This window comes from Neisseria dentiae, assembly GCF_024580525.1.
Classification (GTDB): Bacteria; Pseudomonadota; Gammaproteobacteria; order Burkholderiales; family Neisseriaceae; genus Neisseria; species Neisseria dentiae_A.
This window is the reverse complement of record NZ_JANIKQ010000012.1, coordinates 1-57,671: the sequence shown is the minus strand read 5'-3', so window position 1 is coordinate 57,671 and position 57,671 is coordinate 1. Positions and strand designations below refer to the sequence as shown.

General features: G+C 50.3%; 58 protein-coding genes and 1 pseudogene. 15 read left to right on the top strand and 44 right to left on the bottom strand.

All coding sequences use genetic code 11. The features are described from left to right. Positions 1-155 precede the first annotated feature (155 nt). From NQ012_RS08395 to NQ012_RS13155, 5 genes are all read right to left on the bottom strand, one after another. On the bottom strand, positions 156-689 hold the full coding sequence (locus tag NQ012_RS08395; protein WP_257067155.1) for a TrbM/KikA/MpfK family conjugal transfer protein: 534 nt from the start codon (positions 687-689) through the stop codon (positions 156-158). A 140-nt stretch (positions 690-829) separates the two neighbouring features. Next, entirely contained in the window at positions 830-1,012 is a 183-nt protein-coding gene (locus NQ012_RS08390; protein ID WP_257067154.1) for a hypothetical protein, read from the bottom strand. Between the two features lie 655 nt (positions 1,013-1,667). After that, complete coding sequence (locus tag NQ012_RS08385) at positions 1,668-1,982, bottom strand: hypothetical protein (RefSeq protein ID WP_257067153.1); 315 nt, start codon at positions 1,980-1,982, stop codon at positions 1,668-1,670. 426 nt (positions 1,983-2,408) lie between these two features. Further along, a complete protein-coding gene (locus NQ012_RS08380) occupies positions 2,409-2,663 on the bottom strand; it encodes a hypothetical protein (protein ID WP_257067152.1) in 255 nt (84 codons plus the stop codon). Positions 2,664-3,647: 984 nt separating this feature from the next. Then, positions 3,648-4,286, bottom strand: coding sequence for a LexA family protein (locus NQ012_RS13155; RefSeq protein ID WP_257067151.1), 639 nt, complete (start codon positions 4,284-4,286; stop codon positions 3,648-3,650). Positions 4,287-4,395: 109 nt separating this feature from the next. Between NQ012_RS13155 and NQ012_RS08370 the strand changes: the two genes are divergently transcribed. The 4 genes from NQ012_RS08370 to NQ012_RS08355 all read left to right on the top strand — a co-directional run bounded on the left by NQ012_RS08370 (position 4,396) and on the right by NQ012_RS08355 (position 6,459). After that, on the top strand, positions 4,396-4,599 hold the full coding sequence (locus tag NQ012_RS08370; protein ID WP_257067150.1) for a Cro/CI family transcriptional regulator: 204 nt from the start codon (positions 4,396-4,398) through the stop codon (positions 4,597-4,599). Positions 4,600-4,610: 11 nt separating this feature from the next. Further along, positions 4,611-5,399 carry a hypothetical protein gene (locus NQ012_RS08365; RefSeq protein ID WP_257067149.1) on the top strand — a complete coding sequence of 263 codons (789 nt, stop codon included), beginning with the start codon at positions 4,611-4,613 and terminating at the stop codon, positions 5,397-5,399. Positions 5,400-5,899: 500 nt separating this feature from the next. Next, positions 5,900-6,187 (top strand): CopG family ribbon-helix-helix protein, encoded by a 288-nt coding sequence (locus NQ012_RS08360; protein WP_257067148.1) that lies wholly within the window; start codon positions 5,900-5,902, stop codon positions 6,185-6,187. After that, positions 6,175-6,459: a type II toxin-antitoxin system RelE/ParE family toxin gene (locus NQ012_RS08355; protein WP_257067147.1), complete on the top strand. Its 285-nt coding sequence runs from the start codon at positions 6,175-6,177 to the stop codon at positions 6,457-6,459. The genes NQ012_RS08360 and NQ012_RS08355 overlap by 13 nt, the downstream gene beginning before the upstream one ends. A 43-nt stretch (positions 6,460-6,502) precedes the next feature. Here the strand turns inward: NQ012_RS08355 and NQ012_RS08350 are convergent, their stop codons facing one another. Further along, positions 6,503-6,889 (bottom strand): hypothetical protein, encoded by a 387-nt coding sequence (locus NQ012_RS08350; RefSeq protein ID WP_257067146.1) that lies wholly within the window; start codon positions 6,887-6,889, stop codon positions 6,503-6,505. A gap of 604 nt (positions 6,890-7,493) precedes the next feature. Between NQ012_RS08350 and NQ012_RS08345 the strand changes: the two genes are divergently transcribed. The 4 genes from NQ012_RS08345 to NQ012_RS08330 all read left to right on the top strand — a co-directional run bounded on the left by NQ012_RS08345 (position 7,494) and on the right by NQ012_RS08330 (position 9,786). After that, positions 7,494-7,892: a phosphoglycerate kinase gene (locus NQ012_RS08345; RefSeq protein ID WP_257067144.1), complete on the top strand. Its 399-nt coding sequence runs from the start codon at positions 7,494-7,496 to the stop codon at positions 7,890-7,892. A gap of 66 nt (positions 7,893-7,958) precedes the next feature. Further along, positions 7,959-8,735 (top strand): SAM-dependent methyltransferase, encoded by a 777-nt coding sequence (locus NQ012_RS08340; protein WP_257067143.1) that lies wholly within the window; start codon positions 7,959-7,961, stop codon positions 8,733-8,735. A 50-nt stretch (positions 8,736-8,785) separates the two neighbouring features. Continuing rightward, positions 8,786-9,244 (top strand): hypothetical protein, encoded by a 459-nt coding sequence (locus tag NQ012_RS08335; RefSeq protein WP_257067142.1) that lies wholly within the window; start codon positions 8,786-8,788, stop codon positions 9,242-9,244. A 2-nt stretch (positions 9,245-9,246) separates the two neighbouring features. Continuing rightward, positions 9,247-9,786 (top strand): hypothetical protein, encoded by a 540-nt coding sequence (locus NQ012_RS08330; protein WP_257067141.1) that lies wholly within the window; start codon positions 9,247-9,249, stop codon positions 9,784-9,786. Positions 9,787-10,076: 290 nt separating this feature from the next. On the opposite strand, the gene NQ012_RS08325 is transcribed toward NQ012_RS08330, so the two are convergent. The 29 genes from NQ012_RS08325 to ssb form a co-directional block, all read right to left on the bottom strand. Further along, positions 10,077-10,967: a zeta toxin family protein gene (locus tag NQ012_RS08325; RefSeq protein ID WP_257067140.1), complete on the bottom strand. Its 891-nt coding sequence runs from the start codon at positions 10,965-10,967 to the stop codon at positions 10,077-10,079. A gap of 3 nt (positions 10,968-10,970) precedes the next feature. After that, the gene (locus NQ012_RS08320) at positions 10,971-11,210 is read right to left on the bottom strand and encodes a hypothetical protein (protein WP_257067139.1); all 240 of its coding nucleotides are present in this window, start codon (positions 11,208-11,210) and stop codon (positions 10,971-10,973) included. Positions 11,211-11,364: 154 nt separating this feature from the next. Continuing rightward, the gene (locus tag NQ012_RS08315) at positions 11,365-11,715 is read right to left on the bottom strand and encodes a hypothetical protein (RefSeq protein WP_257067138.1); all 351 of its coding nucleotides are present in this window, start codon (positions 11,713-11,715) and stop codon (positions 11,365-11,367) included. Positions 11,716-11,747: 32 nt separating this feature from the next. Then, entirely contained in the window at positions 11,748-13,445 is a 1,698-nt protein-coding gene (locus NQ012_RS08310; RefSeq protein ID WP_257067137.1) for a DNA cytosine methyltransferase, read from the bottom strand. Further along, the gene (locus NQ012_RS08305; protein ID WP_257067135.1) at positions 13,442-14,191 is read right to left on the bottom strand and encodes a phage Gp37/Gp68 family protein; all 750 of its coding nucleotides are present in this window, start codon (positions 14,189-14,191) and stop codon (positions 13,442-13,444) included. The genes NQ012_RS08310 and NQ012_RS08305 overlap by 4 nt, the downstream gene beginning before the upstream one ends. A 16-nt stretch (positions 14,192-14,207) precedes the next feature. Continuing rightward, complete coding sequence (locus NQ012_RS08300) at positions 14,208-15,191, bottom strand: DNA-methyltransferase (protein ID WP_257067134.1); 984 nt, start codon at positions 15,189-15,191, stop codon at positions 14,208-14,210. Between the two features lie 64 nt (positions 15,192-15,255). Further along, positions 15,256-15,552 (bottom strand): DUF6968 family protein, encoded by a 297-nt coding sequence (locus NQ012_RS08295; protein ID WP_257067133.1) that lies wholly within the window; start codon positions 15,550-15,552, stop codon positions 15,256-15,258. An 11-nt stretch (positions 15,553-15,563) separates the two neighbouring features. Continuing rightward, complete coding sequence (locus NQ012_RS08290) at positions 15,564-15,806, bottom strand: hypothetical protein (protein WP_257067132.1); 243 nt, start codon at positions 15,804-15,806, stop codon at positions 15,564-15,566. A gap of 66 nt (positions 15,807-15,872) precedes the next feature. Next, on the bottom strand, positions 15,873-16,940 hold the full coding sequence (locus NQ012_RS08285) for a relaxase/mobilization nuclease domain-containing protein (protein ID WP_257067131.1): 1,068 nt from the start codon (positions 16,938-16,940) through the stop codon (positions 15,873-15,875). 15 nt (positions 16,941-16,955) lie between these two features. Continuing rightward, the gene (locus NQ012_RS08280) at positions 16,956-17,498 is read right to left on the bottom strand and encodes a hypothetical protein (protein ID WP_257067130.1); all 543 of its coding nucleotides are present in this window, start codon (positions 17,496-17,498) and stop codon (positions 16,956-16,958) included. A 56-nt stretch (positions 17,499-17,554) separates the two neighbouring features. Next, positions 17,555-18,742 (bottom strand): hypothetical protein, encoded by a 1,188-nt coding sequence (locus NQ012_RS08275; protein WP_257067129.1) that lies wholly within the window; start codon positions 18,740-18,742, stop codon positions 17,555-17,557. Between the two features lie 59 nt (positions 18,743-18,801). After that, positions 18,802-20,040, bottom strand: a complete 1,239-nt coding sequence (locus NQ012_RS08270) for a hypothetical protein (protein WP_257067128.1) — start codon at positions 20,038-20,040, stop codon at positions 18,802-18,804. 57 nt (positions 20,041-20,097) lie between these two features. Then, a complete protein-coding gene (locus NQ012_RS08265; RefSeq protein WP_257067127.1) occupies positions 20,098-22,899 on the bottom strand; it encodes an LPD7 domain-containing protein in 2,802 nt (933 codons plus the stop codon). Between the two features lie 52 nt (positions 22,900-22,951). Beyond that, positions 22,952-23,143 (bottom strand): hypothetical protein, encoded by a 192-nt coding sequence (locus tag NQ012_RS08260; protein ID WP_257067125.1) that lies wholly within the window; start codon positions 23,141-23,143, stop codon positions 22,952-22,954. Positions 23,144-23,229: 86 nt separating this feature from the next. After that, positions 23,230-25,287, bottom strand: coding sequence for a type IV secretory system conjugative DNA transfer family protein (locus tag NQ012_RS08255; protein WP_373566646.1), 2,058 nt, complete (start codon positions 25,285-25,287; stop codon positions 23,230-23,232). A gap of 75 nt (positions 25,288-25,362) precedes the next feature. Beyond that, positions 25,363-25,758, bottom strand: coding sequence for a single-stranded DNA-binding protein (locus NQ012_RS08250; protein ID WP_257067124.1), 396 nt, complete (start codon positions 25,756-25,758; stop codon positions 25,363-25,365). Positions 25,759-25,796: 38 nt separating this feature from the next. Continuing rightward, complete coding sequence (locus NQ012_RS08245) at positions 25,797-26,894, bottom strand: ATPase, T2SS/T4P/T4SS family (RefSeq protein ID WP_257067123.1); 1,098 nt, start codon at positions 26,892-26,894, stop codon at positions 25,797-25,799. Positions 26,895-26,942: 48 nt separating this feature from the next. Next, on the bottom strand, positions 26,943-28,232 hold the full coding sequence (gene virB10, locus NQ012_RS08240) for a type IV secretion system protein VirB10 (protein ID WP_257067122.1): 1,290 nt from the start codon (positions 28,230-28,232) through the stop codon (positions 26,943-26,945). Next, positions 28,233-29,054 carry a TrbG/VirB9 family P-type conjugative transfer protein gene (locus NQ012_RS08235; protein WP_257067121.1) on the bottom strand — a complete coding sequence of 274 codons (822 nt, stop codon included), beginning with the start codon at positions 29,052-29,054 and terminating at the stop codon, positions 28,233-28,235. Continuing rightward, entirely contained in the window at positions 29,051-29,740 is a 690-nt protein-coding gene (locus tag NQ012_RS08230) for a virB8 family protein (protein ID WP_257067120.1), read from the bottom strand. Before NQ012_RS08230 ends, NQ012_RS08235 begins: the two co-directional genes overlap by 4 nt. 240 nt (positions 29,741-29,980) lie before the next feature. Continuing rightward, a complete protein-coding gene (locus NQ012_RS08225; RefSeq protein WP_257067119.1) occupies positions 29,981-30,445 on the bottom strand; it encodes a hypothetical protein in 465 nt (154 codons plus the stop codon). A 16-nt stretch (positions 30,446-30,461) separates the two neighbouring features. Further along, positions 30,462-30,896: a hypothetical protein gene (locus tag NQ012_RS08220; protein WP_257067118.1), complete on the bottom strand. Its 435-nt coding sequence runs from the start codon at positions 30,894-30,896 to the stop codon at positions 30,462-30,464. Between the two features lie 18 nt (positions 30,897-30,914). Next, complete coding sequence (locus NQ012_RS08215) at positions 30,915-31,886, bottom strand: type IV secretion system protein (protein WP_257067117.1); 972 nt, start codon at positions 31,884-31,886, stop codon at positions 30,915-30,917. Positions 31,887-31,951: 65 nt separating this feature from the next. Continuing rightward, entirely contained in the window at positions 31,952-32,719 is a 768-nt protein-coding gene (locus tag NQ012_RS08210; RefSeq protein WP_257067116.1) for a type IV secretion system protein, read from the bottom strand. Continuing rightward, positions 32,716-35,139 (bottom strand): VirB4 family type IV secretion/conjugal transfer ATPase, encoded by a 2,424-nt coding sequence (locus NQ012_RS08205; RefSeq protein ID WP_257067115.1) that lies wholly within the window; start codon positions 35,137-35,139, stop codon positions 32,716-32,718. The genes NQ012_RS08210 and NQ012_RS08205 overlap by 4 nt, the downstream gene beginning before the upstream one ends. After that, on the bottom strand, positions 35,078-35,476 hold the full coding sequence (locus tag NQ012_RS08200) for a VirB3 family type IV secretion system protein (RefSeq protein ID WP_257067113.1): 399 nt from the start codon (positions 35,474-35,476) through the stop codon (positions 35,078-35,080). The genes NQ012_RS08205 and NQ012_RS08200 overlap by 62 nt, the downstream gene beginning before the upstream one ends. Before the next feature lie 13 nt (positions 35,477-35,489). Beyond that, entirely contained in the window at positions 35,490-35,831 is a 342-nt protein-coding gene (locus NQ012_RS08195; protein ID WP_257067112.1) for a TrbC/VirB2 family protein, read from the bottom strand. 85 nt (positions 35,832-35,916) lie between these two features. Continuing rightward, a complete protein-coding gene (locus tag NQ012_RS08190) occupies positions 35,917-36,534 on the bottom strand; it encodes a lytic transglycosylase domain-containing protein (protein WP_257067111.1) in 618 nt (205 codons plus the stop codon). Between the two features lie 76 nt (positions 36,535-36,610). Continuing rightward, complete coding sequence (ssb, locus tag NQ012_RS08185; protein WP_257067110.1) at positions 36,611-37,117, bottom strand: single-stranded DNA-binding protein; 507 nt, start codon at positions 37,115-37,117, stop codon at positions 36,611-36,613. Positions 37,118-37,624: 507 nt separating this feature from the next. Between ssb and ilvE the strand changes: the two genes are divergently transcribed. From ilvE to yfaE, 6 genes are all read left to right on the top strand, one after another. Then, positions 37,625-38,623 carry a branched-chain-amino-acid transaminase gene (gene ilvE, locus NQ012_RS08180; protein WP_257067109.1) on the top strand — a complete coding sequence of 333 codons (999 nt, stop codon included), beginning with the start codon at positions 37,625-37,627 and terminating at the stop codon, positions 38,621-38,623. A 116-nt stretch (positions 38,624-38,739) separates the two neighbouring features. Beyond that, positions 38,740-40,230: a cardiolipin synthase gene (cls, locus tag NQ012_RS08175; RefSeq protein ID WP_257067108.1), complete on the top strand. Its 1,491-nt coding sequence runs from the start codon at positions 38,740-38,742 to the stop codon at positions 40,228-40,230. Positions 40,231-40,744: 514 nt separating this feature from the next. Then, on the top strand, positions 40,745-43,024 hold the full coding sequence (gene nrdA, locus NQ012_RS08170) for a class 1a ribonucleoside-diphosphate reductase subunit alpha (RefSeq protein WP_257067107.1): 2,280 nt from the start codon (positions 40,745-40,747) through the stop codon (positions 43,022-43,024). A 166-nt stretch (positions 43,025-43,190) separates the two neighbouring features. Further along, the gene (locus NQ012_RS08165; protein WP_257067106.1) at positions 43,191-44,105 is read left to right on the top strand and encodes a hypothetical protein; all 915 of its coding nucleotides are present in this window, start codon (positions 43,191-43,193) and stop codon (positions 44,103-44,105) included. A gap of 200 nt (positions 44,106-44,305) precedes the next feature. Next, positions 44,306-45,439, top strand: coding sequence for a class Ia ribonucleoside-diphosphate reductase subunit beta (gene nrdB, locus NQ012_RS08160; RefSeq protein ID WP_257067192.1), 1,134 nt, complete (start codon positions 44,306-44,308; stop codon positions 45,437-45,439). A 144-nt stretch (positions 45,440-45,583) separates the two neighbouring features. Continuing rightward, the gene (gene yfaE, locus NQ012_RS08155; RefSeq protein ID WP_257067105.1) at positions 45,584-45,880 is read left to right on the top strand and encodes a class I ribonucleotide reductase maintenance protein YfaE; all 297 of its coding nucleotides are present in this window, start codon (positions 45,584-45,586) and stop codon (positions 45,878-45,880) included. 160 nt (positions 45,881-46,040) lie between these two features. Here the strand turns inward: yfaE and NQ012_RS08150 are convergent, their stop codons facing one another. Continuing rightward, positions 46,041-46,487, bottom strand: a complete 447-nt coding sequence (locus NQ012_RS08150) for a lipoic acid synthetase (RefSeq protein WP_257067104.1) — start codon at positions 46,485-46,487, stop codon at positions 46,041-46,043. Positions 46,488-46,556: 69 nt separating this feature from the next. Next, a complete protein-coding gene (locus NQ012_RS08145; RefSeq protein ID WP_257067103.1) occupies positions 46,557-46,766 on the bottom strand; it encodes a DUF515 domain-containing protein in 210 nt (69 codons plus the stop codon). 78 nt (positions 46,767-46,844) lie between these two features. Between NQ012_RS08145 and pepD the strand changes: the two genes are divergently transcribed. Beyond that, complete coding sequence (gene pepD / locus NQ012_RS08140) at positions 46,845-48,290, top strand: beta-Ala-His dipeptidase (protein WP_257067102.1); 1,446 nt, start codon at positions 46,845-46,847, stop codon at positions 48,288-48,290. 107 nt (positions 48,291-48,397) lie between these two features. Here the strand turns inward: pepD and NQ012_RS08135 are convergent, their stop codons facing one another. From NQ012_RS08135 to NQ012_RS08105, 7 genes and pseudogenes are all read right to left on the bottom strand, one after another. Beyond that, a complete protein-coding gene (locus NQ012_RS08135) occupies positions 48,398-49,834 on the bottom strand; it encodes an acyl-CoA dehydrogenase family protein (RefSeq protein WP_257067101.1) in 1,437 nt (478 codons plus the stop codon). 135 nt (positions 49,835-49,969) lie between these two features. After that, entirely contained in the window at positions 49,970-50,968 is a 999-nt protein-coding gene (gene dusA, locus NQ012_RS08130; RefSeq protein ID WP_257067191.1) for a tRNA dihydrouridine(20/20a) synthase DusA, read from the bottom strand. A gap of 95 nt (positions 50,969-51,063) precedes the next feature. After that, positions 51,064-52,062, bottom strand: coding sequence for a virulence RhuM family protein (locus NQ012_RS08125; RefSeq protein ID WP_257067100.1), 999 nt, complete (start codon positions 52,060-52,062; stop codon positions 51,064-51,066). A gap of 41 nt (positions 52,063-52,103) precedes the next feature. Further along, positions 52,104-52,577, bottom strand: a pseudogene (locus NQ012_RS08120) (restriction endonuclease subunit S); the annotation flags it as partial. Positions 52,578-52,615: 38 nt separating this feature from the next. After that, a complete protein-coding gene (locus tag NQ012_RS08115; protein WP_257067099.1) occupies positions 52,616-53,188 on the bottom strand; it encodes a restriction endonuclease subunit S in 573 nt (190 codons plus the stop codon). After that, positions 53,181-55,094 (bottom strand): HsdM family class I SAM-dependent methyltransferase, encoded by a 1,914-nt coding sequence (locus tag NQ012_RS08110; protein WP_257067098.1) that lies wholly within the window; start codon positions 55,092-55,094, stop codon positions 53,181-53,183. Before NQ012_RS08110 ends, NQ012_RS08115 begins: the two co-directional genes overlap by 8 nt. A 57-nt stretch (positions 55,095-55,151) precedes the next feature. Continuing rightward, the gene (locus NQ012_RS08105; RefSeq protein ID WP_257067097.1) at positions 55,152-57,431 is read right to left on the bottom strand and encodes a Tex family protein; all 2,280 of its coding nucleotides are present in this window, start codon (positions 57,429-57,431) and stop codon (positions 55,152-55,154) included. Positions 57,432-57,671 lie beyond the last annotated feature (240 nt).

Genomic DNA, 57,671 nt, shown 5'->3' with positions numbered 1-57,671 from the left:
TTTCAAAAAAAACGGCCGTTGGCCATAAGCTCATCACACACCAAAATCCGCATTTTCAGACGGCCTTTGGTCTGTAAAAAGCGGCGGAGCAGATGCTCCGCCGTAAAACAGCTCCGGTTGGGAATGGTGGAGGAATGACCGGAGCAGGAGTGAAACTATTTCACATCAACCCAGCGGCCGCCTTCTTTCTCCACGCCGACAAACTGCACCTTATCGCCGGCAGTCGTCCATTCATGATCGAAATAGGCTTGGCAGTAGCCGGGTTTTGCATTGCGGACATAGCGCACCGGCACTTCGACGGTGTAGCTGCCGCCTGCTTTGTTCGAGCGGTGTTTACGGACTTTTTTGATATAGGTGCGGGTCATCACACGGTTCAATTCGGCCGCATCGCAGCGGCCGGCACCGTTAACCAGCGCATCCACCAGCTTCGGCATCCCTTCCTCTTTGCTCGACGGGCAGAGGTTCAGAAAATCTTTGCGTGCCTGCAAGGTTTTGTGCGGGCGTTTGTGCTTAATCGAAAAGTAACGCTTAATCGATTCATTACATTCAGACGGCCGGTCGCCGCTGCTGAGGCACAACGTCGCCTCGCAGGCCAGCTTGGCATCGCCGGTGAGTACATCATCAGCGTGAGCGGCGGCGGACATTAAAAAAGCCGCCGATACGGCGGAAACTGCTAAAAAACGCTTCATACTGTATTTCCTTATGCAAATACGCCCCGAAGGGCGCATGGTGGAAGATATTGCAATCATCGCGGGAAACGGGGATAATCTGCACACCTCTATGAGATTACCCGTCTCCCCCAAGGCCGCTTTCGCAAGGAAGCGGTTTTTTATTGCCATTTGACCGCCTGAACGGTAAAGCCTTTGCCGTTTTCAGACGGCACGATATTGGCACAGGCATCAGGGTCTTGTTTGAGCATAAACAGGTCAACCTGCCGTGATGCTGCTTCGAGCGAATCGTAGGTGCCGATAACAGATACCGGCACGGGTTTGCGGGCGTGGGTATTGAGCATGATGGCTCTCCTTTTAAAGTTGGTGGATAAAAAGGCCGTCTGAAAATCTTGTTTTTCAGACGGCCTTGGCGGATAGCGGAATTTAATTAAACAACAGATAGAAAAGAGAATCCACGAGCTTATCTATCACAGGTTTCATTTCGACGAACAGATAAACTGCACAAGCAATTCCTAGTACAACATATATGGATTTAAATACAAGCTCTATCAAGCCGATCCAAGTGAATTCTATTTTCTCTAGCCGAGACAATATTGCTTTTTTCATTTCAATTACCTCCTAGTTATTCCCATTTCCTTATATTTATATGAAGTTATGCAGGCATTCCACCCGCCCGAACCGTGTCGCAAGGTCTGTAAGCGTCTTCCTACCACCTTTTCGGCCGGAGCAGGTCGAATCCGAAATGGCCTGATTGAGTGCGTTAACGCCGTGCCAAGGCGAACTGCGGTGTGCTAAAAAACATAACGGCAGGCCACACCCGAGCCGCTTGCTGCATCATCCCTGCCGAACGGGAATCAGCCCCAGCCTGCCGTTAAGGTTCGTTCGCGATAGTTTTTGCTCTAAATCATAAGCATCTCCTGTATTAACGACCGGAAAACACGGCCCGGACTGCCGTTCGATAAAAAATGCCTGCATCAAGCAGGCTGAATGAAATTTTTAGACGGTATTCATATATTTTTTGCAGTCGGGCATGGTGGAGCTATGGGTTGTTGTGCCGACGGCTATTGTACTGTTCCGTTCTTGCAGCTTCTGATTTTTGTACAGCAGACAGTTTATCGTGGTTTGAAGTGCATTAACCTTGGCAACTCCAAGCGCAATGTCATTTTTCTTTACGTCTATTTTTGTTAGCATCTCTTGTCTTACTTCATATTTTTTCGAGGTTTGGTAGGTAGAAAACAATTGGACAGACAACGATAACAGTCCAACGAAAATACAAACAGCCAAAACCGAATTACCAATTTTACAATTCATTTTTTCCACTCCTTCACAACCAACAATTTTAAAACCTATTTGAAAATGCTGTCTCTTAACCTTTGGTTGTCTTCGTCAGATCGGCAGGTATACATGACATAATAGATATCATCAAGCGTTACTGAGTGTGCATATCCTTGATTTTCAACGCATCGTTTTATCGTTGCTTTTTGTCTGTCCGTGCCATATAAGCTTATATTTCGGGTGCCGGAATTCAAATAAGAAGAAAATAATAATGAAAGCAATACCAACCAAACGAAGGTATATGCAAATTTACGTCTCAACGAACTATATTCATAGTTATCAGACAGCATAAAAGTAATGCCGGCTATGAATAAAGCAATACAGCAAGAGACAAACACTATAATTCCAATTGTGGTATCAAGACCATAATCATCTTTGAAATACCGATAAACAAAACTCATATTATTCCCCTGACACAGTTTCTGAGTTTCTCAGACGGCCTTGTAATAAATAATATCTAACCATACGCCGTTTCGTTTCCGCAAACTCTTCCGTACCACGCTCTGCACTGATACTCTCGATGAAATCATCGAACGGCATCCCGTCCACTTCTACCAAAACGCCGTCTGAAATTTTCAATTCCGTGATGAAAAACAAAGATTCACGTCCGTTTGTTGAAAACGGGGCGCCACCGTATTTACGGCTTTCGTTTTTCACAAACGCCCAATTTTCCGCGATTTCCTCGTCCGTTCAACCCTGCTCCAGCAGGATGTAGCGTTCGGCCTCAACCATACTTTCGAACAATCCGCGCGGATTACCGTCGTGTCCAACAAAATATTTGGTTTCCATGTTTTACTCCTTAAAACACCTTGATTACCACACAAAGAATCCGATAAAGCATTCAAAAAGTAACTTTCGTTATTTATATCGCTGAATCGGTGTACAATGACGATACCCATACTGAAACCCGCTTTAAAAACGGGTTTGGGTCTGGGTACAGACCAAAGACGGTGTGCGAGACCGTCTTATTTAAAGTGTGCCATCACCGGCATACGAAAGGGCTTTGAAGCCCTGAATCTGCCCGCCAAGAGGCAGTCTCAAAAAGTCAGTATGTAGTTTGGAGCTTGTCCGTAGATTATCGCTCCTGCATCGGGGATACGCCCCGATTGTCAATACGTTCGACAGCCGCCTGTTACCGGACGCTTTTTGCGCTACCCGGATGCGCGGCTTTTCTTTTTGGGCGTGCCGAATGCCGCCCGCAACCGTTTGTGCGATTTACCCAAAGGCTCGAAACCTTTTCTACGCCTGTTGTTTCCAATCTGAGCGAAGCCTGCATTTTATGTCGAAAGAGCGGATACAACTCCGAAGGCCGGTTGCTACGGTTTCTGATTGTTAAAGAACTTTTCTGTATTTTCAGGGCAATTGAATCGCTAGCAAATCCCCCATGTCTTGAATTTTAAGATAACTTAAATACAAGCGCAAGTATTATTTTAAGTTTAATTAAAATTAAGACTTAACATTTTGATATTTAATGGTATAAATTATTTTTGTATTGGGGTAACCCCATAGAGAAGCCGTCCGTGTCCGACTGATGAAGTAGGTCAAAAATGCAGATTAATTGGTTCGCATTTTGGGTGTGAGACATCCTCGACAATAGTGCCCATAGAGTAAGGCCGTCTGAATTCAGACGGCCTTCATTTGTTAGCGCTTCCTTCGGTAAATTCTATGTTCAACTAACGTACCGATAATTTTGATTTTGGCTTCGCTTGAAGAAATCACTGGATAATCGGAATTAAGTGGTTGAAGGCTGAATTTATCAAGATTATCAATTCTGTACTTTCTAAACAGAATATCTTTATCAACTTGTGCCAGTACAAATTCTCCCGGCTCAGGTTTTTCCAAAGGATCGATAATAATCATATCCCCGTCTGAAAATGCAGGTTTCATTGAATCACCTTTCAGTTTCAGAGCAAAGGTGGAAGCTGAACTTTGAATATCAGTCATGATGTACTCTCCTGTTATTTGTATAAAAGGATGAGCTACATCAAATTCTCGTATATCTTCATAACGCAAGATAGGAATCTGTACAGCAGAAATATTTGGAATTAGCTTGGCATTCGTAGCCTCCCCATCTCCACCTTTTAACAACCACCCAAAATCACAACCAAACAAGGTTGACAGCTCATATAGATTCTCTGCATTTGGTTTTGTTGTATTTGACTCCCATTGGGAAATGGCAACATGTGATACATCTTTCAGCCTTCTTGCCAAATCTTGCTGAGTCAAATTCCTCTCTTTTCGCATTTTTCGGATTCTTTCTCCGATAGTCTTTGCTTCCACAATTCATTCCATCTTAAATTTCTCAGGTTTAAGTTATCTTAACCCATGTTGATTTAAGTGTTCTTTACACCTATAATTTAAGCGAACTTAAACAAAGAAATATCCATATATGCGAACAAAAGATGTTATTGCCTTTTACGGAACAAAAATAGCGGTAGCAAGGGCTTTAGGTATCAGCCCATCGGCTGTAACACAATGGCAGGAAGTAGTTCCAGAAAAGCAGGCTTACCGAATTCAAATACTTACTGGTGGAAAGTTGAAAATAAACCCACGCCTATATCAGATAGTACGGGTTCAAAAAGCAAAAGAGTAAAAGTAATAGAAATGCTCATCGCCGACCTGCGCGCCCACCTAACCAATAAATTCGTCCAAGTCTATGACGAATTTATGCCCCTGTGCGCGCACGATTTTCAGACGGCATCGTTTCTCTCCAATCTGTTTTGGTGGAGCGAGGTGATCGACAAAGAGCCGGAACGCTGCGGTTGGCTGTATAAAACCGCCGCTGATCTGAAGCAGGAACTCGGACTGTCCCGGCGCGGTTACGAAAAAGTGCGCCGGGCGCTGCTGCGCTTGGGGCTGGTGCAATACCGGCGCGGCGGCGTACACGGCAGGATGCACTGGCACCTTAACCGCGACGTGTTGCTGGAAAAAATTTACGAACTCAGGGGCATACCGCTGCCGTCTGCCCACAGCCGCTACCACCACGACCGCGATAATTTCCGCCTGCCGAAATTCATTCCGCTGGATTTGTGGCACGCTTATTTGGATATGCGCGCGGAGGCGGGCAAAAAAGCAGGCAACGGCGCGAAAAAAGCGGCCATAAAGCAACTGTCTGCACTCCACAACGACAAGCTCGACCTGCACCCGATTATGGAGATGACCATTCTCAAAGGCTGGTTGGGCTTTTTCCCGCCCGCCCAAAAACAAACCGGCAGGCCGTCTGAAAGCGACCGGAAAGCCCAAGAAGAACGCACCAAACGCGAGCTGGCAGCGGCGGCGGCGGAGCATAAAAAACAACCAAAGCCGCCGCCGGACAAGCCCGATAAGGGCGTTGCCATCGAAAAAATGCAGGAGGCAATGCAAAAATTAGGAATAAAAAAATCAGCGCAATAAGGTGTGATGCCTTGTTGCGCGTTATGGCTGCTCAAACGTCATAAAAAAACCGTCTTCACCCTGCTTTTGAGTGATTCAGAAGCATTTTTATACGGCTGATGCAGAGCATCGGCCGTTTTTTTATTCATATTGCCTGTTTGGAGGTGCAAAGGCCGTCGGAAAGCGGCAAAAGATACTTTCAGACGGCCTTGTTGTAATCTTTAAATTATCTTTATAAATCATGTCTTTGTACATATTGGGCAAAGAACAATGTACAAATCGGGCAAAGGTCTTTGTACGCACCGGACGCACTCTATACAGAGAACACATTCAGAGACCACCACAAACACTATAACGGCCATACGGCCTGATGATTTTTTGGGCAGTTTCTTTTTTTATGGGTAGATAGGCGTTTAGGGTTTTTGAGCAGGGAGATATGCACGTTTTTTGTGGATAAGTTGGTTTGGTGGCGGATATGGGTATATAATGGTATTACTTTTTATAACCTAGGGGCTTTGCTTATGAAAACCCAGTCTGTGCCGGTGGCAGTAAAACTGACCCCGGAAACAAAAGAACGGTTGAAGATCGTGGCTGAACAGCAGGACCGTTCGATTCATTGGTTGATGAAAGAGGCGGTTAATCAGTTTCTTGACCGTGAGGAAAGTAAAGCGGCATTGAGAGCGGCAGCTGATGAATCATGGCGGCATTATCAGGAAACAGGCCTGCATCTGACCCTTGGGCAGGTCAATGAGTGGATGGACGATATTATTGACGGTAAACAGGTGGAGCCGCTCAAATGCCACAAGTAGTGCTGACAGAAAAAGCCGTCGGTGATTTGAACAGGCTTTATGAATTTTTGGTTGATAAAAATCCTACGGCTGCGGTCAATGCCATCCGTGCAATAAAAGCCGCTTTAAATGACTTGGCTGTTTTCCCGGCGCAGGGAAGATATTTTGATGATGTGTACCGGGAGTGGCCCGTTCCGTTTGGAAGCCGGGGGTATTTGGTGCTTTACCGGATTGAACATGATACGGTAATTATTGTGTCTGTGAGGCATCAGTTGGAAGAGAGATACTCCTGATTTAGGTAACAAACAGGCCGTCTGAAAAGGTTTCAGACGGCTTTTACTTTTTCTGCTCGTCCGTTGAGGTGCCGACAAACTGGTCAATATTAAAGCTACCGGGGTTCCATTCAAAGGTCGGTATCCTTTCTCCATCTTGTTTCTGTTCTTTTGGGGCATTATCAGCCGCATCAACTACCCCTGAAGGGTGGGGTTTGGGATGTGTGAAAGCGGTGCTGGCCGGTATTTCATGCTGTTTTCTATTTCTGATAAATCTGTTTAGGGTCGGCTGGGTAACAGACACCCCTTTTTTTTCCGATAGAAACCGCAGAATATCTTTCTCTGAATAACCGAGTTTTTTTAGAGCAAAAATTTCCCGGGCAAATGCGTCCAGCTTGGATTTTTTGCCTGAAGGGGTATTGTTTTTCACAAAATCGTCTAAATCCGACATATACGCACCTAATACGCCAATATTCCTGAAAAAATCGCCAAATATGTTTAATTATACATCTGATTCTTAATTAATACAAAATAATTCAATAAATACATAAAATATTCAGAAAATATACGTTTATATACGCAATAATATCTAAAAAATACGCAAATATCTCAAAATCACGGCTATATCTCCATCCGCGCGTACCTCATCCCTGAAAAACAAACGAAAACATCCATACAAAACCCATTATCAAACTAAACGCAGGATAGGCAACAGGTGCCAAAAAACGCCCTAAAGGTGTTTTAAAAATTCCGCCCAACGGACGGAAACGCCGCGAAAGCGGCTGTCCCGTAAACAACCATCGGGGGCGGTAGCCGCCGCGTTGTCTCGTGATGTCTAAATTTCAAACCGCCCAAAGTCCAGACCAAGACGAGTGTCTTTGCACGTCTTCCACCTTTTCCACCACGCCGCAGAGGGCGCACCGGACAAAGATGAAAGCCGCACAAAGCCAGTCTGGACTTTGGGCGGTTTGAAATTTTTAACGACATCACAACGCGGCGGCTACCGCCCCCGATGGTTGTGTGTTGTTAATTATTTCACATGAAAGGAATGACAAATGGGACTGGATATGTACGGCTACACCATGAGCGCCGAATTTGCCGCAGGCAGACAAACCGACGTAATGCCGACCACCGAAGAAGAGCGCGAAAAAGCGCAGCTTACCGATATTGCCTACTGGCGGAAATTCAACCACCTGCACGGGTGGATGGAAAACCTCTATCGGGAAAAAGGCGGGGTTGAGGTGTTCAACTGCCGCACCGTCAGGCTGGAACTTGACGACTTGGAACGGCTTGAACAGGCATTGGAGAACAACGAACTGGAACATACGCCGGGCTTTTTCTTTGGCGGAGAGGAGATATATCCCGAGGATATAGAAGAAACCAAGAAATTCATTGCCGCCGCCCGCGAGGCTTTGGCGAACGGCTTGGCCGTCTTTTACGACAGTTGGTGGTAATTACTTCTAACCCCGATTCGGACGGCCTGAACAGGCCGCCCGAACAACGATAAAGGAAAAGACGAAATGGAAAATATCCATCATGAATTAGTCAAGGGTTTCCAATCTTTCGGGGCGGCTTTCCGTATAGCCGACGTATTCAGGGATTTTGTCGAGTTGGCGGCCCTCGTCTTAATCAACCAGTACGCATTTGATACAGAGTGGGAGCAACGGGAAAACCGTTACCACGAAATACGCCGAAAATACCCCGAAGCGGATTTTTGCCGCTTCCCCGAAATGCTGGGTGTATTGATGCTTGCCGTTAATAAGGCTCAAAAGCAGGGGGTATTTGATGATGTTTTAGGCCGTCTGTATATGGATTTGGGGTTGGGCAACGACAGCAGCGGGCAGTATTTCACGCCTTATTGCATAAGTAAGTTAATGGCCGCTTTGGGCGGTTTGGACGTAGCCGAGAAGCTGAAAACGGAAAAGTTTGTCAGCGTTTTAGAGCCGACCTGCGGCAGCGGCGCAAACCTGATTGCTTTTGCCGAGCATGTGCGGGAGGCGGGCTATACGCCGTCGCAGAGAATGGCAGCGGTAGGCGTGGACATTGATATTTTATGCGTGCAGATGTGTTTTATCCAATGCCAGCTTTACCGCATACCCGCCAAAATCGTACACGGCAACAGCCTAACCCGTGAGTTTTGGTCTGCTTGGTGTACTTCCGACTGGGTATATGGCGGTTTTGCACAAGCAATGGCGGATAAGGTCGGTAAAGAAAAGGCCGCCGATAACGGAGAGCCGTTTTCAACGCCTGTTCCCCCTGCATTACTGACACTAGAACAACAGCTTGTCTTGTTCTGATGCGTTCAGACGGCATTCAGGCCGTCTGAAACCAAAGAAAGGAAACCGAAATGAAATACCGATTTGAATATGATAAAGACGGCCGCCGCCTGATGGTAGCCGAAATGGACGACGAATTGTACAACATCAACTGTACCGATGAAGATTTGGACTGTTTAGTCGAATATTACCGCGATATGACCGTTATCTTTGATGTTGACCGCTATATCCGCCTGCATACGCTTTTGCGCGGATTAGCCACCGAAGACCGCCGCTCACTCAAGGTTTACATGGATGCCGTTATACGCAGTCAAAGCGGTTCGTTTGTTCATGCGCTGATGGGGTGCTGTTTGGAAATTTATTGGTACGGCTGTACGGATGTTGAGGCACATTGGTTTTGGAAGGATACAAATATTGATTTTAATGTGGCTTTGATATTTCCGCCTGAATTTTACGCCGACCCCGCCGCATGGTTTGAACGGGAAATAACGGCAAAGGGCATTAAAAATTATGAAGAAAGCGGGGTGTGATAATGAATGAAAAAAACAAGGTGGAATATATCGTATCCCTGATAGAAAAACTCGAGCCGAAAGAGATACGGGAAATTTTTATGACGTTATGGCGTAATGCAGACGGTTTAAGCGAGGGCTTGACGGCAGACGACTGTATCGAGATTTTTGCGAGTGCATTAAAGGGCAGTTCGGATTTTACCTATGATTTGTTGAAAGATACCTGCCACGATTACGGTGTCGGCACCATGACGGAAACATTCGCCTTGCTGCCGCGTGAAACGTATGACAAACTGTTTCCCGAGTGTCTGAAAGGCGAGATTCCGCCCGAAACGAGACTGGATACCGAAGCTCTGGTCAATCTGTTGCGGCTGCAAAATGTGGCAGAAGTAGAAACGGTTTTGCCCGATGTTGCGCAAAAGACACGGGTTTTGCTGTCCCTTCATGGTAAATATATCCATATTATTGAAAATCCATGCAAAGAAACCATGCCTTTTATCGATGATTTCAGCAAAAAATACGCCGCCGCCCATTGGCAAATCGGCACGGTTTTTAACCGCTGATGCGTTCATGCCGTCTGAACCGTGTTTCAGACGGCGTGAAAAAAACTTTTTGAAAGCATAAAACCACCCCGCAGCAGCCCCGTTTCCGTCTCTCAGGTTCGCCACAAACGGCCCCACGCCCCCAAGCCGGACTTGACCATGCCGTCGGCGGCTCCGATACCTGCGGCTATCTTCGCCACCGGCAAGCCCAAGCCCGACTTGCCCCCTACTGCGGGAGGATTGTTGTTATCACCATTACTTCTTTAAATATATGAAATGAAGAAAGCTGCCTGATGCGGTTCAGGCAGCTTTCAACGTTCGGATTCGGGCCCGTTCAATGACGGATGCCGCTCTTTAATTTGGGCCAGCAAACTCCCATACAGATTAATCCGCGCCTGCATCTGTTCGGCAGGAGAAAGCCCGTTGATTATGGCTTCCCCCGCCTGTATTACTTGCTTTTGGGAAGGGGATAACAGATGGGCGTTCTTTTCAAAATCCGCCCGAATATTTCCGAGTTCCCGTTCATTGTGGTGTAATTCGTAATCGATAGCAGCACCGGGCATCTGTCCGACGTGGATACGGTCGTCAAACACCAAACCGTCTCTGTTATATACCCTGAAATGATCGGCTTTGCCGGACACAAATACCGTATCGGCATTACTTGGCAGCAGTTGCACGACTAAATCATGGTGTGCTTTGTCCGTATAGCGGGGCATTTCACCCAAAGCCTCCATCTGTCTGTAACGTTCGATGGTGCTTTGCCAGCTCACTTCGGCAGGGGTGGTTTGGATATAGACGGCCGTTTCATATCCGTGGGTACGCATTTGGTCTAAGGTGCCCATCGGTACTTCAGCGGTGCGGAATGTGCCTTCGACGCTGATGTTGTAGCCTTCGGATAACGCTTTGGCTATCACTTTTTCCGTCATCGCGCCCGAAAATACGGCGGTATGCTTGGGAGCATCTTTGCCGTATTTTGCTTGGATTTCCTCGAAATCGGGGTGGTAGCGGCGGAATTCGTCGCCGTTTACCACTAACAGATTACCACCAAGCTCCGCATTGATTTTATGGACAAGGTTGGATTTTCCGGCGCCGGGCTGCCCGCCCAGCACGAATCCTTTAGGCAAAGAAGAGGGACGAACCTGGCTTTCGGAAATCAGGTCGTCCCAAATCATTTCAAATGCGGCTGCTTCCCGTGCGAACATTATTTATGCGGCCGCTTCCAATTTTGGCAACGCCGAATATTTTTGATGGAGAGCGTTACATTCATCTGCCACAGCCTCAAAGTCTATGCTTTCGGGGGCCGAAGCATAAAGGAAACGGCGCAACGAAACGATTCTGTCTTGGTCTGCGGAACGCTTTCCGGTGCGCGGGGTTTTGCGGGCAATCAAAGCCTGCACCGACGCCACACGTTCGATCAGTGCGTCTTTTTGCATCAAGGTGCACATCACCGGTTCTCCTGTTGCAAAGTTTTACTGGTGCTGATTATACCATATACGACTAATCTGTTGAAAACGATACGCTTTGCATCCGCCAAAAACAAAAAAAGCCCCGCCGCAGCACATGAATTTGCGCTGCGGCGGGGCGATAGATGATATTAACTTAGTTGGTGATTATCAAGCAGATATAGACAACAAAAAGCAGCGAACTGGCTGCCAAAGGCAATATGGTGGATAACTTCAGACGGCCGTACTGCCACCGCTCTGCTGCGGCATTCAGCAGCGCAACGGGAAACCCAAATACGACCAATGCAATCACTAAATTATCCAACAATCCGGATTGAAAGACGGGGGAATCAGCCGCCCTGACCGAAAGAATAACGGCGTAGAAGGTGTAGGCTGCAATTACCAGGAACAGCAGAACAAACAAAGCATTTAAGACGATGAGCAGCCACAGCGCAGAATCAGGCAGTATCCGCCTGTTTTCTGATTCGTTATCTGTTTTACCTATCATATTTTTCCTTTCCATATTTGTAGGTATCCGACCTAAGCGGCACAGGCCATTTCGGCCGGCTCGGGCCGCCAGTTGGCGCGTATCAGCGCGGCCATCGGCGGCGGTGATACGGAGTTGCCGCACATCCGCACCTGGGCGGTTTTGGTCAGCGGTTTGCCCGTATGGTCGCGGTCGAAGATGTAGTCGTCAGGAAAACCCTGAGCTTTGAATAACTCTTTCGGCAGCAACATCCGCAGCGTGATGTCCACGATGTAGTACGGTTGCCGGTTGATATATACGGTAACCAAAGCCAAACGGTCTTTGGTTGTCAGCGTGTCCATCGGCGCAGTCAGATCGCGGGCGTCGCCATTGCCGTAGTAGTTAATCAGGAACGCGGCCACCTTGAGTGCGCGCTCCTCCGCACTCCCCAGCTCACAGATGGCCAACGACGTTTTACCGCCGCCGCCGTCGGTCATCACCGTACCCATAGGCGCGGCGATGTCGCTGCCGGTGCTGGCACCGAATTGCCGTATCAGACAGGCGGATACCAATTGCTGCTGGCTGCCGCTGTTGGTAATGGTGGTCATCGGTTCGGCAGCGTCTTTGCCGTGAATGGCATTGTAGCCGCCGTTGGCCTGCATCAGATAGGCCCCAGCCACCGCGTGGCCGCCACAGCCGGAGGCGGTTACGGTGCCGAGGGCATCGGTAATATCCCGGCTGCCGATACCGCGCCGTTTGGTGCGGCCGCTGCCTTCGCCGTGGGCGGCGTTAACCAGTATGGGGGAAACTACGGAAAAACTGCCACCCTTGGGATATGCCGTAATGGTTCGTAGCGGTTCGGTGGCATCGTGCACCGGCTCGGAACCGTTGTAATGGGCAATCGGCACGATAAACGGATTCGGATTACCCAAAACAAACTTTTTGACACCCTTGGCAATCCGGCGCATGGTGGCTTCGGCCAGCGGTTTTTCACGCCCGAAGATGGACTTGCCGGGCACGGACCAATCAATACATTCGGCGGCGGCACGCCATTTTTTCTGCCCCTTTTTCGGGTTTTTATGGTGCGTCGGTTCTGGCCACACAATCGGCTGACCGTCGCAACGGGCAACCATAAACAACCGTTTGCGGGTAGTGGGTGCGCCATAGTCGGCAGCAACCAGCGTCCGCCACTCCACGGTGTAGCCGAGCTTTTCCAGCTCGCGCACAAACTTCCGCCACCGTTCCCCCGCGTGTTTGGGGTCGGGCACCAAATATTGTTGCTGCACCGGTACCCGTTCGCCGGGGGCGGCGACGGTTTTGTCCAGTTTGATTACACGGCCGGTGGCTTTATCGCGTTTGGCCACCAACCGGCCCCAACGGGTGATCTGCTCGACGTTCTCCAGCGTGATGATGTCCGGCCGCACCTGAGCCGCCCAGCGTTTGCCCACCCAACTCAAAGAACGGGTTGCGTTGTCGCGCGGCTGGCCGCCTGCGGCTTGGCTGTGGTGCGTGCAGTCGGGGCTGAGATGCAGCAGGCCGACGGGACGGCCGCGACAGGCCAAATACGGGTCAACCTCGTACACGTCGGTTTGGTAGTGTATGGTTTGCGGGTGGTTGGCCGTGTGCATGGAAATGGCCTGCTCATCGTGGTTAACTGCAAAATCCACATACATTCCGGTAGCCTGTTCGATAGCGCAGCTTGCTCCGCCGCCGCCGGCGAACAGGTCGCCGATTTGTTTGTATCTCAAGTCTAATGTGTATTGTTTGGTCATTTTGACTTCCTGCGTAAAGGCATGGGAAATTCCTGCCGGACACTTCCGTTGAGCAGGCAACCGTTGGCACGTTTGCTGCGTTTGATGCCGTCCGCTCCCCAACTACCCCATTGTTTGAAGAAGAATGCGGTTCCGGCGGCCTCGCATTGCCGCAGAATGTTTTCTACCCACACGGCCTGCATCTGTCTTGCTTTGGAGCCGGATTCCCCGCCTACGATGACCCAATCGATTCCCGTCAGATTGAGCTTGCCCAAATCTTCCAGCAGCGGTTCGGCGGAGATGAAACGGACGGTGGCGGGGATATGCCGCAGCACATCTATTCGCGGCAGCCCGTAGCGGCGGTCTTCCACCGATACACCGAGCCATACGTTTTCCGGTATGGAACGGGAGCGGAAGTATTCGGCCATCCGCTCCGCCCGTTTGGTCAGAATCTGATAGGTGTGCTGCGGTGTTTGCCGGATAGTTTCAAAAATGCGGTCGATGTAGGTAAACGGCACGTCTTCGTGAAACGTATCGGACATGGAGTTCACAAAATAAACCGCCGGCTTTTTTCTGTCGGCAGGTTCTTTCAGACGGCCTTCCATCAGGGTAAGGGCAAAACCGTTTTCATAACCGGCCGCTCCCATTGACTGAAGCCGTTTTGCCATTGTTTCGGCGTAGCAGTTTTTGCATCCGGGCGAAATTTTGATGCAGCCGGTTATGGGGTTCCATGCCTGTTCCGTCCATTCGATATTGCTGTTGGCCATAAAAAATTTTCCAATATTAAAAACCGATTGCCTGCTGTGCCGTCCGTTGTTCATGCAAGGCAGTAAAGGCGGGGTTTAACTCAATACCTACCCACCGCCGCCCCAAGCGGTTGGCCGTTTCCGCCACCGTGCCGCTCCCTGAAAACGGGTCGAGCACCAAATCATCCGCGCGTGAACCGGCCAAAATACAAGGCTCGATCAGTTTCGGCGGGAAAGCCGCCAAATGGTCGTGGCGGGCGGCAACGGTAGAAACCGGCCATACGCTGCGTTTGTTCCGCTGCGGACGCGCGGGGGTGTGCTCGCGGTTGCTGCGGTGCTGGGTCATGCTTTGGCCGGGATTGGGTTTTTGAGTGTATTTGCCGCTGGTGCGGCAGAAGTCGTGCTGCCTGCCGGCACCGGGGCGGTGGTAACTGTCCGACGGCTCCCTGATGGCTTCGTGATCGAAGTAGTAACGGCTGTTTTTGGATAACAAGAAGAGATATTCGTGTGAACGGACGCAGCGGTCGGTTACGGATTCGGGCATGGGGTTGGTTTTGTGCCAAATGATGTCTTGGCGCAGATACCAGCCGTCGGCCTGCAACGCCAAAGCCACCCGCCACGGGATACCGATCAAGTCTTTGGCTTTCAGGCCGTCTGAAAGCGGTGTGGTTTTCAGACGGCCTTTCAATTGAGTGGCGGTCTGAAACGAATTCTGATGCCCGGCAAACGGGCTGCCGTCGGCATTGCGGCCTTTGCCGCTACCCGCATAGCTGTCGCCGAGGTTGAGCCATAAGGTGCCGTCGTCTGCCAGCACGTCGCGCACCAGGCGGAATACTTGCACCAAGTTATCGACATATTCGGCTACGGTCGGCTCCAAGCCGATTTGCCCGGTGCAGCCGTAATCGCGCAGGCCGTAATACGGCGGCGAGGTAATGCAGGTTTGCACTTTCACCCCCTGTGAAGCCAGTTCGGGCAGAATCTGCCGGCAGTCGCCGGTAAACAAGGTATTCTTGATTTTCATTATTCCCACCAAAAAATAAAACCCCGTTCGTTCTCGAACGGGGTTTATTAATATTTATTTCCAACTACTTAGGAGTAAAACCTAAATATTCCTCACCATCCCAAAGCAGGGGTACATCGGTGCCGACAATGGCACTATCTATGATGGGGAAGACAAGCTGTAAAGCCTGAACACTATCCACACCGATAATCTGCAAATTTAAATCAATACCGCCACCTACTATTCTATACGGACACGCCCATTCATCCTTGCCCAACTGGAAAGGATTTCCTATAAACACATCCACTTTCTCCGAAGGATTTTCCTTCAACTCAAGCACCCTGTGGGCGATTGCCGTATCTTTAGTCAGCTTGTCAGACATCATATATTCCTTTATTTATTCAGTAACGCCGGAGTTCCCGTAGTACCTTTGGTTTTGTTGCAATAAGCCAATCTTTCAGATGCAGATGCCCAACAGCTTTCTTTCTTTGCTTTACTACCCTGCATTTTATTGCAGGCGGCACGGTCAGATTCATACTGTTTTGAACATGCGGGATATTGAGACCATTGTGCAAATGACAAGGAAGAAAACAGTATTGCAACAGCAGTAAATGCTGCTTTTACTTTAGAGTCCATATCATCTCCTTTTTTCAATTGGAAAGAATGAGACAGCATTGAAATAAGGAAGTTCGTCAGTAATATTTAACGGGGTATTTCTTTATCCTGCTTGTCTTTCTCCGCTGCCAGCTGCTGTTGCAGTTGCTCGATGGCAGGGCGGTGGTCGCGGATATTGTCGTATTGGCTCTGCGCTTTGGTCGTAAAATCCTGCCCGGCCACGTCTTTTGCCAGCTTGCTGATGATGCGGGCTTCGGTTTTATGCCCCATCTTGTACAGTTCTTTGGCTATCTGCCCGTATTGCTCGAGCACGATGCCGCGTGTACGCATGGTTTCTTTCAAAAACGGATGTTTGGGGCGGTCGCTGTTTTTTACCGCTTCAATCAGTTCCTCCGCCTGCCGGCGGGCGGCATTGCTGAGCACGCCGCGCTGGCGCATGGCACGGAGCAGGCTGTTTTCGGGCTTTTGTGTTTTGCCCCGGTGGATACGCTTGGTGGCCGCGCACAAAACCCCTTCTTCGCGCAGCTTTTCGGCAAAGCGGACGCGCCACTCGAACAGATCGGCTTTGCGCGGGTTGAGCCGTTGCCCGTACTCATCGCGCATCAGTACGCACAGGTGGACGTGGGGGTGTTTCGGCTCGTCGGGGCCGTGGCTGTCGTGGTGCAGGCCGAATGCATACTGGTGCCCGGCGAACTGCTCGGCCGCGAAGTTGCGGGCGGCGTTCAACACCGCATCCGGCGGTGTGCCTTCGGGCATGGACAGCACGATATTGAGTGCTTCCTTATGCTTGCTTTCCTCGGGAATACCCAGTTTCTGCCAGTCGTTGACAAACCCTTTTACCGCCCGTTTGCCGATCAGTTTTTCGCCGGACTGGTTTTCCAACGGCACTTCGCCGTTGCGCGACACATAGTCCAGATGGTTGCGGATGCCGCGCATTCCTTTTGAGTTACTGCTCAGCCGTTTGGGGATTTTTACCATCACTTCGGGATGTTTTAGGGCGGCGGCGCGCAGGTTGGCTAAACCGCTGCCGGCTTTCAGCGGCTTGGACGGCTTGCTGCGGCCGCCGCCGAAATACAGGCCGCCGTCTTGTTTGGCCTTCACAGAGCGGGTTTTATAGCCCAGAAACCAGTCGTCTATTTTTTTGTGTACGGTCATAATTCTGTTTTCACGTCAGCCGCGCATCCGGCGGCGGTTGGCTTGCAGCACATGGTTTACTTTGGCGATATGGGCATCAATAAATTTTTTCAGTTCGGTAATCTGCCGGCTGTTCAAAGATGCGTTTTCGCCCGCGTTCAGATGGCGGGCAATTTGGTTGATGTTGCGGCCGATCAGCAATAGCTGGTAATTGGACTGATACAGCGTATCGGCTTCATACGCGGACAGCATGGGATGCCGGTAGATGTGCGACTGGATAATGTCGCGTGCCACATCGTTAATGGTGCCGCGCCGCAGTTCCGCTGCCGCCTCAAGGTAGGCGCGGTCTTTATCGGGTAGGCGCACGGTAATACGGCGGCGGCACTTCGGCGGCGGCAGTTTGACCGCTTCGGGTTCCTCCGGCGTCTCCAGCTGCGCCTGTAACAGCTTTTTGGCCAACAGCGACACGCTGGGCTTGCCGTATCGTTTCAGCGCAAGTTCGCGCAGGGCTTCTAATTCCGTGATACTCAGCCCGAATACGCGGACGGGACGGCTTTTATTTTGACTGTCGTTATCCATCAGGTACTTCCAAAATAAGGCCCGGCAGCTTTTTAGCTGTCGGGCGGTAAGCAGAATCAGCGTTCCAATTCCGTTCCAGGTGGCGGCACGGTGTCCGCATACTGCCGTTCCACGGAATCCCGCACCATCGACTGGTAAAAATTGGTACGGGCCACCACCTGCATATCCGGCGGCAGTCCGGCAACGGTTTTTTCCATCGCGTGCTCCAGCAAAGAGCAGCGCAGCTTTTCCGCCGTATCAGCGGTGGCCATGTGCATTTGGTAGTGATGCTTGGCCGTTTTCAGGCCGCCGTGCGGAATATCCGCTTCGCGTGTCGGTTCTTTTTCCATAGTGTTTTCCACAAGAGAAAGGCCGTCTGAAATTTCAGACGGCCTGTACGGGGAATCGTCGGTATAGGGATTATCGGGACGGAACAGCCCGCTGTTGTCGGTGGCGGACTTGATTTGTCCGGCTCCGTTGACGAAATAGCCACCGAAACCGCCTTCGCGACGGCGTTTGTCCCAAAACCTTTTGGCCATGTCGGTTTGCGAACGGGCGGGATAGACGGGTTCGCCGGTTTGCCGTTCGGCAAAACGGTACAACGCCGCCGCAATGCCCAGCCCGCGGTATCCTTCCGCAAGTTCGGCCTTGTACGGCACAAGGTAGCTGCCGTCGGGTTTGGAAACGGGACGGTCGCCGAGAAACGGCGGCCCGTCCGCAAATTCCCGCCACAGCGACAGATAACCGACGGTTTGGTTGTCGGCGGTATGGACGGTAAATGTCCGCAGGCTTTCATGCGCGGCAAACCGGAGCGTTTCGATAACGGCTTCGATTTTTTCCACCGGCACGGAAACGGTACGGGTCCGTGTGTGGGTTTCGGCATCCAACCCGTCTTTCGGCACGGACGACACCGCCAGCACCCGCCCCTGCGTATCGTATTTCACATAGCGCGTCTGTTCTTTCCTGATGCGCCGTTGCTGCTGTTCCGTGCGGACAACCTGCCGGGTAACGGTAATGCGGTCGGGCGCGGGAGCGGGGTAAAACACCTTCGGTTCGCCGTTGCCGTCCAGCAGATTGCGGGAAACCGCCCCGGTTTGCCAATCGCCGAACCATGCCTTGAATTCGGGCGTGCGCACCTGCACCCATTGACGGTAATCCAGTTCGGTTTTGCCCGCAGCCTTGGCCGTCTCATAGGCTTCACGCCCGCCGATACGGCTCTCGGTTTCGTAATAGCCGGGAGATTCCCGCTGTTTTGTCATAGTCATGGCGCTCCGAAAAAGGAAGGCCGTCTGAAATTTCAGACGGCCCAACGGTGCAAGAAAAATCAGCGATCAAAAGAAATTTCGCTTTGTCCGGGCGGTTCGGGCTTCTGAACCTGCCGTAATCTTTCTTCAACCTGGCTGGTATAAAAATTGATACGCGCCTGCATCTGCGTCTGCTCGGGCAGCCCTTTAATCAGGGTTTCCATTTGTGATTCCAGCAGACGGCGGCGTTCCTGTTGCGGCGGCGGCAGGGTAAGGGTCTGCTCCGTATAACGCTCTTGTGCTAACTGCAAACGTTCTTGCAGGGATTGTTCGCAGGGCGGTTGCCCGGCTGGTGGTGTCGCTACTTCCGGTTGTGTTTGTCCGAAAGCGGTGAAGAAAGCCGGTTTGGAAATCAGTTCGTAACGGGATTCGTATCGGGACGCATTCTTTTCAAACAGCCGGTAGGCTTTGTCTGCATCGGCATTCTCATAAACAAGGCTTGTCTGAAAAGCACGGTGTCCGGCCGGTTCCAATTCTCCGGCGGTACTTTCCCTGAGTACGGGTGTACTGACGGGTTCGTCGCCCAGTAACAAATACCGGCCGCCATTTTTTTCCTTACCGACAACCAAATAAACATCACGGATATGCTGGTTTTGATGCCGGAGTACCGTACCGGGCGGAAAGTCGGAATTCTCGGCAGTTGGTGCAGGGGGATTCTCAGACGGTGCAGACGCTCCGGCGGAAATACCGGTGCCCGGTACCGTGTTTCTTTCTTCTGTTACGGCAACTGCGGGTTCGGGGGAACTCCCGCGTATCCGGCTGTGCATGGCACGGATTTTGTCGTAGGCCGCCTTGAACAAAGGCCGCTGCTCGGGCGGCATTCCCTGTATATGGCTGTAACCGAATTCCTGATTGTCTTCAAACCAGATGATGCGGGCTTTATCCACACCCTTCACAAAAAAACGGTTCGGGTATTTGCGCCATTGGCTGATTTCGCCCGATTCCAGCATGGGCTTCAGAAACTCGGGAATCGGGGTACGGGCGACACGGTCGATTTTATGCTGCTCGCGCTCAATGGCACGTTGCGTTTTCTGAATATCTTCCTGCCTGGTCCGCAGGCTGTCGTTCTGCTGCTCCCAGCGGTCGAGTGTCTGCCTGCCGGTGCGTTTGTCGTTAAGCGGCTGTCCGTTGGCCGAGCGTACATCGTCGATATGTGCTTGCAGGCTTTGGTCGAACGCAGCCTGCTTTTTGGCCAAAGACTGCTGCAAAACTTCCATCCGCCTGCTGCCGGGCCTGCCGGTGCTTTTGTCTTCTTCCATTCCTCACTCCCGAACGAAAACAGCCCGGAACATTCGGGTTCCGGGCTGTTTGGTTGGTTAACGGTCTATTTCCACTTCAGGCTGCCGTTGCCGCTCCTGCCGCTGTTGCCCATGCTGTAACTGTGGTGCCTGCGGCTGTTCGTGGGCCTGCGCCGGTATCTGAATCGGTTTGGGCAGATGCAGGTTGCGTCCCGACATCTGCTTGGCAGTATGTTCGTAGTAGTTGGTCAGGGCCAGCGTCCGGGCATCGCCTTTCAGATCGCGTATGGTGTCCAGCACGTTGCGCTCGTGAAAGGCCAAAAGCTGTTTGTTGGCCTTGGAGAGCTTGGCGGCTTTGTTCATATACGCGCCTTTTGCGGCAATAAAGCCGGTTTCCAGCGCCGCCGCCTTCATACGCCCGGCAGCCACCGCCACTTCCGAAGGAACTTCCCCTTGCCCGATACCCTGCAACGGTACGCCTTGTTGGGTATCGGCAACGTGGGAAGTGTTGATGGCTGCGTCCGACGGTGTGGAACTTTGTGCCATCAGCCTATCGGCTTTGGATAAGGCCACCGTATCGGGTTGGACGGCAACCGTTTCCTGCTCCTGCCGCTGCTCTTTTTGCCGGTCCGACACAATTTCCATCTTGAAGAGATTGCGGTGGACTTCTTTTTTCTCCATGCCGGTAAAGTTGCCCGCTTCGTCGCGCACAGGCACATCGATTTCCACCGGCTGTTTGCCCAGCGAATGCAGGTAGATACGGTCGCCGATTTCCGCGCCGCTGCGCTCCATCGCGTCGGGTAAGTCCACGCCCCAAACGGTGCGCTCCTTGCCGTCTTTTTCCAAAACGATGAACGGGCTGGGCTGGTTTTTGGGGTTGTGCTGATACGGGGCATTGCCCACGCTGACGATACGTTCCCCGGGTTCGGCAGCGGCGGCGGTTTGGGCGCGGGTTTCAGACGGCCTTTGCCGTTTGTCGCCAGGGTAGGGCGCGGGCGGTACTTTTTCGGCTTCGGGGGTAACGGCAGGGGCGCGCCCGGGTTGCGGCTCGATGCCGTTTAACGACCGCTCCTGCCGCAGCCGTTGCAGCAACGCCAAATCTTCCGGTGTCGGCCGGTAGCCGCTGGTGCGGATGCCCTGGCTTTCGGCGGCCACATACATCATGGCCTTGAATTCTTTGCTGCCGGAAAGTTTGATGCTGTCCCAGCCTTTTTCTTTGGCCACTTCCAGCATATCGTTGAGGGTCTGCGCGTCGGTTTTGGCGGTGCTGATTTTTTTGCCGCTGTCGGTAAACAGCACGGTAGTGTGGTTGGCGGCGGAAAGGTATTTGCCATCGGCCACAACGTAACGGCTCTTGATGCTGTCGGGCGGTATGCGGTAGTTCAGGTCGGTAACGGGCTTTTTGTGGCCGGCCGCCGCGGCCCAATCGGGCTGCCCGGTTTCCGGCGCGGCGGCGGGTTCGGGAATATTATCCGGCTGTGCTGCGGCCGCTTTGCCGTCATCGGCTGCGGGGCTGTCTCCGCCGCCGTGTTCCCGCCCGTGGCCGAAGACATGACCGGGGTCAACGCTCTGATACGGTTCGGGTTCCCGTGTGCGGCGCACGGCCGCGTATTCGATAGTGTTTGCCGGTTCGGCATCGGGTTGCACCTGAGCGGGGGCGGTATGGTTTTCGGTAAGCATTTCAGGCTCCTGTTCCTGTAAAGGGGCTGCTGGAATTTCGGCGGCTTGGGGCGGCGGCTCGGCTGCGGGCGGGGCGGTGTAACCCGACAGACGGGCTTCTTCGGCCGCCACCGCCGCCCAATCTGTTTCTTCGTGCGCGGGTTGCACCGGCGCGGGTTTGATTTCCGTTTCTGCTTCGGGAGCCGGCTGCGGCCGTCTGAATGCCGATTCGATGCGTTCGCGCACGGCATCGATGCCGGCCAGTTGATGCAGGTCGTTGAAGTCGCTGGGCAGGTTCAGGCCGTTGGTTTTCTGATAAGCCTGAATCTGCGTCATCGTGAATTCGGGCTGTACCGCCACGGCGCGGCCACCAAAAAATGCCGCCGCCTGCCGCGCCTTTTGAATGCCGGTTTGCGATGCGTCGTTATCCACCGCCAGCATTACCGGCACATCGGCGGGCAGGTTTTTGGCCAACCGCTCCGACACCGTAACCATATTGCCGGCGTTAAACGCCACAATCACGGGCTTGCCCGTCGCCTGATGGATACTCGCGGCGGTAGCGTAGCCCTCTGCAATCACCAGGCCGTCTGAAAGCTGCTCGGCGTTGCCTACCACGGCGTAACCGCCTTTAACCTGCCCGCCGGACAGGAAACGCTTATGCCCGTCCTGATTGATGGACTGCACATTGATGATTTCGCCGCCGTAATACAGCGGCACCACCAAATTGTCGTCGCCGCGATAACTGTTCTGCCGCAATCCGGCAACAGCCGCCGCCGAGGTGATGCCTTTGGCAGCCAGGTAGGGATGGTCTGTGCGGGCGGGGGCGGAGCGGTTCCAAATCCCCCGTGCCGTTTCTTTCGCTTTGGCCTGTGCTTCGGCTTGTGCCTGCTCTTCTTCCCGCCGCCGCGCATCCAGTTCGGCAGCCCGGGCCGCCCGCTGTTCGGGTGTCGGCGGTGTGTAGGGCTTGGCCGGCGTATAACCGTTTCGGCGCGCATGATAAAACAACGTGGAGATATGGACGCGGCCGGGCTTGAACGACTTCCACGCGGTTTTGGCATCGCGGGCATTGTAGTTGTCGGCACTTTGAGACCAGTTGTCCCAAAGGTTGAAACCTTCGTCGCCCATTTCGTCTTTCAGGGCGGTACCGACCTGTATCCATGTGTCGCGGTCATGGGAATCGATATAGCTTAAAGCGTTGCGGATTTCGTCGTAATCACTCATGGTTTACTCCAAAAGAAGAGGCCGTCTGAAAACATTTTCAGACGGCCTTAAATTAGGGATGAATATAGTCTTTTAATTTGTCCATTACCGAATCAAGAATGGCGATTGTTTGTGAATCTACTTGCCGAAGGCCGTAGTCGGATGCAAACAAAATTGCCGCCTGCTGTTCAGGAGTAAGCGTTACAACAACGGACATTGTGTCGGTAGCAATATGCCCGTATTTCTTCATCAGAACTGATTCCATATTGTTTATTCCTTTTAAATAAAAAGTTGATTTTAAGTATAAAAATAGCCTTTGCAGAGCAAAGGCCGTCTGAAATGCTTCCGCAGTTAAGCGGCTTTTTCCTCTTTATCATCCGCCTCAGCCTCCTCAGCCACATCGATATCGGAAGTTTCTTTCAATATCTTCGCGATAACCGGCAGACTGCCTTCCCCCCAGTTTTTCGCCACCACCGGCACCAGTTCGGCAACGAAGTCCGGCGAACTTCCCGGCGGCACCAGCGCACGCAGCAGCGCATGGGCGAGTTCGTCGGCGTTGGCGGCTTCCTGCCAGCGGAAAGAGGCCATGTCTTCGGGAGAAACGTAGGCTGCTTTGGGTTCGCTGCTTTCGGCACTTTTACGCGTGCGGACATCCAAGACCGGCACATACGGTAACGGCAGGTTCGCCCGTTCTTTAAAAGCAGGGTCCTGCCAGTAGATGATTTTCTGCGCGTAAATAGGGCGGCTGCTGGAGAGGCTGATAATGCAGTCTTCTTTCGGCATCATTTTCAACTCGTCAGGGTTCATGACGGCGCGTTTTTGGTCGCTGATGCTGTTGCTGCTGCTACTGCTTTTGCCGCGGGAGCGCGATGTGGATTTGGCCTTGAACGTTTCATAGCCTATCAGCTTGCTGTACTCTTCCGCATCGGCCTGTTCCCGTGGCGGAAAGACGATTTGGCAGCCGAAATTGGTAAAGAACGTCCGCATGCCGGTTTTCTGATACAGCTTTTCTACCTGCGACGGCGTTTGGAAGATAATCATCAACCTCATGTTGTAACCGGCCATATACGCCACACCGTGCTCGATGGCGGGCACCACGCCGAGGGCGGTAAATTCGTCCATCAGCATCAGGCATTGGTACTTCAGAATGCCGGGGTTGTGTTCAGGCAGCCCCTGATAGACGTTGACGTTGGCAAGCAGGCTGAAAAACAGATTGGTTAGGCGGGCAAACACGGTGGTTTCGGTAGGCAGCACCCCCACATATATAGTCATCGGTTTTTTGCGTACATCGTCCAAATAGAAATCGTCGCCGCTGGTGGCCGCTTCCACCACCGGGTCTAAGAAAATACTCAACGGCGCGGTCATGGTGGAAATAATATCCGCACCGGTCTTGGCATTTCCGTTGGCAAAGTCTGTCAGCAACGTAACGCAGTTATCACTCAGGCGCGTATGCTCTTGCTGTTTTCGCAATTCCACCTCTTCTTTAATCCATTCAGCCAATGTTTTGCCGTTCTTTGGGGTAGCCAGGCGGAACAGGTTGGACAGCGTGGTTTTGTTTTCCGGCAGGTTTAAATCGCGCTCGCCCTCGGTTTCGATCAGGTACATTAGCAGCCCTGAAAAAAGTTTGCGGGACGATTCGGTAAAAAACATTGTGCTGCCGTTTGGATTGGGCGGATCGGGATACAGAATCGCCGCCACGCCTTGCGCGTCTTTATAGGTGTAAACAGGGTTGCGGCGCACATAAGTCAGCGGGTTCCAACGGTGGCTGACCAAGGGGGCGTTGGGATTGCGTTCGTGTTCCGGCAGGCGGCCGCCGGGGTTAAACAGAAACACTTCCTGCCCGTGTTTGGCACGGAAACCGGCGGTAATCAGAAAGTTTTCCATCTTCGGGTCGTACACCACCATGCTGCCACGGTAATGCAGGCAGTTGGGAATCACAATGCCCACACCTTTGCCCGAACGGGTGGGCGCGGCAAGATAGACAAACTCTTTGCTGCTCCAACGCAGATAATCCGAGCCGTATTTGCCGATCAGCAGGTCGGGGGCTTCGTCAGGGCTGAATTTCTCTTCCAATATCCCGGTTTTTTCAATCTCACGGCGCGTCGCAAACCGTGCCGAACCGTGTAACTCGCGTTTGGGCTTGGCAAACACCGCCACCAGCACAATCACCAATGCCAGCAGCGGCACCAAACCGGCAGCGACCGTCGCCGCTTTGAGTGGGAAAATCATGTTTTCCGGCAGTTGGTCGATGTGCTGCCAGTATTTCCACAGCATTCCGATGGCAGGTTCGGCTTTCAGCCCCAGCCACGCTTTGTAAATCATGCTGCCGATGTACATCCCGCCCGCAGCCGCCAGGACGGTAACCACGCCGGCGGCCGCAAGAGAGATGCCGATTTTGCGTTTATCCATATCCACACTCCGAAAAAAATGCCCGCACAAGGGCGGGTTAAGGAATTTTCAATTTGCCGGTTTATTCGGACGGCCTTATATCATGCCGTAAATGCCGCCGGACACACTTTGTTCCGGCCCGCTTTGTTTGGCAAAGTCGGCGGTACGGATAATCAGCATTTCGTTGCAGATAACCTCGGTAACCGTTCGTGCCGCACCGGTTTTGTCGGTGTAGGGGCGGCTGCGCAGTTTGCCATACACCAAGATGCAGTCGCCTTTCTTCATATACTTACACACGGTCTCCGCATAATGGTTGTACAACAACACAGGGAACCACTCCGTGTGTTCCTTTATCTCGCCGGTGGATTTGTCCGTCCACTTTTCGGTAACGGCCACGTTGATTTTTACCGTGGCCGTGCCGTTGGGCATATAACGGATTTCGGGGTCGGCCCCCAAATTGCCCATAATTTCGATTTTGTTGATATACGGCATGATGCCTCCTTCAAATAATCCATATAAGAAAACGGCCGTTACAGACGGCCGCTCATGGCATAAAACTTTTCCACGGGATCGAAATACAGTTCGGTCATGCGTGTTTTTTCAAAATAACAAATCACATCGATAGTGGCACGAACAGTATTCAATATATAGGAGTGATCCATATTTTGGCCTGCCGGAGATTCCATTGCCAATTGTGCAATACGATAGTGAACGGAGCGGGCATCGTTGGCATGAACAGATGTTAGGCCGCCGGGGTGTCCTGTATTAAGCGCGGATAAGTAGTCCCATGCTTCATCACCGCGAAGCTCGGTCAGAAATATACGGTCGGGCTTCAAACGCATACAGGCGGCCACAATCATTTTGGCCGAGATATGTTCTTTATAAAAAAGGTGTGCATGGTTGGGATGATTGGGGAGACTTAATTCGTGCGTATCTTCAATAGTAATCAACCGTTCATTGGTCGGAATAAGGTCGGCAAGAGCTTTGGTAAATGTAGTTTTACCGGAACCCGTGCCGCCCACCATGCAGATATTCAGTTTTTTATCAATGGCTGTTTGAAAAAATTCGGTCAGGTTGCCGTTGGCCTTATACTCGAGCATTTGGTATTGCCAGTCGGCCAGTTTTACATCATAGGGCAGCTTCATTTTGTCGCAGACATCACGCACATAACGGCTGTCTATTTCAATTTCCGAAGCCGAACGACAATCAGGTACGCCATGCGCGGATACGTCGTTAAACGCATTCAGACGGCCGGTATTGATGTAGTCGTCCAGACCGAAACGGCTGCTTGACGGTTTGCGAAATGCAAACACCATTGTTCCGTCTTCACACGAAGGCGGCATCATGATGTGTCCACGTTCACCGTCGGGAAGTGTAACGGAATGGATGGGCTGCTTATAATTCAAATCTTTTCCGTTAAACACGCAAAGCACATTGCCTAATTGCTTGAGATTATCCAAAGTCAGAATATCGCTTTCATAGCGGGTAAAACCGCTGCTGTTTTCAGTAAACATTTCTCCGCTACGGTTAATCAGCACTTCGGTAATACCCGGTTGGTTCAGTTTTTCTGTGATGCCCAGTTTATCTAAGAGATTGCGGGCGGTAATATCATTGCTAAAATCACTCATATTGTCCTACCAAAATAAAAACCGCCCCATATCGGGGCGGTTATCGGGTTAGTCGGTATTGACCAGTTCGTAAACACCGCTGAAATCCACATCGCGAACGATATAAACCATAATGCGTTCGCCTTGATTCACATACCCTGTCGGCGGGATATTGATTGTGTTTTTCAAAACTTCGGTGGCAATATCCTGAGCCGATTCCGTAGTAGAATCAAAAGAAACGTTGGAAGAACCTTGGCTGCGGCGACCGTAAGCATTAATGGTGTCATCAATCATACTGATCATCACAGCACCGCCGATGCGCTTCCAAAAGTGATTGTTTACACGGGCGGGATGGCCGGAGCCGCCCAATGGGTCCGCGCCGAGACTGTCAATCTTGACCGATACGCCGTTGGGCGTTTCAATGGTAGTCCATGCGGCAAATACCCGAGCTTGCCCTTGTGTTAAGGCCGACTGTTGTTCACCGTGAATAATCGTTCCTTTTTCTACCAACAATACTTTACCGTTGGCCGAATACACATCTTCCAACACCTGACACTTGGTAACGCCAGGATACGTTGTTACGATACGGGTAAGTAAACCGCACGGAATACCGGTACCGCGCCCAAGCAAAAAGTCCAAACTGCCGCGCAGACGGGCGGTGACCGAGGCAAATACGGTCGGATTTAAACGCACAGCCAATCCCTGCTGTTTACTGCCGGAAGATTTCTCCCCTTCCTCACCGCTGCCCGGCAATGAAGAAGTGTCAGACGAAACTGCATCTCCTGCGCCGTTGCCAGTATTGCCTATAACACCTTCAGCCACGCTTTCCGAATCATCGAAGGTTAGCGGGCTCGTCAGACGCAAATCAGGAGGGGGTTCCGACGCAGCCAAGGTCGTTATTGCAGAAGCGGTTTCAACCCCGGATGCGGCTTCCTGCTTCACTTCGGATGCTGCCACAGTTTCAACCACAGGTGCAGATGCAGAAGCAAGAGTTTCCTTCTGCCTTTTCGTAAAATCAAGGCCGCCACCGCTGCCGGTGGTTTCCATCTGTTGTTGCTCGACTTTGGGCTTTTTACTAAACCAGCCGGAACCGTAACGCGCTACACCGGCTGAAATCAACCCCACAGCAAACAGGCCGAGAACCAGCATCGCCACTTTTGTCATTGTGGATACTTTGCGTACACTCAAATCCTGTGGAATGCCGCGTTCCGCTTCGGGCGCGCCGACACGCTCTTTTAAATCACCTTGGAAACGGAAATCACCGTCCTGTGGTGAAGATAGGGAATGGTTTTCAGACGGCTCGATTGAATTAAGTGTGTTGTCGTCAGCATTTCTTACTTGTTTCGGATCCAAATTCATTTACTTGCCCTCTTTTTTCATACGCACGGAACCTTGGACAGTTGTGCCGCGGTAATTGAAATTGCCTTTACTGTCAAAGCTGCGGTTTTCCACACCCAATACTTTTTTACCCAAACGAAGATGGTAACGTGCGGATGTTCCGTGTATCACCAACGTGTCTTTTTCCACATGGCTGTTTACGGTTGATTCCGTGCCGTCGACAGACACTTTGAACACCGTCGGCATTTCGCGTGCAGTATCAAATTTCAGATAAGTAAAACGGCCGTTATCCCACATCATCGAAGGGGCGAGTGATCTCGAACCAAAGCCCCAATAATCCATATTACGGAAACCGTGGCTCTTGTCGGGGTGGAGGTCATTCAGGGTGCGTGCCTCTATACGTTTACGGGCAGCCGCTTGCTGTTGTTTGTTGATTTCGTCGGGATAACGGAAGCGCAAAATATAGGTAGGAGGATGGTTTTTACCAGCCATCCGTAAATCAAATGCGTAAGTGCGTTTATTCGTAGAAATCAGCAGGTTGGTTTCAGGAGAAAGCGTTTGGGGTTTGAATAAAATATTGTTCCCCGACACAGTCAATTTCCATGCTCCCGTGTTGCCGGCAACAATTGCCTTGCTCTCCCCTGTCAGACGTTCGTCTGCGGCCAGCTGCACCATAACGGCACGGCCTACTTTAGAACGGATCACTACCACGTTGTCGGGGTTGTAATTCACATACTGGATACGCTTGTCGTACACCGTTCCTTTCGGCACCACCGCAGCCTGAACTGACAGCGACAAAAAACCGGCAGCAAGGCCGGTAATCAACAGAGTATTTTTCATCATTGTGTATTCTCCACTTCCACCTGATAAGAATCGACAAAAAAACCTAATCGGTTCTTAGCCCGATCATCTTCCTTGATCGGGGGATTGCCATAATGAAATGCAATGCTGGCAATCATATGTTGGGTAACCGGCTGTTCGGTTGATGCGGGATTAACCGGCAGTTTGGTTTTACTGAAACGAACCTGTGCAGTATCGCCGACAAACGAAACCGACTGTATATCCACTTTTACCCGGTATTTATCGCCCAATACCTTGTCAGGGCCGATACCGTCTGAAAAAGGCTTGGAAAACCGAGCCTGCTCTTGCGGAGAACTCATGGCTATGGTGGTGTCGTAGGTCGTCTGTATCATGTACCAGTCGTAGCTTTCCCTACTCTTAACATAAAGCTCCAAGAGAAACTTGTTCATTTCCTTATTGTTGGAAAGGGTTTTATGATCCAATGTTGTAATTACATTGGTTTGGCCGGTTTTGGTATCGACCATAACGATATATGGTTCCACACGAACCAGCGGCTGCATTGCCGCTACGGCAAAAACTGCGGCAACCGTAACCAGCCCTGCGGCAGAGGCTACCGTCCAAGCGATTTTTTCGCGTTTTTTAATGTTTTCAATTTCAGATTTTTCAAATTCTTTGGCCGACTGGATAAACGCAATCGATTCTTTATAAGGGGTTTTGCTTTTTTCCACCGCAGGGGAGCTTGCGGTATTTTGGCGTTTTCTGCGGAACAATTTCATATTTACCGTCCTGTTTGGTAAGTGGGGTTAATCGGGAACGCCTTGCCGCCTGGTTTTTTTGGGGCATGAGAACAAGCTGTCAGCAAGACGGCGGATAGCAGAATAAGGGAGAGGGTTTTCATAGCAGAATCTCCAAAAGAAAAATGCCTCCATAGGGAGGCATTTTTTATTTATTAATAAACAAAGAGAAAGTCAGAATACTTCGTGATGCACTTTGAATTTTTGCAGGTCATACCGAGCACCATCAGGAACAGCCCCTGGGGTATTAAATTCAAATCGCTCTTTTTCTTTCCCGGAGAGATGTATTTCGCCAAATAGTGAACTGGCTTTAAAACCATCTTTATCATAAATCGGAATAGATATGTACAACCTCACCAACTTATCGGTTTTGTTGTAGGCTTCTCCTGTTAAGCGAAGGCCCTTTCCATTCAAAGCCGGCCACGCTGATATTTTCATATTTTTCAGCGCATAAACAGATGTCTGCTTATCAGAAATCGTTTTCCCTTCTGAGGGAGAAGAACCGGATAGGCTACTATTTATGCTGCCAAGCGTACTATTTACCTGAGCCAAACCCTCATTTAGGGAGGCACAACCACTAACAATCGTAGCGGCCGCCAATAATACTGGGAATACAAATGCTTTTTTGCTTTTAGTCATATAACCTCTCAATTTATCAGTAATCCATATCATCTAAAAATATAAAATCATGCCAATGCAGGAATATAGAAACAAGGAAAACAATAAAACATGGGATGCTTCGGAAAAAAAGCTCAATGAAATAATCAGTAATTTGATATTCAGAGAAAGATTTGTCAAAGCCAACTATTTTCCATGTCCCATACACCCACAGAAAACTAAAAAATAATGCTATATAGCGGCGTAACCGCTTATTAAAAAGCACACCGTAAACAAAGAAGCAGAATAAAAATAAACCTGTTGCAATGAAAACTAAAGAATCCGAACCAATATACTTAGAAGTAAATTCACTTGTTGAAAGAAAGTAAGCCAATGTCGGCGGAACGATGAAAACTTCAAATGCCAACAGCCCGGAATTGCGGTCAACAACTTTGGCTTGTAATATTCCTTTTCTAATCTCGTTATGATCCATCTTTAGTCTCCTTACACCTTAGGTATTTTTAATATTTCCCCCGCTGCGATATTTTACCCACCGGTTTTTAGCGGTTTCTCCAACTTTTCCGGCTCCATACGACGCTTTGGAAACTCCTTTTCTAGCCATATTGTAAATGGTACGCATAGAGCCTTGGATAGCACTGCCACCGGTAAGGGCAGAAGCTATTTGCGGGGTGTTCCAGCATACAACGATAAAAAGTATAGTTATAAGCAATAGCAAAATAGCTAACGAAGAAGCGGCGGCGATATTATCGGCTCCCATGATATCCACATAATCTTTAATAAAAGTAAGCATCATGGAGCCGAGAACCGAAAACAGTACAATGGTAAACACATAATTTAAACATTGTCCTACCCAGTTCATGCTGTATTGGCGCGTGGCGGGAAACAGCCCGAAACCGATGAATAGTGGGCCGATCATCAAAACCATGGCCAAAGAAATTTTTGAAAGTATATAAAAAGCAAACCCGACAGTAAGCAAAATACCCATAAAAATTTCAATGCTGTAAATCACGATACTGTAATCTATACGGGTTCCTACATCCAAAATATTCAACCGGCTTCGTTGTAAAGCAAGTTCGTCTGTAACTGTGTTTACATCATCGACAATCTTATCCAAGGCCCCACCGGAATATTCCATGCTTCCAAAGGCTTTTGCCAAATCATCAGGTAGGACATAAATAATGTTGGCAAGTTCAGAATAGTGTGAGGCATTAAAAGCTAAGGTAATTAAAAAAGCCCACGTTATCATGCGTTTGATAAAATCAACAAACATTTCATCAATACCGCCGCCGCTCCAATATGAAACCATAATCATCAGCAGATAGATGCCGAACAATATTGAAAAAATGGGAGCGATATTAGAAATCAGATTACCGGCCGACTCAAACAAACTGGTTCCCATGTTAACAGTTACAAACTGTGTCATATCAACAAAAAATGTTGACTTTTCAGATACGTCTGACATATTAGTTTCCTGTAAAGAAACCCGTTGTTTGGAAAACAACGGGCTAAACCTAAAGTTCGCAAGGGTTAAATGGAACCGCATTCTTTTTGAGCAGCCTTACCTTTCGCTTTAATTTGGCAAGCAATAATGTTTTGCTGCTGGGCCGTTTGAATTTTTTCTTGCTGTTCTGCCATTTTCATACCCATATCCAACATAACTTGGTTATTTGCAATGCGTGCTTGCTCAACAGCGATACGGTTTTGTAAGTCAGCGGCAGCCTTCGCGTCTTGAGTTTGATTGGCTTTTTGGGCTAACTGATTGATTACTTTTACACGCGCATCAGTGTCCATAATCGCTTTTGCGGCCTGCTTATAGCTGTTAATCAAGGCTTCAGCGGCATTGTTTTGGCTATATTGGTCTTTACCAGTAAGTGTTGCAGTATCGAGATTTTTAATATCGTTATAAATGCCTTTCCACTCATCAGGTATTTGATCCAGCGCGGCATTCTTAGCAAAATCACCAAGATTGCGCGTCCCCGTTAATGCTTTTACCTGATTTTTAAGCTCTTGAAGCTGTTTAATTTGGTTCTGAATCTGTTGAGCAAGTTGAATACCCTGTTGAATTGCCTGAGCAATTGCTGCACCATCAACCACGGGGATACCACTAGCTGACACGGGGGCAACAGAACCTGTCATCATGCCGATGGAAACCAAAACGGCTATGCCCATTTTTTTTAAATTTGTCGATTTCATTTGAATCATTTCCTTATAAATAGAAAAAGCCGCAAATGCGGCAGGGAGAGAAGCTAAAAGGCCGTCTGAAAAACTTTCAGACGGCCTTTTTTCTGTACTCAAACAGTCTCAGACTGTTGCTCTTGCTCTATTTTTGCTGTTTTATTCTCCTTTCTCATTTCATGGAAAACAGGCAACCAATCATCGGGGTTTTCGCTACCACAATACTCCATTGCTTGGTGCATGATATGTACGTTAGCTGCATTACCCGAGAGGACTGCGATTTCGTCTTTCATGCCTGTCAGATTGAGCGTCGCTATAGAACTACCCATGTTTTGCTTGATTAAGAACTTGCGGCTTTTCTCGCCGAGTTTCCTCATCTCCAAAAATTCTTTTTCTGTCAGACCGAGACGTTGGTAATTGCCTTCGTATTCAGCAGCAGGGTTAGGTAGCAGCACTTTGGTTACAGTCTGTTCTACGACGGTGTCAAAAATCGGCGAATTGATGGCGTCTTTCGGTGACTGGGTAACCAGCAGTAAAAAACCGCCAAGTTTTCGGTCGGTTTTCAATCCGTCAACGATAAATTCTTGTGTAACCGGATATTTTGCCGGCAGCCAAAATTCTTCCAACACAGTTGCCAATACCCCACGGCTTTTGGCTACACGTTCCAGCATGATGTTTTTCATGTAGAACATACAAGCCAGTATCGGTTCGGTGGGGCGGTAATCAGCCTTGAGAATGTCGGTCAGGTCAAAACCTACACGATAGAATTCATCGGGATTGAACAGGTTTTCGGGGTTATCCAGGCACCATGCGAAACGCCCTTTTCCGCACCATACTTCAAGGCGGGTAAATAGACTGTTATCTTCGGTGCTGGGTGGGATGGAGTGCAGCAATGCGCCCATACGGCGGTGTTTGAAATCCAAATTCATCACGGTATCCACCGCCATCTTGATCTTTTTCTGTTCTTCTGCGGTATTATCCTTGCTCTGTTGTCGGACACACGAACCGACCAAGTCATACAGGAAATCCCTTAATTTGGGAGAATCTGGCCATTGGAACGGGTTCAGACCGGTGGGAACACCCGCATCAATCGGGAAATAGGTGCCGCCGATTGCGCGAATAAAAATCTCCATGCCCTTGTCTTTGTCCATCGCAAAGATAAAAGGCTTGAAGCGTTCGGCAAAACTTAACATAGCTGTTTGAGCGGTAGTTTTACCTGCTCCGGTTTTCCCCATCAGTAACGCATGCCCGGCAGGATATTCCTCTGCGGGAACAAGTTCGTTGGGATCTGTGTAGTGGAAATTGAAGTCGTAAATGGTGCTGCCCTCGGTTTTCAAAGGCATAACGGCCGAACCGTCTCCCAGCGGGTTGCCCCGGCTTTTTCCGTGTTCGTAGTTAAACATCGGGAAAGAAGCGGCTAAATTGGTGGTGGCCTTGGGAAATGGGCGTGGTTTGATTTTGGCACCGGGAAACTGGCTGAAAAAGGTAAATTCCGCCGATAACGACGCACGGATAAAACGAAAGCCGCCGGAACTCAAGAATCGGGCGGCTACAGTTTGTCCGTTAGTGTACGCTTTTCTTGGAGTATCCCCAAAAACCACCAACGCGCCATGATAATCACCAAACATCAAATCACCGGTAGCCAAATGGCCTTTAGCCTCCATCAATTCTTTGTGCTGCCCAATGGCCATATCACCCACTGATTCCAACTTGTTAAGTTGATCGTCGATTTTTTTCATCATTGAGCCGGAACGTATATAGGCAAAACTTTGGGTAAAAATAAATTCACAGGGCAACGAAAGTGTACTGACCATTACCTTGACCTTACTTTGACCAAACTCTTTCAGATCGTATAGTGTGGCATAGCGTGTTTTATCAGAACTACGCATTTCCAAAAGTTCAGAACCGAAGTGCAGGTTGGCTGACGGAATGGTTCGGTAGGCATTTGCCGAACCGATCGGAATCGGTTCGTAAGTGCCGTTGGCCAGCATACCGATAAACTCATAGAACTCTGAAAAAAGAATACCCGATTCGTTATAGTATGCTTTCAATATATACGGATCATAATCTTGCAAATATTCGGTCAGTTTCTCAATGAGTTCTTCAGCTTCTTCTACGGCATCATCAATATCCTCATATTTAAGAATACAGGTAATGTAGTAGATGTTTTCAAAATAATCGCCACTCTGGAGCTTTTCCATATACTTGCGCGCGAAAGTGCGCGTAAACGTAGTATGGAAATCGTATTCACGCTCGAAGTCGATTTTTTTGTGGTGGTGGGTTACCCAAAGCCCCAAGCGGCTACTTTTGTCTTTACCGATAGAAGCAAGGGTTTTGTTCAGATTCAGGTATTGAACAACCATACTGGTATCATCCACACCCTCAAAACGTGTTCCCTCTAAGCGGAAAGTAAAAGCAACGCGGTTATCTGCAAGTAACACCACACGTTCGCTTATATGCTGTTTATAAGGTGGCAGGCTATCTTCCTGCCCACGTTGTTTTTTCAGTATTTTGCTCAAAAAATCGTTGGTAATCATCATTCTCTCTTCCGTACTTACTGCCTAAAATCGTGTTGGTTTTACCGAACAGCCGATAATTTCGCCGCCGCAATACACTTAAGGTTGATAAGCCGATAATGCGCAATGCCTGGTCATCCTGTTGCGTTTGCGTGTAAATGAAAAGCAAACATGGAATAACAAAGAGCAATGCGAGAAAAGCTTTTCCGTGTATAAAAGGCAGTAAAATCATGGAAATAAAAACAGGAAAAATAAATGACATAAGAGCAGGAACCAGCGGCATTCCTGCAATAGTCGCTGCCCGGGCTAAAGCATTAAACCCCGGGAGCTCGTCATCTATTTCTAGAAATTTTTCATTCATGTTTGACCCTTTCCTACGCCCACACACCCCAAAAATAAACACCAAGAGCAGGGACGCCACCTACAACAGCGACTTTCAAACAGCAAACACCGAAGTCCATCCAATCAATCTTATTCCCCCAAAGTTTGCCACCTTCCCAAAGTAAATAAATAATGGCACATACACCGATAAAAGAATAAGCAGCAGTTTTCCAACTGTTTGCTTCACTTTCCAGTTTTGTGAGACCGCCGGAAGAAGCATAAGCATCGCCGCTGAACAGAAAAATAAATAATGCGAAGGCAAACCCAGCCAACAACAAAATGTATTTTTGGGTTGACACAACAGCTTGAGTTTGGGTTTCAGAAACAGAATTCATAAGTATTTCCTTTAAAAAAATGCCGCCAAATGGCGGACACAAAAAAACCGGCACTAGGCCGGAACACAGTTACCCGAGGGTAAAATTAAAACTCTTGAAACACATCCCACGCTGCATATTGTTTCGGCGGTGGGGAATCGGCTACCGCCCGGGCCGAAGCTATGCGGACGGCCTTAACAGCGGTTTTCTGCGGATGGTAAGCCGCTTTCATGGACACTCCACGGTTTCCCGCAGCATGGGCGGGGTTGCCACTTAATTGTGCGTAACGGTTACGCACAATCCGGACGTATTTTTGGGTTTCGCGGTAGGGTGGGATGCCCCTATATTTGTCCACCGCGCCCTCGCCGGCGTTGTAGCCGGCCAGTATCAGGTTGAGGTCTCCTTTGTAACGGTTGCTCAAAAAACGCAGGTAGCGCGTACCGGCGATGATGTTGTGTTCGGGGTTGTACAGATATTTGGGATTAACCCCCATCCGCGCAGCCGTAGGCGGGATAACCTGCAACAGGCCGCGGGCATTTTTGTGCGAAAGGGCATAACGGTTACCACCGCTCTCCCGAGCCATAACGGCCCACACAAGGTTCGCATCCAAGCCTTGCGCCGCCGCGTGTTTTTCCACCAAATGCTGATACTGCGGATAAGGTGCAGAGATGCAGACACCTGATGCCAACGCCGCTACAACTGCCAACAGATTTTTAGCTTTCAAGATTTGCTCCTTTAAAAAAAGACCGCCTGAAAAATTCAGACGGCCTCACTGATTTAGGCTGATTAATTTATCAGGGCTAGAACGGAATATCGGATTCGATATCGTCCACAGGGACAACCGGTACGGCGGGAGCCTGCCGTTTTGGCGGAGTTACGACACCACCACTTGCTGCGGCATATTTTTCCGCCGTCATGTGGTGCGATGATTGCTGTTGTGCCGGTGCACCGCCGTATTCCGCAGAGCCGCCGCTGCGCGAACCGAGCATTTTCATTTCGTTGCCGATAATGTCGTAGGCGGTGCGCTCGATACCGTCTTTACCCAGATATTTGCGGCTTTGGATACGGCCATCGATATAAACCGAGCTGCCTTTACGCAGATACTGGCCGGCTACTTCGGCCAAACGGCGGTAAAGGGTAATGTTGTGCCATTCGGTACGTTCCTGACGCTGGCCGGTTTGGCGGTCGTTCCAAGTTTCGCTGGTGGCGATGCTGAAATTGCAGACGGCCTCGCCGTTGGGCATATAGCGCATTTCGGGATCGCGGCCGAGATTGCCGATAAGGATGACTTTGTTCAAGGATGCCATTTGCTGCTCCCAAAAAGAAAAAACGAAAAATTAAACATGCCCAATAGGTACAGGCAGGCTTAAGTTTTCGTTTTTGTGTGTGTCTAATTTGTGACTGAATGTTCTTAAACAAGGCTGTATATAACGGTAAATGCAGACTTCACTCTTGTTTAAAATCAATTAGTTATATTTTATATTGCGGACTGTTAATCCGCAGGTCCCTGGTTCGAGCCCAGGTCGGGGAGCCAGATAAAAAAACCGCCCAAGTTTAAATAAACTGGGCGGTTTTTCCATCTGTTTTTTGCAACAGTATTAATTTTTGCCAATTTTTAAGATGCCCGGGTTAATCTTGATATGGCGTATATATTTTTTCTTGGACTGATTGACTGTATCTGAAATTTCATTCATTTTGTTTTCAGACGGCCTTTTTCTCGGCATGTTTGCAATATCACGTTTACAGGGCTTGCCAAGCGGGCAGGCAAAGAGTATTTTTCATATATAACCATCAACCACCCGAAAGTATCCATCATGGCAAGAGAAGTTCCCGCCGTATTCGGCAGCGTTTTCCATAAAGATATGCCGGTATTGGCTTTTGAAAACGGCGCATGGCAGGGCGTGCGCTGGCAGCCTTCCGATAATCTGCAACTAGCACCTGGCGCGCATTGCCTGCATTACGGCAGCGAATGTTTCGAGGGTTTGAAGGCATTCCGCCAGGAAGACGGCGGCATTGTGTTGTTCCGCCCCGATGCGAATATCGCCCGTATGCAGCAGAGTGCCAAATTGTTGAGCCTGCCCGTTCCGGAAACCGAGGCTTTCCGTGATGCTTTAATCGAGTTGGTGGCGCGTGCCGCAGACGAAATCCCCGATGCGCCTGCTTCGTTGTACCTTCGCCCGACTTTAATCGGCACCGACCCGGTTATCGGCAAGGCTGCGGCCGGTTCGGATAATGCGGTTCTGTATATTTTGGCTTCGCCGGTGGGCGATTATTTCAAAGCCGGTTCGCCGATGAAACTTCTGGTGGAAACGGAACACATGCGCTGCGCCCCGCATATGGGCCGTGTGAAATGCGGCGGCAACTATGCTTCGGCGTTGCCGTGGGTAACCAAAGCACGCGAAGAATACGGTGCGCACCAAGTACTGTTTTGCCCGAACGGCGACGTGCAGGAAACGGCGGCGGCGAATTTTGCTTTGATTAAGGGTGATGAAATCATCACCAAACCGTTAACCAGCGAATTTTTACACGGCGTAACCCGCGATTCAGTGTTGAAAGTGGCGCGCGATATGGGCTACCAAATCAGCGAGCGCAACTTTACCGTAGAAGAGTTACGCGAAGCCGTGGAAAACGGTGCGGAGGCAATTTTAACCGGCACGGCGGCGGTGATTTCTCCGGTTACTTCTTTTGTAATTGGCGGCAAAGAAATCGCCGTTGCCGGCCAAGAGCGCGGCACCGCCATCCGCAAAGCCGTTACCGACATCCAATACGGCCTGGCCGAAGACCGTTACGGTTGGTTGGTTAAAGTGGCATAAGGCTTGTTGGCATAAAGCGGCCGTCTGAAAATACCAAACTTTCAGACGGCCTTTTGGTCTGTGTAACAGGCATCAGGCCGTCTGAAACCATCACCGCAACCCATAATGATTAACCAATGAATAATATTCAAATTCCCTGGGGGCAGATTCTGCTCTACCTGCACACCGCCGCCGCATTGGCCTGCGTGGTGCGGGTGCTTTATAAACAGCGCAACACCGGCACGGCGTTTGCATGGCTGATTATCCTGTTTATGTTTCCGCTTTTCGGCGTGATTGCCTATCTGATGCTGGGCGAACCGCGCCTCGGTTTGGCGCGTGCCAAGCGGGCGGCTGAAATGAACCGCTTCTACGGCGAGTTTGCCGAGCGTTATCTGGCCGATATCGATTTGGACGTTACCAACGAAATCCGCCCGCGTTACCGGGGCATTGCCAAAGTGGCCGCAGATGCCACCGGTTTGGGCGCCACCCGCAACAACGCCATGACGCTGCTTTCCACCACCGACGAAATCGTTGATGCCATGTTGGCCGATATACGCGCGGCCGAACAGTCGTGCCTGTTGGCGTTTTATATCATCGACCCGCAGGGCAGAATCGAAACGCTGCTCAACACGGTAATCGAAGCGGCAGAGCGGGGGGTGGATTGTGCGGTGTTGGCCGATGCGGTGGGCAGCCACGGATTTTTCAACAGCGGCTGGGTAGAAAAACTGCGTGCAGCCGGCATCGAGGTGCACGCCGCGCTGCCGGTGGGGCCGATGCGCACGCTGTTTACCCGCAGCGATTTGCGTAACCACCGCAAGATTTTGATTGTCGATAAAAAAATCGGCTACACCGGCAGCTATAACTTGGTTGATCCGCGCTTTTTCAAACAAAGCTCGGGCGTGGGCGAATGGGTGGACGTGATGATGCGCTGTACCGGCCCGATGGTGTTGGAAATGACGGCCGTGTTTTATGCCGATTTGGCGGTGGAAAATGATGACAATCTGGCCAATGTGCAGCAATATTTGGGCACTTATACCGAAATTATTCCCGCCATGCTGCCCGACAAAATGCGCGCAGGCAACGTTGCCGCCCAAGTGATACCGTCGGCGCCCGACCAGGGCGAGCGGGTAATTTACGAAACCATTATCAGCGCCATTTATTCCGCCACCCGCAAAATCGTCATCACCACTCCGTATTTCGTGCCCGACGATCCGCTGCTGATGGCGCTCACTACCGCCGCCAAGCGCGGGGTGGACGTTACCCTGATATTGCCGGCCAAAGTAGATTCGCTGATGGTGCGCTACGCATCGCGCGCCTATTACCCCATGTTGTTGAAAGCGGGTGTGAAAATCGCCCTGTTTGAAGGCGGGCTGCTGCACGCCAAAACCATGACTATCGACGAAGGCTACACGCTCTTCGGCACGGTGAATATGGATATGCGCAGCTTCTTCCTGAATCTCGAAATCAGCCTGGCGGTTTACGATAAAACCATCACCGGCCAGGTGATTGATTTGCAGCAGCAATATCTGAGCAGCAGCCGTTATGTGAGCATAAAAAGATGGCAGCAGCGAGCCAGATGGTGGGGGCTGGTGGAAAATACCGTGCGCCTGATGAGTCCGTTGTTGTGATGCAAAAATAATATTGAGGCCGTCTGAAAACACGTTGCGTAGTTTCTGCGCAAGCGGGTGTTTTCAGACGGCCTCAAGTTTGATTAACAAGTGCAACACTGATGCTATATAAAGTGTAAATTAACATTTATTTACAAAAATGGCGCCCTGTATAGATAGCATGAAGCCGATTCTGTTGCTGCCGTAGCAGCTTACAAAATCGTTCTCTTCGAGTTAATTATTTTGTTTCGTTATATATTTTTGCACGGCCGGTTTTCAGCAGGGGGCTTGTTGCGAGGCATTCTTATCGGTAAGCAAGATATTGTTTTGCGGCGGCAAACTGTTTTCGATGGGGCTTCAAGCACAAACCGACAAGTGGATTCGTTCTCGGCGTGTGCGGTCGTAAGGGGTGGGCAGAACTTCATCGCAAGCGGCTTGTCAAGACTGGTAGTGTTTTTTGAAATACAGTATATTGTGTTTCTCTTAATGCAGCACTACCGTATCTTGTGTTTTTGCCCAATTTTAGGATAAGTCGATGAACGCACCAACCAACCTGAAAGTAACCAAGCGCGACGGGCGTTTGGAAGAAATAGACCTGTATAAAATCCACCGTGTGATCAACTGGGCGGCGGAAGGGTTGAATAATGTTTCCGTATCGCAGGTGGAGCTGAAATCGCATATCCAGTTTTACAACGGCATCCGCACCGACGACATCCACGAAACCATCATCAAGGCCGCGGCCGACCTGATTTCTCAGGAAACGCCCGATTACCAATACCTGGCCGCCCGCCTGGCGATTTTCCACCTGCGCAAAATCGCCTACGGCCAGTTTGAGCCGCCCCACCTTTACGACCATGTTGCCAAGCTCACCGAAGCGGGCAAATACGACCGCCACCTGCTGGCCGATTACAGCCGCGAAGAGTTCGACGAACTGAATGCCTATATCGACCACGACCGCGATATGGCCTTTTCCTACGGTGCGGTCAAACAGCTCGAAGGCAAATATCTGGTGCAAAACCGCGTTACCCGCCAAATCTACGAAACCCCGCAGTTTCTGTATGTACTGGTGGCGATGTGCCTGTTTGCCAAATATCCGAAAGCCACCCGCCTCGATTATGTGAAACGCTTTTACGATGCCGTTTCCACCTTTAAAATTTCCCTGCCCACGCCGATTATGAGCGGCGTGCGTACGCCCACACGCCAGTTTTCGAGCTGCGTGTTGATCGAGTGCGACGACAGCCTCGATTCCATCAACGCCACCACCAGCGCCATTGTGAAATACGTTTCCCAACGCGCGGGCATTGGCATCAACGCCGGCCGCATCCGCGGTTTGGGCAGCGAAATCCGCGGCGGCGAGGCGCAGCACACCGGCTGCATTCCGTTCTTCAAAATGTTCCAGGCCGCCGTTAAATCCTGCTCGCAAGGCGGCGTGCGCGGCGGTGCGGCCACCTTGTTCTACCCCCTGTGGCACATCGAAGTGGAAAGCCTGTTGGTGCTGAAAAACAACCGCGGCGTGGAAGACAACCGCGTGCGCCATCTTGATTACGGCGTGCAGATTAACCGCCTGCTCTACACACGCCTGATTAAAGGCGGCGACATCGCCCTGTTTTCACCGCACGAAGTACCCGGCCTGTATGACGCCTTTTTCGCCGACCAAGACGAATTCGAGCGCCTTTATACCCAATACGAGCAAGACCCCGCCGTCCGCAAGCGCGTGGTGCCCGCCACCGAGCTGTTTTCGCTGTTGATGCAGGAGCGCGCCGGCACCGGCCGCATCTACATCCAAAACGTCGATCACTGCAACACCCACAGCCCGTTCGATCCGAAAGTGGCACCGGTGCGCCAGTCCAACCTGTGTTTGGAAATCGCGCTGCCGACCAAGCCGTTAAACGACATCAACGACGAAAACGGCGAAATCGCCCTGTGCACCCTGTCGGCCTTCAACCTCGGGGCACTGGAAAGCTTAAACGAACTCGAAGGTTTGGCCGATTTGGCCGTGCGTGCGCTCGATGCCTTGCTCGATTATCAAGACTATCCCGTTAAAGCTGCCTATCACGCCACCATGAACCGCCGTACCCTCGGCATCGGCGTGATCAACTACGCCTACTATCTGGCCAAAAACGGCGTGAAATACAGCGACGATTCCGCCATCGGCTTAACCCACCGCACCTTTGAAGCAATCCAGTATTACCTGCTCAAAGCCTCGGTGCAACTCGCCCAAGAATTCGGCGCCTGCCCGGCGTTTAAAGAAACCACCTACGCGCAAGGCAAGCTGCCCGTCGATACCTATAAAAAAGATTTGGACACCATCTGCCAAGAGCCGCTGCACCTGGATTGGGAGGGCCTGCGCGCCGACATTGTCAAACACGGCCTGCGCAATTCCACCTTAACCGCACTGATGCCGTCTGAAACCAGTTCGCAAATCGCCAACGCCACCAACGGCATCGAACCGCCGCGTGGACTGGTTTCGGTAAAAGCCTCGAAAGACGGCATTTTGAAACAGGTGGTGCCAGAATTTGAGCGACTGAAAAACCAATACGAACTGTTGTGGCAGATGCCTTCCAACGACGGCTATTTGAAACTCGTGGGCGTGATGCAGAAATTCGTCGATCAGGCCATTTCCGCCAATACCAGCTACGACCCGCAACGCTTCGAAGGCGGCCGCGTGCCGATGAAGCAACTTTTGAAAGACCTGCTTACCGCCTATAAATTCGGCTTGAAAACCCTGTATTACCACAACACCCGCGACGGTGCCGACGATACGCAGACCGATATCCAAGACGACGGCTGTGTAGGCGGGGCGTGTAAGATTTAAAACGTTTAAGATTTGAAAAATAACAATATTTTCAGACGACTTGTTGTTGAAAGGTCGTCTGAAAACGCTATGAATAAAAATACCATAACCCTTATAGGCTGGACTTTAGCTCGGCGATGTAGGGTTTCGCATTTTTGAAAAATAGATTGCTAAAAGGTTTGATTCTATGGCTAATACTTCCTATCAACAGCTTGAGATGGATTTTCATGTTGAAATTCAGAAGGATATCAATGGTATTGAGATGGGTGTTCTTGATAATGGTATTCCATATTTAACACAAACAGGACTGGCCGCTCTTACTGGTGTGAACCGTAGTGTAATATATGATATTAGTACTGAATGGGAAAATACTTTTAATGAAGATGTGTTTGGTGGAAAAGATAGAAACTCTTTATTGCGAGAGTTGCTTACAAAAAAAGGCTATAGAGAGCCTAAGTTATACTTAGAAATCATTACGAGTAGACAAAAGCATTATGCATATCCAGATATTGTTTGTATGGCAATATTGGAGTATTACGCTTTTGATAGTAAAAGTAAAACAGATATTGCTGTAACAAATTTTAGAGAGCTTGCTAGATATGGATTACAAACATATATCTACCAAGCGTTAAATTATAGGCCATTTGATAAATGGAAATACCTTAATGACAGAACATCTATTCTACAAAATAATGTACCTACCGGATATTTTATTATTTTTCAAGAAATTACTGGCATGATTGTTGATTTAATAAATGCGGATGTTACTGTTAATCATAAAACTATACCAGACATTAGCGTTGGCATACTATGGGCAAAATTTTGGAAAGAAAATAACTTAAGCTCTCAGCACGGAGAATTTATCCCTTGTGCCCATAACTATCCAAATTATTATCCACAAGCAGCAAGTAATCCACAATCTGTAAACGCCTATCCTGAAAATGCTTTACCTGAATTTAGACGTTGGTTTAGAGAAACATATTTACCAACAAAATTTCCTACTTACATTTTGAAGAAAGCTAATGATTTATCTGGCGGTAGGTCAGAAGCTCTAAGAATAGGAAGTATGTATCAAGCTAAGCAAATCAGTAGCAATAATTAAAAAATTAAATTTTATTAAAAAGTTAAGCTTTATCTGGGATTAAAATTGGTAAGTTCACATTTACTTTGATAAAAAACCACATTACCGTTCTTCTCTCTTGAACGGGGATAAAGCAGTACCATTAAGGTGGTATTAAGGCCGTCTGAAAATTTTATCATTATTTCAAAAGAGAACCCGCTATGTCCTGCGAACACCTAATCATGTCATACAGCACGTTCAGTAAAGAAAAAAACAACGCTTTAACCGAGCCGATGTTTTTCGGCCAGCCGGTGAATGTGGCGCGTTATGACCAGCAGAAATATGAAATTTTTGAAAAGCTGATTGAAAAGCAGCTGTCGTTTTTCTGGCGGCCGGAAGAAATCGACGTATCGCGCGACCGTATCGATTACCAAAACCTGCCCGAGCATGAAAAACATATTTTTATCAGCAATTTGAAATACCAAACCCTGCTCGATTCGATTCAGGGGCGCAGCCCCAATGTGGCGCTGCTGCCGTTGGTGTCGATTCCCGAACTGGAAACGTGGATTGAAACCTGGAGCTTCAGCGAAACCATCCACTCGCGCAGCTATACCCACATTATCCGCAATATCGTTAACGACCCGTCGGTGGTGTTCGACGATATCGTCGATAACGAATACATCATTGCCCGTGCCGAAGATATTGCCTGTTACTACGATGATTTGATCGAATACACGCAGTATTACAACCTGTTCGGCGAAGGCGAGCACCGTTTCGACGGCAAAACCGTGCGCGTGAGCCTGCGCGAGTTGAAGAAGAAGCTGTATTTGTGCCTGATGTGCGTAAACGTGCTGGAGGCCATCCGCTTTTATGTGTCGTTTGCCTGCTCGTTTGCTTTTGCCGAGCGCGAGCTGATGGAGGGCAACGCCAAAATCATCAAACTGATTGCGCGCGACGAAGCCCTGCACCTTACCGGCACACAGCATATGCTGAACCTGATGCGCAGCGGCGCGGACGATGCGGAGATGGCGGAAATCGCCGCCGAGCTGGAGCAGGAATGTTTCGAGCTGTTTAAAAAAGCCGCCTTGCAAGAGAAAGAATGGGCGGAATACCTGTTTAAAGACGGCTCGATGATCGGCCTAAACAAGGAAATTCTCAGCCAATACGTTGATTATATTACCAACCTTCGTATGCAGGCGGTGGGTTTGAAACCGGCGTTTGAAAACGCTACCCAAAACCCGATTCCGTGGATTAATGCGTGGCTGTCGTCCGACAACGTGCAGGTGGCGCCGCAGGAAGTGGAAATTTCGTCGTACCTGATCGGGCAGATTGATGCCGAGGTGAATGCCGACGATTTGGGCGATTTTGAGCTTTAACTTCCACCACAACAAACAGGCCGTCTGAAAAACTGCGGATTGTGCCGTGGATGTTCAGACGGCCTGAAACCTTGTTTCCGGTTCATTCATTGAGGCCGTCTGAAAACAATACGGCAAACAGACCACACACAAGCGGATTTTTTTATGGTTTTAATCACCACACGCGATAAGAGTTTCGAGCTGCGGCAGGACGAAACCCTGCTGGAGGGGCTGGAGCGTACCGGCCACGAGGTTGAATACCAATGCCGCAGCGGCTATTGCGGCTCTTGCCGCATGAAAATCGTGTCAGGCAGGGTGGAATACGATAACTTTCCGCTGGCGTTTGTCGCGCCGGGCGAAATTCTGCCGTGCTGTTGCCGCGTAACCGAAGCGGTGGAGGTGGACTGCGGTATGCGCGTGCAGGAACCGGATTTGTTTGATGTGGATTTGTTTGAGGAATAGTTGCAGGCCCGGGGCTTTGCAAAACCCGAAACTTTGCCGAATCTGTTTGATATGCCGCTACCTTTCCTACTATCTTTTTGTTTCTAAAAAAATTTAAGCGGCGCTTTACAGCGCCGCTTAAATTTGCAGCCTTTCAAAAGCCGGCCGGCTTGGCTTGCCTTTAGTGAAAAGGTTCGGGTGCGGATTCATCGGTTTTATCCAGCGCATCAAGTTTTTGCTGAGCTTCGCTAACCGCCGCTTCAAGGCTTTGGATACGCTGTTGGTAGCGCACATAATTGCGCTCGTTGCCGTAGCGCACCTGTTTGCCGTCTTCCAGCGCTTTTTGTGCCTGTTCGAGCTGCCGTTGGGCGGCTTGGCGCTGTGCTTGGCCGGCAGGGCGGTTCTCGGGGCGGCTTTCCTGTGCGGGAGCTTGCGGTTGGACGGCGGGTGCCGGTGATGCCGAATAAAGGCCGACCCTGCCGATATCTGCTTTTTGGCAGTTGCCGCCGGGGTTTTGCGTGTAAACGCGCTGCCCGTTTTGAAGGCACTCGTAAACCGTGGCGGCTTGTGCGGATAATGCGCCGGCAGAGAATAGAGCAGCGGCAAGCAGGCGGGTAATATTGTTCATGATTTGTTTTCCGTAACGTGAAGCGTGCAGTATGCCGTCTGAAAACCAAACGGGCAATACCGGCGCGCGTTATAATGCCTGCCGCAGCCAAAACCACCACACAGCCAACAACACCAGCACCATCAATATATTGCCGGCAATCACCGCGCGCCAGCGGCGTTCGGCGGGGCGCCCGTTTTGCGGCCTGCGTGTGCGGCGTACATAAAAAAACGGGCTGAGCAGAATGGAAACCGCCGAAATCAAAATCACTGCCGCATAATAAATTTTTTCACGTTCCATTATCGTCCTCCGTTTTCAGCTCATTATACGGCAGGGCCGTCTGAAACCCACTTTGTTTCGCTATAGAAGGATTGATTGATGCCTATCCGACAACTTTCCCCACAACCCGTTTGGCAATGGTTTGCCGACATTTGCGCCGTGCCGCACCCCACCTACCAAGAAGCCGCGCTGGCCGCTCTGATTATGGAACGCGCACGCGCCAAAGGGCTGGGGGCGCGCCAAGACGAAAAAGGCAATATTTATTTGCGCAAACCGGCCTGCGGTGAGGGCATGGCTGCTAAAAGCGGCGTGATTTTGCAGGCGCATATCGATATGGTGGCGCAGAAAACGCCCGAATCGGCACATGATTTCAGTCGCGATCCCATCCGACCCCGCATCGAAGGCGGTTGGGTGTATGCCGACCAAACCACGCTCGGTGCCGATAACGGCATCGGTGCGGCCATGGCGCTGGCGGTGGCTTTTGCCGACGATATTCCCCACCCGCCGCTGGAAGTGTTGCTGACGGTGGAAGAAGAAACCGGCATGGGCGGCGTGCGCGCCGTGCGTGCCGATTATTTGCAGGGGCGCTATCTGCTCAATCTCGACAGCGAAGAGCACGGCAGCATTTATCTGGGGTGTGCCGGCGGCCGCGATGCCGAGCTGTCGCTGCCGCTGATGCAGCAGGCTGCGGCAGGGCAGCGCTGGCGCATCACCGTGGGCGGAATGTTGGGCGGCCATTCGGGCATCGATATCCACCGCGGCCGCGGCAACGCCATAAAGCTGTTGGCCGACACACTCAAACGCTTTTCAGACGGCCTTGATTGGCGTTTGGCCGCATTGCACGGCGGTCGCTTGCGCAATGTGATTCCGCGCGAGGCCTGTGCCGAAATTGTGTTGCCGCCGCAGCAGGCTGATGCGCTGCACACATTGCTGGCCGAAGCCGAACGGCAGGCGTGCGCAGAATTGGGCGCACACGGCGGCAAGCTGTTTATCCGTGCCGAAAACATTGCGCACGACGGCCTTGCGTTTAGTGTCGAAAGCAGCCGCCGTGCCGTGGATTTGCTGTGCGCCTTGCCCGACGGCGTTATCCGCTGGAGCGACGATTTCTCCGGTGTAGTGGAAACCTCGATATGCCTGAGTGTGGCCGACACCAACGCAGAGCAACTGCACGTTTGCCTGCTGATGCGTTCGCTGTTGGAAACGCCGAAAAATGCCCTTGGCCGCCAACTGGCCGCCATTGCGGATTTAAGCGGCGCCGAGCTGCTGCTCGACGGCGATTACCCAGGCTGGAAACCCGACGCTTCGTCGAAACTGTTCGCCGCCGCCCAACCCGTGTTTGCCGCCCGCTTGGGGCGCGAACCGAAAACCGAGGTGCTGCACGCCGGTTTGGAATGCGGCCTGATGCAGCAGCGCCTGCCCGATGTGGAAATGATTTCCTTCGGCCCCACCATAGAAGGTGCGCATACGCCGTGGGAGCGTGTGGAAACCGCCACGGTGGCCGAATGCTGGGAAATTTTGCTGGATATGCTGGCCCAAGGGGTTTGAACGGGTAAGAAAGGTGCGACAAATATAGAGGCCGTCTGAAATATTTTTTCAGACGGCCTCTATATTTGCCGAAGTGTAACGTGGATACAAACAATTCTATCGGTGTGTTATCCGACAAGCTCTTGGCAATCCAGCATATCTTTACGCACATCGGTTAACAGCAGGGCGGCGGCATCTTGGCTGTCGGCCTGCGCCCACACAAACAGCCGGGCGATGATTTTGCCGAGAAACACTTTTTCGGCGGCGTCGGCTTCGCCCAAGCGGTGCTGTTGCAGAAAACCGGCGATGTCGGCAGGCACTTCGCTGCGTTCGGGCAGGCGCACGGCGGCGAAGCGGTGGTCCGACAGCAGGTGTTGCAGCAGGGTTTGGTTTTTATCGGGTTTGATGCCTTGCGCTTTTTCCTGATGGGTGGCGCGGACGAATTGGTCGTAGATTTCGGCATACAGCATATCGTTCGGCCCTTCAAAAATGGTGAAAGGGCGGATGTCGATGGCGATATTGCTGGCGGGGTGGCCGCTCTCGAAGCCTTTGGCGCCGAGCAGTTTCTGCAAAATCTGCGCCGCGCCGTAGGTGTATTCGGTGGCGAGCGTTTTGATGATGTTGGCTTCCATCAGCTGATGGGCAACGGCTTGGTCGGGGGCGACGTGGCGGCAGGTAAAGCGGTAGAGCAGTTGCGAAACGGCATGGCGTTTCATGATTTGGCGGCGCTCGTGATCAACGAATTTAATGTCGTTCACCACGAAGCGGCGCAGGTTTTCGATGATGTATTCCATCACGCCGTGGGTCATGCCCACCAGTTGCAGGCGGCTGCGGATAAAGATGTTTTGAAAGGCTCGCAGGCCGGCGGCTTCGTTTTCCGAAAGTTTCATCACGCAATCGGCGGGTATGGCCGCATCGATGCGGTTGACCGCATAGCGCACCGCGCGCAAGCCTTCCGATTTCAGGGTTTCATAGCCGATATATTGTTTGGGCACCAGCAACAGATTGATGGTTTTCGATAATTTGCCGTTTTTGCGCTCTTTGGCGGCAACCAGCAGAAAGTCGCTTTGCGAGTTGCCCTGCCAATATTTGACGGCGTGCACATAAACGGTGCCGTTATCCTGATATTCGTAATAAGACTGCATTTCGCGCGCAATGGCGGCGCCGGAGGTTTCAGGTTCGGTGATGGCCAGGCCGCCGCCTTCGCCGTTGAAAATCAGCTTCAGGCCGGTTTCGATTTGCTGCGGGTTGCCGAACTCGATTAAAGGCTGCAATACCAGCGCGCCCTCTATGCCGGTGCGCAGGGTAACGGGTACACCGTAATGCCCGGCTATGCGCAACACTTCTTGGATTTCAAACTGATTGCTTTTTCTGCCGCCGTGCCGCTCGGCCAAAAACGGCAGCAACAGCCCCGCACGCTTCAGCTCGAGCCATTTGTTTTCGGGCAGATAGTGCATCAGGTTGAGGCCGTCTGAAAAAATGCGTTTGAAAGCCGCTTCGATATGTCGTAAAAAATCAGCCGTATCCATATGAACCGGCTGGTTTGCCAATGTGCTGTGTGCCATATATCCTCTTGGTGCGATATTTTTTAGAGTAAATTGCCTAAGATTTATAACATATTCTCAGGTGGTTGACAATCATCAGCGTGTTTGTCGGCGGCATCCGGCTGTAAAAATTATGGCAGGAGCGGGGCAGGGCGGTTAATCCAACCCGTTGGCTTTCGCCACCTCCCGCCACGCTTCGAGAATCAGGCTGCCGTCGTTGTTTTTCAACAGCGAAGCATCGGAAAGCATACGCCGCCACACGCGTGCGTTTTTCAGGCCGTGCATCAGGCCGAGATAATGGCGGGCGGTGTGGCGGAGCGTGGCGCCGTTGCCGGATCGGATATGCGCGCGGCTGTAACGGAACAGCTTTTCCACCAAATCGGCATAGGCAACGGTTGCCTCGCTGCCGCCGTAAAACAGCCTGTCCCATTCACGCATCACCATCGGGTTATGATAGGCCTCGCGGCCGACCATCACGCCATCGACGTGTTCCAAATGCGCGGCGATTGCTTCGTTGGTGGTGATGCCGCCGTTGATGATGATTTCCAAATCGGGAAAATCGCGCTTGAGGCGGTAAACATAATCGTATTTCAACGGCGGCACTTCGCGGTTTTCTTTAGGCGAAAGGCCGTCAAGCCAAGCGTTGCGGGCGTGGACGATAAAAGTGGTGCAGGCCGTCTGAACGGAAAGCGTACCCACAAAGTCGCGCACGACGGCATATTCGTTTTGGCGGTCGATGCCGATGCGGTGTTTAACGGTTACGGGAATCCGCACCGCATCCTGCATGGCGTTAAGGCAGTCGGCCACCAGCGCGGTGTCGTTCATCAAACAGGCGCCGAACGCGCCTTTCTGCACGCGCGGGCTGGGGCAGCCGCAGTTGAGGTTGATTTCGTTGTAGCCGTAAGCCTCGCCCGCTTTGGCCGCCTGCGCTAGATCGGCCGGTTCGCTGCCGCCCAATTGCAGGGCAACCGGCTGCTCGCCTTCGTTAAACTTTAAAAAACGGTTTTTATCGCCGTGGATAATGGCACCCGCGTTAATCATTTCGCTGTAAAGCCAAGTGCGGCGTGTGATCTGGCGGGCCATATAGCGGTAGTGGGTGTCGGTCCAATCGAGCATGGGCGCGACGGAAAGGCGGCGGGGCGGTAGGGCGGTCATGGTGGGAGAGTGGGGTTTAAAGTGCGGCATTATAAGGGGTTTTGGGATATTTGAGGCCGTCTGAAAAGCAGGGGAGGCTGATAGGTTTCATATGTTTATTTCTTCGGCCGGATATGCAGCAATTCGGCAATATCGCTTTCACCTCGGATTTCTTTTGCTGCACGCTGCGCAGCGGTATAGCGTTCATATTCCGCCTCTGCCTTGGCATCGGCCTGCTTTTTGCTGATTTTTCCCGCACCTTGCAATACTTCGCGGTCGTTAAATTGTAGAAACTGATCCAGTTTTTCTACCCAATCACGCAAAAAAACCTGTTTTTTACGCTTGGCCTGATCTTCGGCAAAATCCAGCCACATCGTAACGATACGGTTCAATTCGCCGATTTCGCCTTCATGCAGATAATTCTTGGCAATTTTGATGTCTTTTTTGTGTAAGCGGCCTGAATCGGTGTGCGTCAAACCCATCATCGGCTTGGCCGCATCGGCGCGGTGATAAACCAGCTCTGCCGCAGTCTGGCCGCTAACGGCAAAATGCAGTTTATTTTGAATGATTTTGAAAAATTGCGTGGTTTCCTGGAAGCTCGGCTGGTAATCCGCCGCCAAAGCAAAAATCTCGCGCACCCGCAGGTATACCCGTTTCTCGCTGGCGCGGATGTCGCGGATGCGTTCCAGCAATTCATCGAAATAATCCGGCGCAGGCACGGTGCCGACGGGCGGGTTTTTCAAGCGTTCGTCGTCCAGCACGAAACCTTTTTGCAAATACTCGGCCAAAGTGCGCGTTGCCCATTGGCGGAACTGCGTACCGCGCGTAGAGCGCACGCGGTAGCCGATGGCGAGAACCATGGGGAGAGAGTAAAGCAAAGTCTGATAGTTTTTACCATCGCCGGCAGTTGTCAACTGTGAGTTGACAACTGAACTTTCCACCAATTCATTTTCATCAAAAATCGCTTTGATATGTTTGCTGATATTCTGCTTAGTAGTTTGATAAAGCTCGGAAATTTCTGCCTGTGTCAACCAAAGCTGCCCACCCAGTTCACGCAACACAAACTGTGCTTGTCCGTCTTGGGTAGTGTAAAGAATCAAATCATTTTCCGACATACTTTTTCCTTGTATAGTTTTCAGGCTGCCTGAGATGGCCGTTATTGTTGTTTATACTTCAAATAATGTATTAGCTGTCGCAATTCCAAAGCTTGCATATAGTGTTCAACGGCAGACCAATCAGGCTGATTCTCTGTATTAACGGGCAACAGGATTTTTTGTTTTTTCATGCGCTCGGCATTGAATTTATAGCCATATTGATATTTGGATTTTTGTTGCAAAATGGCGGCTTTCAAAAACAGATAAGTATATTTTCCTGCTTGCGGTATTTTGATTTTCAGGCGTTTTACATCGTCTGAAAACAGACATTCGTAAGGGTGGTAAAAATTTTCCACCACACTGCCATTGTAATTTACACCTAAAACATTTTTATCCAAGCTGGCGTTTTGATTATCAACAAAGGCAGTAATACCATTATTTGAATCGCTGGCACCAACAAATGGAATATTGCCGATTACCATATCTTGCTTGGTCAAACGCACACCCGACAAAATCTCACAAATATCCTGTATGGCAAAAGCTTTCCAAGCCGTTTCAGACGGCCTCCAAGCCTCTACCCCCCCCCCCGCAAGTTATTGTTACTTAATGAATTATTATAATATTTTAGCACTGTGGCAATTTTATCTTGCTCAATCTGTTTCATAAAATCTTCCATAAATTGCCAATCGGGTTGTCCGTCAGCATTTACAGGCAGCATGATTCTTGTGCGATTTAAACGACCTAATGTTGCCCCCGTACTTCCCCAAGAAAATTTTTTCATTTGAATTTTTAATAATGGAATGATGAACATAGCTACCCAATAATTCAAGTTTTGATTTTTCAAAACTTGAATATTTTGCCCTGTCCAAAATGCATTTTTCTGATAAAAAACAGTTTGTGTATCCAAACCAATGGTAATTACATTGCCATCATCTTTTTTATATTTTGGCATTTGCTCGTCAGGTACAAATAAATTAATGCCATTATCCAAATCTGTGCGAGTTATATAAGGCGTTGTTCCTGTGTCTGATGTTTTCAACTTATTTTTGTCAATTCCGCTCTTGGTTGCCTTGATTTCAAAAAGTCCTTGTTTCCCTCCGATAAAGAAACTTTTCCACGCTCTATCCGTCAATTTCAACTCATTCATTGCCACTCTCCACCCCAAACAAATACCCCCTGCCATGCGTAATCATATTGACTTCAAAGGTCAGATAATCGGCAATCACTTTTTCAAAATCGGCCTCGGTTGGGATTTCGTCATTAAAGTAGTAAAACGAATGCAACCATTCATCATCAGCTTCAATAGTAGTTTCTACGCAGAATTTGCTTTCCGCTTCAATGCGGCCAAACCAAACATCGAGCAAATGTTGTTTCTTATCTTTTGCACTGATCGTTTCCACCAAACCGATGTGTTTCTGCACTTCAAAGCCGTCATTTTCAAAGTTGATAAATTTGACGATTTTATCTTTTTCATGCGGAATACCTGTTGAAAATACAGCAATGCACGGATTTGTGCCGACACCATAAAACGTATTTTTGTTCAATGTAATCACGCCTTCAAGGGTATGCTTTTTCAAGATATTTTCTTTGATTGCCTGCTCTTCTCTGGTTTTTCCCGTCATGGATGATTGCGGAACAATCACAATGGCTTTGCCGTCTGCCGTCAGAGAATCCAAGAGATGTTCGGTAAAAGAAATTTCATATAAGTTTGGGTTGGCTTTTGAGCCTTGTGAATACGGCGGATTCATCATGCCGATATTGCAGCCTTTGAGCTGTAATTTGGCCGGATTTTGTTTGAGAAAATCTTCCTGCTCCAGATTACTTTTTCCGTCGCCACGCAAAATCATATTGGTGGTGGCAATGGTAAACATATAAGGTTGCAATTCGATACCGTGTAATTGTTCTTTACGGATTTTTCTTTTCTCCGGTTCTTTATCGGTTTTTTGCAGCATATGGTGCATTGCTGCAATCAAAAAACCAGCCGTACCGCAACAAGGATCAAATACACTGTCGCTTGGTTTTAAATCTATCAGCTCGCAAAACAATTCAACGATATGCCGTGGCGTTAAAACAATACCCAATGTTTGCCCGTCTCCGCCCGAATAGGACATAAATTCACCATAAAAACGCCCCAAATAGTCTTCGGCAGAATGAATATATCTGATATTTTTATAAATGTGGTCGTAGATAAACTGCGTGTAGTGTTTCAACGGTGTTTTGCCCAATACATTGTTTTTTTCGTTGATTGCTTTAGTGTCCCGGATAACTAAAAATTGACTAAGTAGTTTGTCTTTTTTAACCTGTGGTTTGACTTGGGCGCGGTCTAAATTTGCCTGAATGGCTTCATAAATTTTCTGACCATCGGTTTTGATGTCATCACCGTTTAAATTGTCAATATCAAAGTTTTTATGCTCCATTTCTCGCAAGGCAAGCAGAATGCCAGACACAATCAGCGGTTTGTCTTTGTCCTGAATACTGCCGTAGTTGCGCAGGTCTTCGTGTAATTCCTTAGCATCCTTCAAAATCTCGGCAGTGGTTTTTTCTTCGTCGGTCTGCTCTTTTAAGATATTTTTGATGTAATACTCATCAATGTTTTTTTCGTCAAACAGGGTAAAAGTTTCAACATCTTCCAGTTCTTTATATTCGCCACGCTCATTAATAAATAGCGGTGAAATTTTATGGCGTTTTTCATTACCTGATACACCAATTGCGATAATCTTTTTATAACTCGTATTTTTTGCCAAATGGATGCCGTAATGTAACGCACCATTTACCGCGAAATCTTTTACACTTGCAGTATTTTGGCAAATTAAATCTTTATCATCGCGTTTGATGTGGTTTGCGGTATCAGATTTGTCTTCTATCACGATGACAAAATCTTTAACGATACCGCAATATTCCGGATAGCCCGCTTTACCTGTTTGCGCCTTTGATGCCGTTTTCAAGGCTTTATCCAATTCGGCAATATCGCTGCCTTGCGGGCATAAATCCAATCCTGCTTCTTTTAATAAATCATAAACCCAAAGATCGGTTTTAATTTCTTTTTTAGCCATGTCGGTTATCTTTTAAAAGGTTGGTTGTCGTAAAACTCAGACCGCTTTACTGGTTCTTTAGCGTTTGAGTTTGGCAAACGCATCCGCCATCGCCGAATTGGCAGGGGCTTTTTCCTGCCGTTGCGGTTTGGCGCTGCGGCTATCGCTTCTGCGGTTGTTTTCAGACGGCCTGTCGCTGCGTTTGGCCTGCGTGCCGGGTTCGTCGTCCAGGCGCATGGTTAAGGCGATGCGTTTGCGTGCGGCATCGACTTCCAGCACTTTCACTTTTACCACGTCGCCGGCTTTTACCACTTCGCGCGGGTCTTGCACAAATTTGTTCGACAGGGCGGAGATGTGTACCAAGCCGTCTTGGTGTACGCCAATGTCCACAAACGCGCCGAAGTTGGCGACATTGGAAACCACGCCTTCCAAAATCATGCCTACCTGTAAATCGCTGATTTCGTTCACGCCTTCGGCAAAGGTGGCTGTCTGAAACTCGCCGCGCGGGTCGCGGCCGGGTTTTTCGAGTTCGGCGAGAATGTCCATGATGGTGGGCAGGCCGAATTGTTCGGTGGTGTAGGCGGCGGGTTTGATTTGTTTGATTTTTTCGCGGTTGCCGATTAAATCGGCGGCTTTGATGTGCAGATCATCCAGCATTTTGGCGACGACGGGATAGGCTTCGGGGTGGACGGCGCTGGCATCAAGCGGTTCTTTGCCGCCGTTGATGCGCAAAAAGCCTGCGGCCTGTTCAAAGGTTTTTTCGCCCAAACGCGGCACTTTTAAGAGTTTCTTGCGGCTGTCGAATGCGCCGTTTTCATCGCGGTAGGCGACAATGTTGTGCGCCAGCGTTTGGTTGAGGCCGGAAATTCTCGCCAACAGCGGCGCGGAGGCGGTGTTGACATCGACGCCGACGGCATTCACGCAGTCTTCCACCACGGCATCGAGCGATTTGGCCAGTTGCGATTGGTTGACATCATGCTGGTATTGGCCGACGCCGATGGATTTGGGGTCGATCTTTACCAGTTCGGCCAGCGGGTCTTGCAGGCGGCGGGCAATGGAGACGGCGCCGCGCAGGGAAACGTCGAGATCGGGGAATTCTTTGGCGGCCAGCTCGCTGGCGGAATAAATCGACGCGCCGGCCTCACTCACAACGATTTTGTGCAGCTTCATTTCAGGCAGGCCTTTAACCAACTCGCCGGCGATTTTGTCGGTTTCGCGGCTGGCGGTGCCGTTGCCGATGGCAATCAGCTTCACGCCGTGCTGTTTGATGAGTTTGGCCAAGGTGGCGAGCATATTGTTTTCTTGGTGCAGATACACAATCACGGTGTCCAACAGTTTGCCGGTGTCGCTGACCACGGCGCATTTGACGCCGTTGCGGTAGCCGGGGTCGAGACCGAGGGTGGTGAGGCGGCCGGCGGGGGCGGCCAGCAGCAGGTCTTTGAGGTTGTGGGCGAACACGGTAATGGCGTCGCTGTCGGCGTTTTCTTTCAGACGGCCTAATGCTTCCAGCTCGAGTGAGAGAAAGATTTTGGCGCGCCAGGTGAGGCGCACGGTGTCGCGCAGCCATTTGTTTTCATTATTGATATGGAAGTGTTGAGCGATGATTTTTTCGTAGCCGCTCTGTTCGGTAATCGGGGTTTCGTCGGGCTGGTATTTTAAGGCCGTCTGAAGGATGCCTTCGTTACGGCCGCGCAATACGGCCAGTGCGCGGTGGCTGGGCATGCTGCGCACGGCTTCGCGGTGGTCGAAATAGTCGGCGAATTTTTCGCCTTCGGTTTCTTTCCCTTCAATCACTTGGGCATGGATTTCGGCTTCGTTCCACAGTTTTTCGCGCAGGGTGCCGATCAGTTCGGCGTCTTCGGCGAATTGTTCCATCAAAATGGCGCGCGCGCCGTCGAGCGCGGCTTTGCTGTCGGGCACTTGTTCGTTGAGATAGCTTTGTGCGGCGGCTTCGGGGTCTTGGTTTTGGTCGGCCAATAATGAATCGGCCAAGGGTTGCAGGCCGTTTTCGCGGGCGATTTGCGCTTTGGTGCGGCGTTTGGGTTTGTAGGGCAGATAGAGGTCTTCGAGCGCGGTTTTGTTGTCGGCAGCTTCGATGGCTGCCTGCAATTCGGGCGTGAGCTTGCCTTGTTCTGCTATGCTTTTTAATACGGTTTGTTTGCGCTCTTCGAGTTCGCGCAGGTAGGTGAGGCGCTCTTCGAGGGTGCGCAGCTGGCTGTCGTCCAAGCCGCCGGTGGCTTCTTTGCGGTAGCGGGCGATAAAGGGCACGGTGGCGCCGTCGTCCAACAATTGAACGGCGGCGGTGATTTGGGCGGCGGTGGCGGAGAGTTCGGCGGCGAGAATCTGGGTGATGTTCATGGATGTTTTCGAGGAATGCAAAAAGGGGAAAGGATAGCGGTTTTGGGGGTGATTGGCAAAGGGAAAGGCCGTCTGAAAAAAGTATTTCAGACGGCCTCGGTTTGATGCGGGCTTAGCAACTGTGTTGCCAACTCGTCAGTCAGCAACATCAAACACGGTTAATCAAGCGCATTGCAGGCCGTCTGAACACAGATAGTCGCGTACCCGTGCGTTCAGTATTCTCAGCAGTTTGTGCATACA

Coding starts and splice junctions, on each gene's coding strand:
- NQ012_RS08395 (WP_257067155.1), bottom strand. CDS start 689: ATGAAGCGTTTTTTAGCAGTTTCCGCCGTATCGGCGGCTTTTTTAATG.
- NQ012_RS08390 (WP_257067154.1), bottom strand. CDS start 1,012: ATGCTCAATACCCACGCCCGCAAACCCGTGCCGGTATCTGTTATCGGC.
- NQ012_RS08385 (WP_257067153.1), bottom strand. CDS start 1,982: ATGAATTGTAAAATTGGTAATTCGGTTTTGGCTGTTTGTATTTTCGTT.
- NQ012_RS08370 (WP_257067150.1), top strand. CDS start 4,396: ATGCGAACAAAAGATGTTATTGCCTTTTACGGAACAAAAATAGCGGTA.
- NQ012_RS08365 (WP_257067149.1), top strand. CDS start 4,611: ATGCTCATCGCCGACCTGCGCGCCCACCTAACCAATAAATTCGTCCAA.
- NQ012_RS08360 (WP_257067148.1), top strand. CDS start 5,900: ATGAAAACCCAGTCTGTGCCGGTGGCAGTAAAACTGACCCCGGAAACA.
- NQ012_RS08355 (WP_257067147.1), top strand. CDS start 6,175: ATGCCACAAGTAGTGCTGACAGAAAAAGCCGTCGGTGATTTGAACAGG.
- NQ012_RS08350 (WP_257067146.1), bottom strand. CDS start 6,889: ATGTCGGATTTAGACGATTTTGTGAAAAACAATACCCCTTCAGGCAAA.
- NQ012_RS08345 (WP_257067144.1), top strand. CDS start 7,494: ATGGGACTGGATATGTACGGCTACACCATGAGCGCCGAATTTGCCGCA.
- NQ012_RS08340 (WP_257067143.1), top strand. CDS start 7,959: ATGGAAAATATCCATCATGAATTAGTCAAGGGTTTCCAATCTTTCGGG.
- NQ012_RS08335 (WP_257067142.1), top strand. CDS start 8,786: ATGAAATACCGATTTGAATATGATAAAGACGGCCGCCGCCTGATGGTA.
- NQ012_RS08330 (WP_257067141.1), top strand. CDS start 9,247: ATGAATGAAAAAAACAAGGTGGAATATATCGTATCCCTGATAGAAAAA.
- NQ012_RS08325 (WP_257067140.1), bottom strand. CDS start 10,967: ATGTTCGCACGGGAAGCAGCCGCATTTGAAATGATTTGGGACGACCTG.
- NQ012_RS08320 (WP_257067139.1), bottom strand. CDS start 11,210: ATGTGCACCTTGATGCAAAAAGACGCACTGATCGAACGTGTGGCGTCG.
- NQ012_RS08315 (WP_257067138.1), bottom strand. CDS start 11,715: ATGATAGGTAAAACAGATAACGAATCAGAAAACAGGCGGATACTGCCT.
- NQ012_RS08310 (WP_257067137.1), bottom strand. CDS start 13,445: ATGACCAAACAATACACATTAGACTTGAGATACAAACAAATCGGCGAC.
- NQ012_RS08305 (WP_257067135.1), bottom strand. CDS start 14,191: ATGGCCAACAGCAATATCGAATGGACGGAACAGGCATGGAACCCCATA.
- NQ012_RS08300 (WP_257067134.1), bottom strand. CDS start 15,191: ATGAAAATCAAGAATACCTTGTTTACCGGCGACTGCCGGCAGATTCTG.
- NQ012_RS08295 (WP_257067133.1), bottom strand. CDS start 15,552: ATGTCTGACAAGCTGACTAAAGATACGGCAATCGCCCACAGGGTGCTT.
- NQ012_RS08290 (WP_257067132.1), bottom strand. CDS start 15,806: ATGGACTCTAAAGTAAAAGCAGCATTTACTGCTGTTGCAATACTGTTT.
- NQ012_RS08285 (WP_257067131.1), bottom strand. CDS start 16,940: ATGACCGTACACAAAAAAATAGACGACTGGTTTCTGGGCTATAAAACC.
- NQ012_RS08280 (WP_257067130.1), bottom strand. CDS start 17,498: ATGGATAACGACAGTCAAAATAAAAGCCGTCCCGTCCGCGTATTCGGG.
- NQ012_RS08275 (WP_257067129.1), bottom strand. CDS start 18,742: ATGACTATGACAAAACAGCGGGAATCTCCCGGCTATTACGAAACCGAG.
- NQ012_RS08270 (WP_257067128.1), bottom strand. CDS start 20,040: ATGGAAGAAGACAAAAGCACCGGCAGGCCCGGCAGCAGGCGGATGGAA.
- NQ012_RS08265 (WP_257067127.1), bottom strand. CDS start 22,899: ATGAGTGATTACGACGAAATCCGCAACGCTTTAAGCTATATCGATTCC.
- NQ012_RS08260 (WP_257067125.1), bottom strand. CDS start 23,143: ATGGAATCAGTTCTGATGAAGAAATACGGGCATATTGCTACCGACACA.
- NQ012_RS08255 (WP_373566646.1), bottom strand. CDS start 25,287: ATGGATAAACGCAAAATCGGCATCTCTCTTGCGGCCGCCGGCGTGGTT.
- NQ012_RS08250 (WP_257067124.1), bottom strand. CDS start 25,758: ATGCCGTATATCAACAAAATCGAAATTATGGGCAATTTGGGGGCCGAC.
- NQ012_RS08245 (WP_257067123.1), bottom strand. CDS start 26,894: ATGAGTGATTTTAGCAATGATATTACCGCCCGCAATCTCTTAGATAAA.
- virB10 (WP_257067122.1), bottom strand. CDS start 28,232: ATGAATTTGGATCCGAAACAAGTAAGAAATGCTGACGACAACACACTT.
- NQ012_RS08235 (WP_257067121.1), bottom strand. CDS start 29,054: ATGATGAAAAATACTCTGTTGATTACCGGCCTTGCTGCCGGTTTTTTG.
- NQ012_RS08225 (WP_257067119.1), bottom strand. CDS start 30,445: ATGACTAAAAGCAAAAAAGCATTTGTATTCCCAGTATTATTGGCGGCC.
- NQ012_RS08220 (WP_257067118.1), bottom strand. CDS start 30,896: ATGGATCATAACGAGATTAGAAAAGGAATATTACAAGCCAAAGTTGTT.
- NQ012_RS08215 (WP_257067117.1), bottom strand. CDS start 31,886: ATGTCAGACGTATCTGAAAAGTCAACATTTTTTGTTGATATGACACAG.
- NQ012_RS08205 (WP_257067115.1), bottom strand. CDS start 35,139: ATGATGATTACCAACGATTTTTTGAGCAAAATACTGAAAAAACAACGT.
- NQ012_RS08200 (WP_257067113.1), bottom strand. CDS start 35,476: ATGAATGAAAAATTTCTAGAAATAGATGACGAGCTCCCGGGGTTTAAT.
- NQ012_RS08195 (WP_257067112.1), bottom strand. CDS start 35,831: ATGAATTCTGTTTCTGAAACCCAAACTCAAGCTGTTGTGTCAACCCAA.
- ssb (WP_257067110.1), bottom strand. CDS start 37,117: ATGGCATCCTTGAACAAAGTCATCCTTATCGGCAATCTCGGCCGCGAT.
- ilvE (WP_257067109.1), top strand. CDS start 37,625: ATGGCAAGAGAAGTTCCCGCCGTATTCGGCAGCGTTTTCCATAAAGAT.
- cls (WP_257067108.1), top strand. CDS start 38,740: ATGAATAATATTCAAATTCCCTGGGGGCAGATTCTGCTCTACCTGCAC.
- nrdA (WP_257067107.1), top strand. CDS start 40,745: ATGAACGCACCAACCAACCTGAAAGTAACCAAGCGCGACGGGCGTTTG.
- NQ012_RS08165 (WP_257067106.1), top strand. CDS start 43,191: ATGGCTAATACTTCCTATCAACAGCTTGAGATGGATTTTCATGTTGAA.
- nrdB (WP_257067192.1), top strand. CDS start 44,306: ATGTCATACAGCACGTTCAGTAAAGAAAAAAACAACGCTTTAACCGAG.
- yfaE (WP_257067105.1), top strand. CDS start 45,584: ATGGTTTTAATCACCACACGCGATAAGAGTTTCGAGCTGCGGCAGGAC.
- NQ012_RS08150 (WP_257067104.1), bottom strand. CDS start 46,487: ATGAACAATATTACCCGCCTGCTTGCCGCTGCTCTATTCTCTGCCGGC.
- NQ012_RS08145 (WP_257067103.1), bottom strand. CDS start 46,766: ATGGAACGTGAAAAAATTTATTATGCGGCAGTGATTTTGATTTCGGCG.
- pepD (WP_257067102.1), top strand. CDS start 46,845: ATGCCTATCCGACAACTTTCCCCACAACCCGTTTGGCAATGGTTTGCC.
- NQ012_RS08135 (WP_257067101.1), bottom strand. CDS start 49,834: ATGGCACACAGCACATTGGCAAACCAGCCGGTTCATATGGATACGGCT.
- dusA (WP_257067191.1), bottom strand. CDS start 50,968: ATGACCGCCCTACCGCCCCGCCGCCTTTCCGTCGCGCCCATGCTCGAT.
- NQ012_RS08125 (WP_257067100.1), bottom strand. CDS start 52,062: ATGTCGGAAAATGATTTGATTCTTTACACTACCCAAGACGGACAAGCA.
- NQ012_RS08115 (WP_257067099.1), bottom strand. CDS start 53,188: ATGAATGAGTTGAAATTGACGGATAGAGCGTGGAAAAGTTTCTTTATC.
- NQ012_RS08110 (WP_257067098.1), bottom strand. CDS start 55,094: ATGGCTAAAAAAGAAATTAAAACCGATCTTTGGGTTTATGATTTATTA.
- NQ012_RS08105 (WP_257067097.1), bottom strand. CDS start 57,431: ATGAACATCACCCAGATTCTCGCCGCCGAACTCTCCGCCACCGCCGCC.